This window comes from Bacillus sp. JJ1562 (assembly GCF_036962705.1).
In the GTDB taxonomy this organism is placed as follows: domain Bacteria; phylum Bacillota; class Bacilli; order Bacillales; family Bacillaceae_L; genus Ferdinandcohnia.
In genome coordinates this window covers 1-57671 of the sequence record NZ_JBALOQ010000025.1, presented here as the reverse complement: position 1 = coordinate 57671, position 57671 = coordinate 1, and the positions used below count along the sequence as shown (strand labels likewise).

Below are 57671 nucleotides of genomic sequence, written 5' to 3'. Positions count from 1 at the left end.
ATTAATTGTTCCCTAACATTCAACATTTGTGCCCTAACTCCAATTATTTGTGCCCTAGCCTCAAATTAACTGAAAATCCACCAATCAGAAAAACCCGCTACGAATTAACGTAACGGGCCACAATCAATTTTTAAGCAAATACTCGCTCTTTGAATTGTTCTAGTTTTTCTAATGAAGATTTGTCGACATCCTCGTGTAGGCTGTTGCCGTGTGAGTCCATTGTGACAACGGCAGTGAAGCCTTCAACGGATAGATGCCACATCGCTTCTGGGATACCGAACTGCATGAGGTCAACGCCATCAACAGACTTGATGCAGTCTGCATAATATTGAGCAGCTCCTCCGATCGCGTTTAGGTAAACACCACCATGCTCCTTTAATGCAGCAAGAGTTTTTGGTCCCATTCCACCTTTACCGATTACTGCGCGGATACCAAACTTTTTCATGATATCGCCTTGGTAAGGCTCCTCACGAATACTGGTTGTTGGGCCAGCAGCCTTCACGTGCCAGTTGCCATCTTCATCCTTTAGCATGACCGGACCACAGTGGTAAATAATTTGTCCATCTAGATCAACTGGTGCATCATTTTCAGAAAGGTGCTTGTGGATTGCATCACGCCCAGTGAACATACGGCCATTAATTTTAACCACGTCACCTACTTTAAGTTCACGGATTTGTTCTTCAGTGATTGGTGCTTGAAGCACAACTTCTTGATTTTCAGATTTCACTTCAACTTCTTCTTGTTCTTTAGAGAAGTCGATTTCTTCTCCATCCTGGTATAACCAATCATTGATGTCACCAGTTTCAGCATCAAGTGTGACACCTAGACGGCGGTATGCCCAACAGTTGTACGCAACAGATACAAAGAAGCTTGCAGGGATACGGTGCATGACGCCAACTTTACAACCAAGTAGAGTTGTTTCGCCGCCGAAGCCCATTGTACCGATTCCAAGCTTATTTGCATTTTCCATTACGTATTCTTCAAGTTGATGAAGCTCTTCATTTGGATTTACATCCTCAACAGAGCGGAAAAGCTGTTCTTTTGCTAATTCGTAGCCAGAAGTACGGTCCCCACCGATTCCAACGCCGATGAATCCAGCACTACATCCTTGCCCTTGTGCTTGGTACACAGAGTGCATGATACACTTGCGAATTCCGTCTAAGTCACGACCAGCACGACCAAGTCCTTCTAATTCACATGGTAAGCTGTATTGAATGTTCTTATTTTCACAGCCGCCACCTTTTAAAATGAGGCGAACATCGATGTAATCCTCTTCCCATTGTTCAAACTTAATAACTGGTACACCTTCGCCAAGGTTATCCCCACTGTTTTTACCAGTTAATGAGTCAACAGAGTTTGGACGTAGCTTACCGTCTTTTGTTGCTTCTACAATTGCTTCGCGAATAGCTGCTTTGATTTCTAATTGGTTTACACCAACAGGAGTTTTCACTTTAAAAGTTGGTAGACCTGTATCTTGACAGATTGGTGATACATTTACATCTGCCATTGAAATATTATTGGTGATGGTTGAAAGAGACATAGCAGCACGAGTACCCGCACTTTCACTCGCTTTTGCGCGAGCAACCGCTCTACGTACATCCTTTGGAAGTCTTGTTGATGTCTCTACAATTAACTTGTACATACTTTGTTGTAGCTTATCCATCTGTATTCCCCTTTCCCATATATCCCCGTTTTTATACATGTTCTTTGTAATCACAATTTTCATTATACTCCTATCTATTTTTTTCGGAAAGTGATTTGCAAGCGATTCCAGTTTTTATGTGGTCTTTTTCTTTTATTAAATTAACCCCAAGCAAACCAACGAGTGAAAAAATCACCGGAATTATGAACCCGTAGTAGTATCCAGCGTGAAAATGATCCAAGACACTTCCAAAAATGGCCGGCAGCAAGACTGCACTTAAAAATCCACCTGTGTTCGCAAACCCTGACACCATGCCAGATTCACTAGTTGGAAAGGTTTTGCGAACGGCGGCAAAGGTTAAGGAATTTGATCCAAACGCAAATCCAATGATAAAGAAAAGGGAAATGAGTAAGAATAATGGTGGTCCCTCCCTATATATAAGGAAAGTTGACCAACACAAAACAGTGACAACATGAAAAAAGATATAAGGCTGCTTGATTTTGCCTAATTGGCTTGATATCCAACCGATTAAAGGCGCACCAATCAGTGCCCCAATTAAACTAAACATAATAAGCTGGCTTGCGCCCAAACGGGTCAGCCCATGAATATCCATTCCATAAGGAACCGCCCATGAACCGATAAAACCTAAATATCCTCCGACAAGCCCAAAGTGACATAGAAACAAAGCCCATGCCTGTCGATTTGAGAAAATTCGTCGCAGTAACTGAGATGTTTTTTCACGTTGAACTTCTATTTTCTCGATCATCGGGAGATTTGGCTTTTTTACAAGCACAAAATAAAGAAAAATTCCGCACAAACACAGCAGAATTCCCCCTGAAAGAAAGGCTCCCCGCCACCCAAGTAAGACAATCAATCCTGAAAAAGGAACAGTTGCCATCAGGAAACCTAGACTGCCCGTCATTCCTGCGACACCGATCAGCCGGGTGAATTCTTTTTCATTAAACCATTTACTTAATATGAGGACTAAATTAACCCAAATGGTCGCATCTCCTATTCCTGTTAGGATTCTTGCAAAAAAGAGGATGAATTCATGAGTACCCAAACTATAAATGACAGTCCCTGCGCCTGTTATGGTTGCACCTAGTATAAGAAAAAAATTGGGTCCGTAGCGATCTGCTAAAATCCCCATGGGTATTTGAAGTCCTGTGTATACGAAAAATTGAATGCTCGTTAGCAGCCCAATCGTTGTTGCGGTAACCTGAAAATCGGTCATCAATTGGTCTGTAATCAGTCCTGGTGCGGTCCGTTGACTCGACATAACTACATATGTAAACAAAACAGAAGCGAAAATAACCCATCTAAATTTACTATTTTGTATACTCAATGGTATCTACCCCTGTTTGCTTTTTACCCTATGTATATGGGTTTTTGTACCGGTAGTGCTCATACATACGTAAAAAAAACAATCATTACAATTTTGAGTAAGGACATGTATAATCAAAAAATGGGAGTTGAGATCAATGAATAAAAAAGACATCGCAAACATCCGCAAGCAATTTAAGTTAAATAATCAATACTTAAATATCAAAGAAATTTTCAATGTGTATGTAAAAAAAGAATCCAATGAGATTTACCACCATATTTGTCAGCCGTTCGAGCTGTTAGAACAAGAAGCTCAGGAATTATTTTTAGATAACTTTAAAAAGACGTTGGCCGGTCAGCTTGATACAAAGCTGTTTGATTTGAAGTTCCAACAGGATGTCGAGAATAGCACACGAGATCTTCTTTATGATGGGCTTCAGATGGAAGATACTGAAGATTGGATCGAGCAAATGCTACAAATCGTTGAAAAAATGTATGCTACTAAGGTTTATGAGTTTGACACAGTGGTTACATTCCTCCGTGCCGAGTATCGCAAACCTACACGTAAACGCGACCCAGAATCTGAAGTAGGCGGCTCTGATGAGGTTTATTTTAGCCCTCTAATTGTATGCAGCTTAAATAAAATAGACCAACCAAAAAAGACATTGGTTTTTGATTATATTGAAAGAACGTTCAAATCAAATACTGAGCTGGATCCAGTTATTAATCTGACCGCTCCGTTAACAGGTTTCCTTTTTCCAGCCTTTACCGACAATGCAGCAGATGTGAATCATATTCTTTATGCTTCCGGAAAGTCGAACGAGCCTAGTTATTCTTTCATTTCCGATGTGTTAAATTGTGAAGATATCATGACGGCGGAAGATGATAAGATCGGCTTCGAGATGATCCTGAAAAATGTGATTGGGGACACAGTAGAATCTGAGGTTATTTCAAATGTCTATGAGGAAATCGACCGATTCGTTCAGGAAAAAGAAGAAGAGGATGAGGAAGAGAAGGACAGCGAGCCACCAATGATCAACTACCAGGACGTCGAACGCATCCTGAAGGTAAGCGGCGTTGAAAATGTCGACACAGCAAAGGTGGAACATGCTTTTAAAACCGTAATTGATGACGAACACCATGAATTTAAAGCTACCAACCTCGTTCCAAAAACAATCAAAATCAACACAAAGGTTGCCAAGCTCTCACTAAGTCCAAAAGACCTCAAACACGTCAAATACATCATGTACCAAGGCAAACGCTGCTTGTTACTAGAAATTGACGAAGACGTCGTTGTTGAAGGGTTAACGCTTGAAACGAAGAATCAAGGGGACCACGGGGGCCAGGGGGACGGTTCTACTGGTTCCTTTTAAGGGACCACAGGGACGGTTCCACTGGTTCCTTTTATAGCAAAAACAGTGGATTTCGATGTGAAATCCACTGTTTTTTGTTATTCTTCAAGTATCCTTAGCAGGCATGCAAGTTTATCGACCCTAAATTTAAATATATCGACCCAAGTTTTAATTTTATCGACCCAAACTTTGAATATATCGGTCCAAGTTTCAATTTTATCGGCCCTAAATCCAAATATATCGGTCCTAAAGGTCCTAAACCATTTACTCGCTATATTCTTATTCCTTCCAATCCTTTTTAAACCGCTCGTACTTTCCTTCTAAATCATCGAGCATCTCAATGAGGCGGTCGATGTCCTCGAGGTCAGTAGATTCTGGGTCCATTGAGTCAATGACCTCTACAAACATATTTAGGCGATTTTTTAAATAGGTTAATTGTAAGTCCTTATCATGAATCGCATTTCCCAAATTACAACGTTCCTTTCATTTTTTAATCTTTTTTTATCTTATATAAATGTTACCACATTGACAACTATTGTTCTTTTCAATACAATGCCTATGGCGATTTGTGTTTATCAAATCCAAAAAAGGAGTTACATAATGACAAATTTACAATCCTCTATACGAATTTCTCCCGCACATGACCCGTGGGAGGCTTATTTAGATGTTGAGCAATATGGCTCAATGCAGCTGACAAATGTTGAATTTACAACAACTTATCTATGCAATATGAGATGCGAACATTGCGCGGTTGGCTATACTTTGCAACCGAAGGATCCAAAAGGCTTGCCTATAGAGCTGTTACTTAAGCGCCTTGATGAAATTCCAAAGCTTCGTTCCTTAAGTATAACAGGTGGCGAGCCCATGCTTTCAACTAAATCAGTGGACAATTATGTCGTCCCTCTTCTTAAGTATGCCCATGAAAGAGGCGTTCGTACTCAAATCAACTCGAATCTAACACTTGACCTGGCTCGATATGAAAAAATTGTTCCTTATTTGGATGTGCTTCATATTTCACATAATTGGGGTACGGTCGATGATTTTGTCGAGGGCGGTTTTGCGATGATGGAGAAAAAGCCATCGTTTGAACAGCGCGAACGGTATTTTCAGCGGATGATTGAAAATAGTAAAGCTTTATCAAGAGCTGGTGTTATGGTTGCTGCAGAGACAATGCTGAACAAACGGACTCTTCCCCATCTAGAAACAATCCATAAACAAATTGTGGAGGAAATGGAGTGTGGCAGGCACGAGGTGCACCCTATGTATCCTAGCGATTTCGCTAGTAATCTCGAGGTTCTTACTCTCAAGGAAATTCGGAGCGCCATTCATCATCTTCTTGATATTCGCAATGAGGATGTATGGATGTTATTTGGTACATTGCCGTTCTACGCGTGCAACGACAATGAGGAGGACCTTGCATTACTTAAAAGACTATATTCCAGTAAAAATGTAACAGTGCGCAATGACCCTGATGGTCGTTCTCGTCTCAATGTGAATATTTTCAACGGAGATATTATCGTAACTGATTTTGGCGATACCCCATCGCTTGGGAATATTCTCACAACATCCCTTCAAGATGCATATGACAACTGGTCGGAAACAAAGATCGCAAAGGAACTTAGCTGTCACTGTCCTGCGGTGAAATGCCTAGGTCCAAATATTCTCGTGAAAAATGCGTATTACAAAGAGGTAGACTTCACAAAACGCAGAGCTAATATATAAAAAATTCGGGCGATGATGTGTCGCCCGATTTTTTTTATCTCGGAGTTTCTGAAACGAGGAATCCATAAGAAACGTGGTCTTGGACTGGTATCCAGGCGCCGATTCCTTGGTGGGTTACATTTTTAACAACGATGGATTTTCTGCTTCCTTTTAAAACAAGGTAGACTTCGCCGTATGTAACCTTCCCTTTTTCATTGACCGCCGGCGCATAGGCGTATAAATACCCTAGCCTTCTCGGTGGCACATTATAAATTTGATTCTTTTTCGTTGCTCCACCAATAATCGTTGTAAAGGAAAGTGGAAGCTTCGACTTTTTCGCAGCTTCGATTAGCATCATTTTCTTTACATCGTCTGCATCCTGAATTTCTGCGGTTAAACCACCTCTGACAATTTTCTGCATTTCTTGTCTGTAGTAGAGTTTAAATGGTGTATTTCCACCACGATTGTCATAGTAGTTTGTGTTGATTTTTTCAAACTCCCAATTCATGCTTGTTTCAGACGATTCATAATTTAGCGGCCACTGCCCTAAGTAAATGGTTGCGCGATATCCCAGCGCAAGTGGTGTTGTCTGGATGGCCGACTCATTTAAAATCCGGATCAAATCTGGATTTTCTATTTCTACATCAGCACTTTTAATTAGCTCTTTTGTGAGCTTGCTTGGCTGGAGATATGGCAAATCCTGTGTTGGGTTCGGATAGGTGTTATCTTGTGAAATGTCTAAAACTGAACTAGGAACTCTGAATTTATCTACTTTTTCACCCTTTGTTTTGTCGGTACCTTCCGCCATTGCCGTTCCAGCAACTAATCCAAACATCAACATGACGGCAACTATAAAAAGAAATTTTCGTTTCATAGACGGTACTCCTTTCCTTGGCTTTGTGATTAGTCTTTTCGAAGAATTTGCAGTTTATCCATCCTTTTATTAGTAAATTTTTGAGGATTTCCGTTTAAAAAAAGAAATGCCAGATTGAATTTGGCATTTCTTAGAGTAACACTTATTATTTTTAGGGTAGTTCATTCAGTTTTGGAGTCCAAATTGATTGTCTATCCGTTTTATTTGGGTTCTATCGGTTTTAGTTCAGTTCTATCGATTTTATTTTGATTCTATCAGTTTTATTTCAGTTCTATCGATTTTGGCCCAAATTTTCCTTGCTACCACGTAGTCCCTTTTCCATCAACCTCTCACAATAGGGAAAAAAGAATTGGATGATTGGACCTATCCCGAATGTAACGACCAAGGTTCCAATTCCAATCGGTCCCCCAACTAAAAGTGCCAAAATTAGGCCTGTTGCTTCTGCGATTGTTTTTGAAATCCCGACTTTTAACTTAAATCGCTTGCTGATGGCGAGCATCAAATTATCGAGAGGCGAAAGCGGAAACTTTGCCTGCAAATAGATGGCGATCCCGAGTGAGGCAACCACTAATCCCCCTACCAAGGTAAGAACCTGCAATACTAAGCTTTTCAAATTCCATTCGTCCAAAGCAATTAATAACCAAAAATCAATAAAAAAGCCAATTAAAATGATAGTTCCGATCGATAAAAATGCTGGCCGCTCACTCAGTAATAGAGCGTTTACAAGCATGACGATAACGCCTACGACCATAACCCAGTTTCCGATAGTGAGTCCAAATGTTTCGGATAACCCGACATTGAGGGCATCCCATGCCCCGGCACCGATATCTGCAATTATCATTAAACTGATTCCCAGCGCCAAGATAAACAATCCAACGCCAAAAAAAGTAATTCGTCTTGTGATCATAGTTGATCTCCTCAGGTTAACATTTAATTTAAACATTGCAATTTATTATAATCCACCCGAAATAATTAATCGATATTTTTTCATTTTTTTTAATTTTAACTGAATATTTTTAATGTTAGGTAAATAATATAAAGTATACCTTACTTGAAGGAGGGATAAGGAGACCATACCTTTAATGACAGGGGGTATGCTATTCGATTGCCGGACGAAGAGTACACCAATGAAAGTTATCCCTTTAAAGTACTTGAAAAAAGTTAAAAAAAGACCAAACGACTCTGTGTAGATGAAGTCTGCACAGAGTCGTTTTTTTGTCCTTATAATAAGTAAAAACCTATTCCCATAATGGCGTACGCAGCTAACAAGGTACCACCTTCAAACCAGTTAGTTTCTCCATCATTCGTTAGGGAAATCGTTAAAAATACCGCGGTAATCATCGAAATTAATTCTGGCATGGTAAACACGAGCGCCATCTGTGTATCGAGGAACAAGGAAATCAAAACTAAGAGCGGTGCAACAAACATGGCAACCTGCAAGGTTGAGCCAATCGCGATTTCAATGGCAACATTCATTTTATTTTTATATGCCATCATCACAGCTGACGCATGCTCTGCTGCATTCCCGACAATCGCCACAATAATAATCCCAATAAAAAGTTCACTCCAGCCAAAGCTTTCCGCTACAACATCAAAAGTATGAACGAGATTTTCAGATACATACCCGACGGCAACCGTCGACAGCGCCAGGATAACAAGGGCCTTCCACTTCCCCCATTCAGGTTCTTCATGCTCTTCATTTTCCTTTTCCACCTGCTCGGAATCCTGCTGGTAAATCCCACGATGGGAAACAAGCTTAAAGAAAAGACCTGCTAAATATAACAGAATTAAAATGATCGAAATACCGATACTTAACGTAAATGTATCCTGATCATTCATCTCCATTGAAAAAACCTCTGGAATGACGAAGGCAAGAATAATTGAAAAAATTAGCAATCCTGAGTTATGACGTGCATCATGGACATTAAATTTCTGTCGCTTAAACTTAATGCCCCCAACTAAAAAGGAAAGACCACCAACAAGTAAAAGGTTGCCAAGCACAGATCCGGTTAGCGATGCAAGTACAACTGTGACAAGTCCTGCTTTTAAAGCAAAAATAGAAATAATAAGTTCAACTGCGTTCCCAAAGGTTGCGTTTAACAGACCACCAATCCTCGGTCCGGCAATAACTGCAAGGCTTTCCGTCGCTCTGCCCATAAAACCTGCTAAGGCGATAATCGTTAAACAGTAGACAACAAACATGATGACGGCTGGCCAATGCAAGAGGCTTCCAATCACTGAAAGCGGAACACCAATCACAACCATAATCATAAAGAGACGATTCATCGTGACACAACCTTCCACATAACCTAAAAAAACTACGCCCATCTTTTGCGTAGTTTTCCTCTATAAAAATTATGTTCTATTATAATGTTTTTATTCACGAATGATTTCAAAACTCTCCGTAATTTCAATACTTCCCTTTACCGATTGTGCCATCGGACAATTGCGAGAAGCGACTTCGATGGAACGCTCGATTTTTTGTTCGTTTAAATCCGTTCCCTTGATAAGGTAATGGAGATGAATTTTTTCAACTCGATTCGCTTGGGACTCATTTCTTTCAACCTCTGTATTAATGGTGATGTCCTCGACCTGCATTCTCTTTTTTTCAAGAATCTTGCGAAGAGTGCCTCCGCTGCAGACGGCAATGGATGAGACTAAAAGCTGATAAGGTCTGAACCCGTATGCTTCATCTCCTGCAACATGTAACTCTCCGTATTCCACATCTGTGTAAAAGCCAACTTCCTTCATTTTAAAAATCATGAAAAATTCCCCCTGTTCACTTTGTTATGTTTAGTGTACCAAAATTTACCCTTGGAAAATCTTTTTGATTTCCAACCCCCATTAATTTTTGTATGATTAGAATGGAAATGGTACTGGGGGAGAAACAACATGAAATTGCGGTTTTGGATATTAGTGAGTATAGTGGCAGTCTCAGGGTTCAGCCAGGGTATGCTGTTGCCATTGATTGCTGTTATCTTTGAAAATAGCGGATTGTCATCAACCTTAAATGGATTGAATGCAACCGCCCTATATATAGGAATATTATTTGTATCACCTTTTATGGAACACCCATTGCGAAAGTATGGCTATAAACCGGTTATTCTTTTTGGAGCATTGCTCGTGGTCATATCCCTTGCCTTATTCCCGTTATGGAAATCGTTTTGGTTTTGGTTTGTATTGCGACTCTTTATCGGAATTGGGGACCACGCCCTGCACTTTGGAACTCAAACATGGATTACTTCATTTTCACCAGAGGAAAAGCGTGGTAGGAATATCTCCTTATATGGATTGTTCTTTGGACTAGGCTTTGCCACAGGTCCATTAATGACACCATTAATCAACATCAATGAAGCATTGCCATTTATTTTGTCTTCTGTCTTATGTTTAATAGGCTGGTTCTTTTTATTCCTATTAAAAAATGAGTTTCCTGATGCAGATTTGGGTGTGAACTCATTTAGAGAAACAATCAACCGGTTCTCCAAAGCATTGAAATATGCATGGGTCGCATTTTTACCGCCAATGACCTTTGGATTTTTGGAATCATCCTTAAACGGAAGCTTCCCGATATACGGATTACGAATTGATTTAGATGTTACGTTTGTATCGATATTACTAACTTCATTTGCACTTGGTAGCATCATCACCCAGCTTCCATTGGGTATTCTGAGCGACAAGTTTGGAAGAAGACTTATTTTAATGATCGTCCTGTTTTTAGGATTTTTAAGCTTTACCATGGCAAGCTTCCTAGAACATTCTCATGTTGGGCTTTGGCTCTGTATTACGTTTGCAGGGATGGCGGTTGGATCGACATTTTCACTAGGCATCTCGTATATGACAGATTTAATGCCGAAAAATTTACTTCCAACTGGTAACCTTCTTTGTGGAATCTTTTTTAGTATCGGTAGCCTGATTGGGCCGTTTATCGGTGGACTATTTATCCAATACTTTGAAAACATTAGCTTTTTCAATGTCATTGGAACCATTCTATTTGTCATCTTTATTGTATTAACTGTGTTTGGTACGAAAACGGCAGTTAAAACGGTTGAAAATTGACTTCCTTGTTGGAAGTCTTTTTATTTTTGCCTATTTTCCAGAATTTTGTTGACGTTTTTCAGAAAACTGTTATATAATACAATTAATTTAAATATACTGTATTAAAACAGTTACAAAGGACAAAAAATGAAAAGGGAGAGGATTAAAATGAGTAGGCAAGAACGTAAAAACATGATTGAGTTTATTGAAAAGGTAAAGGACATTGATAAAATCGAGCTCATGTATATGACTGACGCTGATATCGAGCATATCTACGATACAACCTATTATCATTTCGAGGAAATTGCGGAGTAATGGAAAAAACTCGCCGGTTGGCGAGTTTTTTATGTTTTATGCATCCTCATCTGCTCTGTATTCTAAAAGATCCCCTGGTTGACAGTCCAACGCTTTGCAAATCCCTTCTAATGTAGAAAATCTAACAGCCTTTGCCTTTCCATTTTTTAAAATGGAGAGGTTGGCCATCGTAATTCCGACCCTTTCAGATAACTCGGTTACACTCATTTTTCGTTTTGCTAACATGACGTCTATGTTAATAATGATTGCCATTGTTTTCACCTCAAACTGTTAAGTCATTTTCTTCTTGAATTTTGATCGCATTTTTCAATAATTTTTGAAGAACGGCAGCAAAAACCGAAACGACAAAACAAGCGAAAATAATGACTAGTGCAATAAGAAGGACACCAGGATTACCTGCATTCTGTGAAATCACAAACAAGAAACCGATGACATACCATGCACTAATGATGGCCGCACAATATTTTATGATATTTAAAGATTGAACCGATTTTTGAGAGAAAGCATTATTTTTATCAATATAACTTAGCAGTTTAAAGCCTTGATATAGAGCAGTTAAATACGGAATCAACATGATTTCGATCCCTATTAATAAAGGATATTTTAAATATGAAAATTCTGGGTTTTTGACTGCTAAATCATTTGCTGCCCAAGGAAGCCAAGAAATACATAAAGCCAAGATAACAATTCCCATAAAAAAAATTGCTACCTTTAAAAAAAGTGTGTTCCCACGTTCTTTTAGCCTCAAGATTTCATCCATTATAAACACCTCACCTATTTTTTGCCTTTTTGGATAGTTTACATGAAAGTTTATTGTTTTTCAATAAATAATTATCCTTTCTCCACTATAATGCCTTCTTATTTAAAATAATTATAAAAAAGACTTTTAAAATCCGGGCAATATGTTATAATTAATAATAATTATAAAGTGAAAATAACTAAAATTAGTTGCTGCCATCAAAATGATTGCAGTTTTCTTGTTTAATTGGCTTAATGAGTGTGATTTTCTTTCTCAATTAGCATGAGTATATTGATTTCAATTCTCAATTACGTAGTAAAAATGATTATTTTTCTCAATTAGAAGACGGAGGCGAATAAAATGAGTACAGAAGTAAAAACTGTTCCAGGGCAACAACATCTATATAAAACAGAGAAAGAGCCTTCTCCACTCTTAGAAAAAGTAAAGCTTCACGGAGAATTGATTGCGGCTATAACGAGTGGTGTGTTAATCGCCATCGCTTGGACATTAGGTCATTTTGAACAAAGTACTGCCTCTATCGTTATGTATCTTCTTGCATTTGTTATTGGCGGTTATGCAAAGGCAAAGGAAGGTATAACAGATACAATCGCAGAAAAGGAATTAAATGTGGAAATGCTGATGATCTTTGCCGCAATTGGTTCAGCCATCATCGGTTATTGGAATGAGGGTGCAATTTTAATCTTCATCTTCGCCTTAAGTGGTGCTCTTGAAACGTACACGATGAACAAGAGCCATAAGGAAATCTCTTCTCTTATGGGACTGCAGCCTGAAGAAGCAACTCTTATTCAAAACGGGATCGAACGAGTTGTACATGTTTCATCCCTTCAAATTGGAGATACCATTTTAGTTAAACCAGGTGAGCGCATTCCAGCTGATGGTAAGCTTTTAAAAGGCGAAACAAACGTGGACCAAGCTGCCATTACAGGTGAATCAATCCCGGTACAAAAATCCCTTGGGGACGAGGTCTTTGCAGGTACGGTTAACCTACGTGGTTCTATTACCGTTGAAGTGACAAAGCCAAATGAAGATTCCTTATTTCAAAAAATTATTAACCTTGTTCAATCCGCACAAAGTGAAAAATCACCTTCACAGCTATTCATCGAAAGATTTGAAGGTAGATATGTTAAATTTGTTTTAATCGCAGTTGGGTTAATGATGTTTCTTCCTCACTTTTTATTAGGTTGGACATGGACAGAAACCTTTTACCGGGCGATGATTTTACTCGTTGTTGCATCCCCTTGTGCTCTCGTTGCATCCATTACGCCTGCAACCTTATCTGCCATTTCAAATGGGGCAAGACGTGGAATTCTTTTTAAGGGTGGTGTACACCTAGAGCAGCTCGGTAACCTAAAAGCGATTGCGCTAGATAAAACGGGGACTTTAACAAAAGGGAAACCAGTTGTAACGGATATAATTGTGGCAGATTCAATCGAGCATAACGCATTTTTACAAATCGTTGCTTCCATTGAAAATCAATCCACACACCCGTTGGCCGGAGCGATCGTAACACATGCCAAAACGAATGGTCAGGAGCTGCTTCCAATCGACGGAATCGAGGATATGCCCGGGTTTGGGGTAAAAGCAACAATTGGTGAAGCTGATTGGTTAATCGGTAAATCCGATCTTGTTGGAAAAGATGCTGCAGCTGCTTTTAAAAATGGTGTTGAGAAGCAGTTGGCAGCTGAAGGAAAAACAATTGTTTATGTAAAATCAGATGACGACATTGTGGGGATTCTTGCATTAAAGGATATTGTCCGTGAAGATACGGTTTCAGCTATCTCAGCCTTAAAAGACCTTGGTATCTACACGGTGATGCTAACTGGTGATGGTGAAAAAACGGCTGAAGCAATTGCTGCTGAAAGTCATGTTGACCAGCATATTGCTGAATGTTTACCTGAAACAAAGGTTAACCATATTAAAGAACTGATTTCAAAATATGAGACAGTTGCCATGGTCGGAGATGGAATCAATGATGCTCCTGCTTTAGCGACGGCCAATGTAGGTATTGCGATGGGTCAAGGAACAGACGTGGCACTTGAAACCGCAGATGTCGTTCTCATGAAAAACGACCTGCCACGAATCGCCGAAGCCGTAAAGCTCTCAAAACGCATGAATCGGATTATCAAACAAAATATCATTTTTTCAATCGGCGTAATTACGCTATTGATTGTGTCTAACTTCTTTCAAATCATTGACCTCCCATTTGGTGTCATTGGGCACGAAGGAAGTACAATTCTTGTTATCTTGAACGGGCTTCGATTGTTGAAGTCATAAATTGGAAAGGACTTGACCCCATCGGTCAAGTCCTTTTTATAGTATTGGGGACCAGTGGAACCGTCCCTCTGGTTCCTAATGATAGCCGTTGCTGCCGTTAGCAGAACTGCTTGTTTTTTGTTTTGGGCTATTTTTCTTTCCTTTTTGCTTTGTGTTGCCATTTTTTTTAGACATAATAGAGGCCTCCTTGTATTGTACTTACAACCTCTATTATCTCTCGCGTCCCTCTTTTCAATGAAGGTAACTTCCGGAAAAATTATCGTCCGTCCCTGATACGATGGCAGTTGAGTATCGCGTTGATTTCTCCACCGATGATGATGATGACCGCTGACAAGTAAAACCAAATCATGAGGACAATGATGGCTCCTAGACTTCCGTATGTCGTTGAAAAATGCCCAAAGCTGTTCACGTAGTATGAAAATGCGAGGGACACAAACATCCATCCAAAGGTCGCAAAAAAGGCTCCAGATATGATTTCTTTAATTTTTAGCCGGCGGTTAGGCGCGACCCAGTACAAAAAAGTAAACACGATAAACAGAATCATCGCACTCACAATCCAACGAATTCCATTCCAAATATCTAAGAATTCATCGGACAGGCCAAACGAAGAAAAGATAAAAACTCCAATTTGCTTACCGAAGACTGGCAGTAACAAAGCAATAATGATGACAAAAATCATCCCAAACGTTAATAATATCGAGATTCCTCGTGTGAAAAAGAAGTTCCGTGTTTCCTTCACATCATATGCTTTGTTAAATGCACGAACGATCGCGTTAATTCCATTCGAGGACGACCACAGTGTACCGATGATACCAATGGACAACAGTCCCCCTTTTTGCGAACCTACAATGAAATTTAAGTTTTCTTCAATCATATCAACAGTACCTTCTGGCGCGTACTGCCTGACAAACGCCAATACATCTATTTGGGAGATTGGCAAATACCCAATAAGTGTCACTAGAAAGATTAAAAATGGGAATAGAGAAAGCAAGAAAAAATAGGCAAGCTCTGCTGAAAGACTACCTACTTCGTCTTCCTTATATCGCAAAAATAATTCCTTAATAAACCGCAAATCTAACGTCCGAATTTGGGTCATCTTTTCACCTCTCTATATTATCGTCCCTCATACCTCCCGTTTTATTAGAAATTGCGTCCTTTGTTTCCTTCACTGCTTCAACGATTTCTGGTGTCGTTTCCACGATTTCATTCACCCTTGAGGTCACGATGCGAACGTCCTCTGCTACCTGTTCTACGGTTGTACGAACCGCGTTAAACTGGTCCTTAACAAGCTCTGTATAACCTTGAGGATTTTTCATGATATCTACTGCTTTTTTACTAACTCTTTTACTAGTATGTAAAAACTGCTCTCTTGTTTCCTTATCGCATAAAGAAATCGCTGCACCAAGGACAGCCCCGATGACCATGCCCTCCACCATTTTATTGCGCTTTGCCATTTTGAATTACTCCTTTCCAACGAAATTTTCTTTTTTTATGACATTTAAAAGATGCTTACATCCATTGCTCACAAGCTCATATGTTTCATCAAAATTCCCCGTATAGTAAGGATCAGGTACGTCTTTAACCTTGCTGTCGTCGACAAAATCGAGAAGCTTTTTAATCTGGCCAGTTTTTGCTGTACCAATCATTCTTTTTAGATTGCCTAAATTATCAGAGTCCATTGCGATAACATAATCAAATTGTTCAAGGTCCGCTGGAATGACCTTGCGTGCCTTAATCCCTTCAAAGGACACTTTATATTTGGTTAGTATGGTTTGCGTGCCCTTATGTGGGGGATGTCCAATATGCCAATCTCCAGTACCTGCTGAGTCCACTTGAATTTCATCGGCAAGTTCTTCTTTTTTAACGATATCTCGAAAAATGGCCTCTGCCATCGGTGATCTGCAAATATTCCCTAAACACACAAATAATACTTTTATCATTATGTAGATTCTCCTTTATGTTATATTTTTCCGTTGGTTGCCATATTAAATAATAACAGAAACGTGATACAATAAGAATACAATGAACATTGAAAGGATGAAAACATGGATCTCTCACAAAAGTCGGTCGAGAATGTTGAGTTTATGATCGAAAAAATCAAAGAAAAGCTGAAAGTGCTAAACATTGGTGCAATTAAGCCTTCCCATTTTGATGAAGAAATGTACGAGGAACTAAAAGACATTTACGACCTCACCATGAAAAAGAACTCATTCAGCCCGAACGAAATGCAAGCACTCGTCGAAGAACTCGGAAGCTTACGCAAAAATAGATAATACATATGAACAAAAGTGCAAGCGCCTTGATCAGCCCCGACAAGCATAAGAAAAGCCGGCGAGAAGGATGCAGTATATCCTTCTTGACGGATTGGCTAGACCAGAGAGGGGCTAGGCGCTGGAACTAGACTAAAATGGCGGCCATGTTGGTCGCTTTTTTTGTAAAATTCAGTCAATAACTCCCCAGCCCTGCATATACGTATACAAAGGGGCATCCTCGGGTCTGAGGGACAGGTCCATTGTCCCAGACTTCATCGTTCTTTCTTCTGCCAGCCCCAATCTAAAGGGGGGAATACACTTGCTAGGTCTATGGCTAACGCTCATTGGAATTGCTGTGTTATATTTTATCTCCGCTGGATTCTGGTTTTACTTTGTTGCATCTTCGATGGATCAGGACGATACCACAAGAATTGACCCGCTACCAAAAGATCAAGAATAATCAAATGCGCCTTGGCGTGTTTGCGCCCAGATTTTAGGCCCACAGGATGTGGGTCATAAAGACGTTGCCACAGGATGTGGCGTTCTTAGTCTCTGATTTTACTGCTCGAGAAGTTTCCTTTGAAAATCGCATGTCTCCGCCGGAGGCTTAACTTTATTCAGTCATAGTTTGAACTCCCAGTTATTTTGTATATACCCAATACTCGTCCCGCCACTTTTAAAGCTGGGGTACTTCTAACGAATAAAGTTAAAAAAGCCACACCCGCAATTGGGCATGGCTCTTACAGTGTAGGCAAAAACGTCTACACTTTTTTATTTTTTCGTTAAATGGTACACAACTGATTCATATGGACGTAAGCTGAGCCCTTTTGAAATATCAGTTTGCGAATCGCCATAGTTGGAAATGAGAAGATCAGTTGTGTAGTTTTCAATCTTAATATTTTCAGGAATTTCGAATGTCGCTTCTTTCTCGTAAAAATTATTGACAACAAGTAGCTTCTCGTTTTCCCCGTTTCTTACATATGCAAAGATTTGCGGATCTTCCTCAAGTAATAGCTCGTAATCACCGTATGTGATAATATCGTATTCCTTACGGAGCTTAATCAATTTTTGATAGTGATAAAAGACTGAGTTTTTGTCCTCTAACGCATTTTCTACGTTAATGGTTTTATAATTATCAGCGACATTTATCCACGGTGTACCATTTGTGAAGCCTGCATGCTCAGATGCATCCCACTGTACAGGTGTACGTGAATTATCTCGGGATTTATGTTTCAAAATCTCAATGATTTGTTCGTTACTCATACCCTGTTCTTTTTTAATTTTGTACATATTAATGGATTCAACATCACGATATTCAGAGATATCTTCGAATTTCGGATTGGTCATGCCGATTTCTTCACCTTGATAAATATAAGGCGTACCTTGCATCATGTGAATTGTTGTCGCAAGCATTTTCCCAGACTCTGTTGAATATTTGCCATCATCGCCATATCTCGATACTATACGGGGTTGGTCATGGTTGCACCAAAATAACGCATTCCAGCCCCCACCCTTATGCATTTCCACCTGCCAGGTTGAGAGGATTCTTTTTAAAGCTTGGAAGTCAAAATCCGCAACCGTCCACTTATCCCCGTTCGGGTAATCCACTTTTAAATGGTGAAAATTAAAGGTCATACTCAGTTCTTCACGGTCAGGATTCGAATATTTGATACAATCGTCAATTGTTGTTGAAGACATTTCCCCAACCGTCAAACTATCGTATTTCGAAAATACATTCTGATTCATTTCATGCATGAATTCATGGACACGTGGACCGTCTGTATAAAACTTTCGGCCATCACCAGGCGCTACAGATCCATCGTCATCCGGGAATTTCTGGTCTTTTGAAATTAGATTGATGACATCTAGACGGAAGCCATCTACCCCTTTTTCAAACCAAAAAGTCATCATGTCATAGACTTTTTTGCGAACCTCTTCGTTTTCCCAATTAAGGTCTGCTTGGGTCACATCAAAAAGATGGAGATAGTATTGACCCGTTTTTTCATCATACTCCCAGGCATTCCCACCGAATTTAGATTCCCAATTGCTTGGCTCATGGCCGTCTTTTGGGTCCTTCCAAATATAAAAATCACGATATGGATTGTCCTTTGACTCACGAGATTGCTTAAACCATTCGTTTTCAGTAGATGTATGGTTAACGACGATATCCATAATAATTTTGATTCCGCGAGAATGAGCTTCTTCAAGCAAACGATCAAAATCCTCCATCGTGCCGTACTCTTCTTGAATTGCAAAATAATCACTAATATCGTACCCGTTATCACGCTGCGGAGATTTGTAAATTGGCGTTAACCAAATAACATCAATACCTAATGCTTTCAAGTAGTCGAGTTTTTCGATGATCCCCTGTAGGTCTCCAAGACCATTTCCAGTTGTGTCATTAAAACTCTTTGGATAAATTTGATAAACAACAGACTTTTTCCACCAAGGCTGTTTCAACTGCTACACCACCATAAATAATTATTATTCTTGTAGTATTTCATAAATAAAATAACTTTATTTATACTAGTAGTGTAACTTGTATATACAAGTTGGTCAAATTTATGCCACCTAAGAGGTGTCTTGGTGTGAATGTTAGTCATTGATTAGCTATTAGCCATAAATTTTAATTAGTGGCTATATTTTTCGGTTATTAGCCATAAATTTTAATTAGTGGCTATAAACTCTATCTATTGGCTATAAACAAACCATCCCCATGGATCCTCTCCAACACTTCCTTCAACACAACCGCTTGGTTATGCACTTCATCCTTTGCACCAAAAAGAAGAGTCACTTTTTCTTCACCAATCATGCTCAATAATTCTTCGATTGCAGCCTTTTTCTCATCGTCTTCCTGTAATTCTTTTATGTAGTGCTCTTTAAATTCTTCAAATCGTTCTGGTTTGTGGTTAAATTCCTTACGAAGCCCCGTGCTTGGGGCGATTTTTTTCATCCACAAATAAAGTTGCGCTTTATCCTTTGAAATGCCTCTTGGCCAAATGCCGTCCACTAATATTCGTTTTCCATCTTCCGCACTAGCAGGTTCATAAATTCGTTTTAACACTAGATTTTCCAACATAACTCTCTTTCCTTCCTATAAAAAAGGGCTAAACGCAATGGTTTGGCCCCTCCAAATTATTTAAACTTGTTATGCAATTTCATTTGATAGTCTTTGAAAACCGCTGAGTGAGAGGTCTTTCTATTTTTCAAAATTTGATTTAAGCGAAACTGTTTTTCGTTTAGCTTTTTCTGATAGATGACTCTTTGTTCCTCATCTTCACAGTTATCAATCAGGTTCTCGAATGTGAGCAATTCTTTTTTGATTTCCGTTTCTTCATTGATGAATCCAGCATTTTTCATGACGCGATATGCCATGCGAAGATCCTCTGGAATTGCGGAATCATCATCAAGCTTAAGCGGCTTACCGTATCCTGGTAGGTTGTCAAATTCTCCATCCTTATAAGCCTTGCGAATTTTGTCCTCTGACACAATATTCGAAAAATCCATGGTAACGCCCTCCTTTTTGGAGTGTTTCATCTTTTACTATTTTACGTGGTTTTTGAACAAATTGCCATTCTCCTCTTATATTTCTTCTATATTTCAATTTTTACAATATGACAACTACCCCCAGAAATCGACATATTTTTAAGAATAACTATAGGGTGAAGTGGGCTAAAATGACTACTCATGAAAATTAATAAAGAGTGCTAAAAAGTTTTGGTTAACTATTTTAGGCTATTAGACATATATTCTTAAATTCTAGAAGGATGGAGATAACAATGTTTTCAAACGTAGAAATCGGAATTGATTTAGGAACTGCAAATATTCTTGTATACAGTAAAAATAAAGGTGTCATCATTAATGAGCCATCCGTTGTGGCGATCGACACTGAAAATAACAAAGTCGTCGCTGTTGGGACAGATGCGAAAAGAATGATTGGAAAGACGCCCGAAAAAATTGTGGCGATTCGTCCATTACGTAAAGGTGTGATTGCAGACTTTAATGTGACTGCGGACATGCTTCGCCATATTATGAAAATGGCGAGCCAAAAAACGGGTTACTCGCTTCGCAAACCCAATGTGGTCGTTTGTACTCCATCTGGGTCAACATCCGTTGAACGACGCGCCATCCAGGATGCGGTTAAACAATGTGGTGCCAAGCAGGTTTATTTAATTGAGGAGCCTGTAGCGGCTGCAGTTGGCTCTGATTTACCTGTTGATGAGCCGATCGCAAACGTAATCGTCGATATCGGTGGAGGCAATACCGAGGTTGCAATTATTTCCTTCGGTGGTGTTGTATCCTGCAATTCAATTCGAATCGGCGGAGACCAGTTTGATGAAGATATCATTCAATATGTACGAAAAAAATACAATGTCCTAATCGGGGAACATACCGCCGAGCAGGTTAAATTTGAAATTGGCTATGCACTTGTTGAGCATGAAGTAAAAACAATGGATATTCGTGGACGCGACCTTGTTACAGGTCTTCCTAAAACCATTTCATTGCGTTCAACCGAAGTACAAGAAACATTAAAAGAATCATTACTTCATATTTTAGAAGCAATCCGTGCGACCCTAGAAGATTGCCCACCTGAATTAAGTGGTGATATTGTGGACCGCGGAGTTATTATTACAGGTGGCGGAGCGTTATTAAATGGCATGCAGGAGTGGCTCAGTCAGGAAATCTTTGTTCCAGTGCATCTTGCGCCTAACCCGCTTGAATCAGTTGCAATCGGAACTGGCCGTTCACTAAGTATTATTCAGAAGCTGCATAAAATCGCAAAATAAGGGACCAAGGAACCAAGGGGACGGTTCTACTGGTTCCCAGTACTTGTTCTAACATCAAATAAGGAACCACAGGAACCGTCCCTGTGGTTCTTCCTATAACTTCCTACGCACTTCTGCGTTCTACCAGATTAATCCCTATTCCCATTGCTACTATCCCGATCAACAGCATAAGCAATAGAGACAACATCACATCTTGTAGCCCTGCATTATAAAAAATAACATTCATTATTGCCTCCATGGCATGGGCCATTGGAAAAAGATCGGCAATGAATAAAAGTACAGGATTGGTAATCGTTCCTGGCATCATGTAGGCACCGCTAACAAGCGGTATAAGCGGAATCACTGAAGGATATACTGCATAAAACTGCTCTGGAGTCTTTACAAAACCGGTAATTAACATAGCAACGCATATCATACTAAAAGTAAAGACCGCAGCAATTAAAATAATTATCCACAGATTATCCCCTACCTCATAATTCATTACATATTTAAATAACAAAAGTACGACTATAATTTGAAACAGCGTGATTAAGAAACTGTACAATAAATAACCACAATACATACTTGTTTTACTTATCGGTGACAAAATCATTCGATCCCATATTCCAGATATCTTGTCGTGCGTGACATTATTAACCTTAAAGCCAAGAATAAACATCGAAATTAAGAAAGTAAAAGCAAATAATAATTGTGTACTCATGTTAAAATTAGGAATTTCTTCACTATCAAGCCCTTGAGCTTGCATTTGAAACGGAGGATCTGCCAGATAGTCCTCAATTTCACCCCGTATATTCTCATTTTTTCCTAATTTAGCAATCGCATTAATTTGAGCCTCTCGTTGAAATACTTTCTCAACATGTTGTTCAACATAATAGACGCTCGGAAGCTTACTTGTAATGACTAATCTATAATCATTCTCCATTAATTTTACTGCCACATCCGTGTTTCCATCTCTTACATTTTCACGAGCCTTATCTGGGGATATAATTTCAAAGACAAAGGATTCATCAACATTCAATAACTTTTCCCACTTTTTCTCGATTTCAGTCGAATTCTCTTCCTCACTGAAAATGGCAACAGTTGTCGGTGTATTAACCCCCCCACCAAACAATAGGGTAGCGAGAATGCTTCCAGCAATAAATAATAAAAGCATTAAAGGATTTCGTCTATCTTTAGCAAATTGTGCCCATACTACTGAATTCACTTCGCATCCCCCCTTTTCGGAAAAAAGGCTAAACCAATCATGGTACATAGTAAAAAGATCCCTACCAATATTAGGCTCGGCATGACTATAGCGGATAGCTCTTCAAATTGAATCCACTCCGTTACCATAACCATAAATAGACCATTTGGTGTCCATTCACCAATTTGTTGTAACCAATCAGGTAATAAATAAATAGGAACAAAGTTTCCTCCGATTACACCAAACAAGAGAATAATTAACAAGAAAACTCCATTTGCCGCATCAATATTGTTCATTCTCAGAGAAATAGTGGTGAAGACGGCAGCTAAACCAGCAATTGACAACGAAAGTAAGGTAATAAACCCAATAGTGCCCAACCAAAAGGCAAAAGATCGATCAGGAAACACATCTAGGATAAAGTGAGAAAAAATCATGACGAAAGTAGTTTGTAACAATGCTAAGAAAAATGTCGACACCATTTTCCCGATTAAATAGTTGATTGGGTTACTATTTGTTAATAAAATTCGATTGAATACTTGTTCCCTAATTTCACCCCCTGTTTTTGTAGCTACTGTTGCTGCTATGAATATTGCGAACAATGCTCCCATCGCAATCGTAAAATATTGGGCTAATGTGAAACTTTCCCCCGCTCCTACTTCCTCAAAACCTCCTTCTGGAAGAATCACATCTGCCTTTGTTACACTGTCAACCTTTTGGAGCGCAAACTGATAATTCAAATGATCAATAAAACTATTAATGATATTGTACAAAGTACTATTGTTATTCGTTTCTTTTTCCATCTTAAATTTCAAGAACTTTGTCGGAGTTTCTCCTCGAAAGGCCGCATATAAACTATCAGCGGTAAACCCTTCAGGTATGACTAAAATACCGTCTAGATCGCCCTTCTCGACTTTATTTACCGCTTCTTCTTCCTCCAGTTTATGAACCGTCACCCATTCCTTTACTTCCTCACTGTTAAGATAATGGAATAACATTTGAACAGGCTGCAAATTGCTAGCTTGCTCCACTATCTCTAATGCTTCCTCTTCTCTGAACGAGGATTCCGTAATCAATTTTTCTTTCAATCTTTCCATAGACTTTGTCTGATCATCCTGATTGACGACAGCTACCTGTAAATCCATAGACAACTCATCATCATTTCCAAACATACCGGCAAAAGCAAAATTCAATACGATTACTAATAGGATAGGAAGTAAGAGTATCGAAATAATTTCTTTTCGGTCACGCCAAAATATTAACAAATCTTTTTTTATAAAATTTAGCATCCCTATCCCCCTTAATCCCGTAACGTACGCCCTGTCAAATGAAGAAATACGTCCTCCAAACTAGGCGTTTCAGTTTGAAAATTGATCAATTCTATATGATGTTTTTCAGTAAGGTGGACGAGCTTACTTATCAAATTGCTCCCCTTTTTCGAGATAATCTTCATTTCCAAGCTAGACGCCTCTACCTTACGTATCCCCTCAATCATTTTTACATGCTCAACAAATGATTCATCCATCCTATTTACCACAACTTTGATTGTATCCTCTGTAGACAAAATACTAAGTAACTCAGCTTTTGTACCCGCTGCAATAATTTCACCATGATCCATAATGTATAATCGATCACAAAGCTGTTCAACTTCCTCCATATAATGACTTGTGTAAAGAATTGTTGTACCATCTTTCTTATTTAACATTCGAACAGTTTCTAGAATATGATTTCGCGATTGAGGATCAATCCCCACCGTTGGCTCATCTAAAATAAGGATTTTCGGTCGATGCAATAAGGCTGCTGCAATGTTTATTCTTCGCTTCATACCACCGGAAAATGTCTTAACTAGATCCTTTTGACGATCTTCTAGTCCAACAATTTCTAATGCTTCTTGAATGCTTTTTTCAAGCTCCATTCCTTTCATTTTATAAATAGAACCGAAAAATTTAAGATTCTCATACGCTGTCAATTCCTGATAGAGTGCAATTTCTTGTGGAACAACACCCAGTATTTTTCTAATTTCTCCTGGATGATCAATCGTGTTTTTACCATTTAGCTTTATCTCTCCGCTAGTAGGCTTTATTAATGTTGAAATCATTGAAATTGTTGTAGATTTCCCTGCTCCATTCGGCCCTATCAAACCGACTGATTCACCATTATTCAGAAATAAATTAACATCTTGAACAGCGAACTTCCCTTTGTACGACTTACTTAAACGGATTGTTTCAATCATGAATTTGCCTCCTTACATCTCGTTTATTGCTTTATAAAGGCATCATAAAACAAAAAAACCAAAGTCACTACTGACAATGGTCATTCTACAAACAATCTATTGTTACTTTCGTCATTTTTCTTTTTCTCAGACCATTCGGTTGCGAATTGCATAAATCGCTAGCTGTGTACGATCCCTGAGTTCTAATTTTTCTAAAATATGACTGGTTTGATTCTTAACCGTCCCTACTGATAACCCTAGTGTTTCCGCTACCTCCTTATTATTCATTCCTTCTCCCACACACTTTATAATCGCTCTTTCCCTTGGGGTTAAAGTCGGATCAATCGACTGCTCCTCTTGATTGTGGAGCAAAACAGGCATTACCTTTGCAGCAACCTGCTCCTCTAGAGTAAGACCACCGCTAACTGCATTTTTAATCGAACGAATCAATGATTCAGTATCTCCGTTTTTTAGCATATAACCACTTACACCAAGCTTTAGAGCATCCATCACTAATTGATTATCATCAAATGTGGTTAACATGATAATTTTCAGGTGAGGATAACGAGAGCGTAAAATCTTGGCAGCTTCAATCCCGTCCATTTCAGGCATACGTATATCTAATATTGCCACATCAAAAACATGCTTTTCACAAAGACTGACCGCTTTCTTGCCATTATCAGCTTCGCCTGTTACTTCAATCTCATCAGCTGTTTCGATCATCGCCTTTAGTCCTTGGCGCACCATCACCTGATCCTCTGCTAGCAATACCTTAATCATATTCCACCTCGTTCTATTAAAAACAAACTTCCTCTAACTACAAATTGGCGTTCACCTTGAGAAATTTCTAATGAACCTCCTACTTTTTCCAATCGTTCTCGCATCGCCTTTAACCCGTATCCTTCTTGAAAAAAAGGGTTATGAGGTGTTTCGTTTAAGACTTCAAATCGAAAAATACTTCCTCCAGGAGATTCAAACAAGACTAGTGCCTCTCTTGTAGAGCTATGTTTCATTATATTAGTTAGAGCCTCTTGTACAGCTCGATATATTGCGAAAGACTGCTCCCCTGTCAAAGGGGCAGCAAATGCCCCATGTTTAACAGAGAAATTAATTTTCATAAAGCTTTCCATTTCTAGCTTACGAATTAACCGAATAACACCTTGGAGTCCACCAACATCTTTTTGCTTAAAGGATTTTACAGCTCGTCTTGTTTCCTCTAAGCTTTGATCGGCAAGCTCTTTAAATTTTAGAATCTTTTCTTTGTCCTTTTCATCTGCCGTTAGACGAAAAACCTCTAATTGCATTAACAACGCTGTGAGTTTATGCCCAACCGAATCATGTATTTCATGACCAATCATGTTCCGCTCATCCTGCCTTGCTTGCTCTTCTTCAATCACAAGCTGCCTTTTCATCCGTCTATATTCATCTAATAAAGCATTATTCTTTTGACGCACTTCTATTTCTCGTATATGTATATTTTGATAATGCAATAATGCTAACACTAATAATAGATAAAAAAGTCCACACCACGCTAATTGGAAATAGGAAAGATCAGCCACCAATGAAATCCACGTAGCACATCCGAGTTGAACGAACATCACAATCAAACTCTGTGCACGGCCTAGATAAAAGAAAGCCTCAGCTAAAATCAAAGCGTGAAATAAAAATAGATACGGATTTAGTTCAGAGTCTATGGGGTAGAAGATGACAATTGTTGTAAGTAGTTGTATAGAAAACAAAACGGTAAGTACGATCGGTTTTCCTATAAAAAGAGGAGTAATAAACAAGATGATAAACAATAAACATATACCTGCTAATCTTACTACGTTTGAACCTAGAGGAAATTCTAAGAAGGCAAATACCGAAACAACACAATAAATTGATAGCCAAACAAAATACGTCTTTTTCATATATCAAATCACCTCCACCAATAAATTATACTATGATTCACCAAAGGGACCAAGGGGACGGTTCTCCTGGTCCCTGGTACCAGTTCTAATATAAAAAGGAACCACAGGGACCGTCCCTGTGGTTCTATTCATTATGCAGTATGTTGTAATTCTTCTTTTTTCGCTGCAATTTTTTTGTTTTTAAGATATCCAATTCCTAATACAAGAATGGTTAAAACAGCTGCGATTAAGTATGTTACTGGTCCATGTTCAATATGAAGGAAGTTTGTAAATCCTTCATCCTTCAATACCATTTCTCCTGCAGTCCAAGCAAGAATACCTGCTCCGACATAAGCAATCCAAGCATATTTGTTCATTGCTTTTACAATGAATTTAGAACCAAAGATCATAATTGGAATACTTATTAGAACTCCAAGTGCAATCATGCCAATGTGCCCGTCTGCAGCACCTGCAACGGCAACAACATTATCAAGACTCATTACCGCATCCGCCATAATAATTGTACCAATCGCTGACATTATGCCAGTTGAAGATTTCACATGTGCATCACCTTCTTCTTCAACCAATACTTTATAGGCGATGAAAAGAAGCAATGCTCCACCAATTACATTCACAAACGGAATTTTTAATAAGTAAACAATGATAGCGGCAAATAAAATACGTAAAATAACAGCACCTGCTGTTCCCCAAAAGATTGCTCTATTTTGCTGTTCTTTTGGAAGGTTTCTAGTTGCCATCGCGATTACAACAGCATTGTCTCCAGATAAAATAATATCAATTGCAATGATTTTTAATAATGCGATTGTCGCACCTGATGAGATAGCTAGTCCAAGAATAGTTGGCATATCCATAGGGTAATTCCCCCTCAATTAATATTGTAAAATAGTTAAATTTTAATTACATAATCTAGCATACTCCTATTTTTTGTCACTTTCAATATTTGACCTTAAGAATCTTGCTTACATAACTCCCACAATTATCCATCAGTTCTTTTTTCAAAATGAACATACTATTGTAATATACCCTTCTTGACATAACACCTTTTGGTTATATATAATCAAAATACGAAACCAAAAGGTTTTATTTTAACCTCAAAAGGAGAATGATTTATGGCAACTGTACCTGATATAAAACAAACTGTATTAATTGAAGCACCGATTCAAAAAGTATGGGAACTTGTGTCGAAAGGCGAGGCAATCGGATCGTGGTTTATGCCAAATGATTTAGTAGCAGAGGAAGGACACGAATTTCATATTCAATCTCCATTTGGACCTTCTCCGTGTAAGGTTCTAGAGGTTGAGCCACCACATCGCCTAACTTTTTCTTGGGACACAGAGGGCTGGTATGTAGAGTTTCTATTAAAAGAAATTGACGGCAATACAGAGTTTACCCTCATTCATGGTGGCTGGAAGGATTCTGAAGAAATCGTTGGAAAAGCTCAGCGTTCAGCTGCTGAGATTCGTGAAACAATGAATGGCGGTTGGGCAGGCATCGTACAAAAGCTTCGTCGGGTGGCGACAAACGAGTGAGTGAGTCTGCTCAAAAATATGATGTGTTCCAAGCAATTGCTGATCCAACCCGGAGAGAGGTGCTGCGCCTCCTGTCAAAAAAGGAATTGCCTATTTCGGAAATCACAAGCCATTTTTCAATGAGCCGGACGGCTGTGACCAAGCATCTTCACATTCTTTCAGAGGCGAATTTAGTGAGCGGCAAAAAAGTGGGAAGAGAAAAACGCTATAGCCTCCAGCCTGAATCTTTTTCGGAGCTACATGAATGGCTTGCGTATTTCGACCAGTTCTGGAACAACAAGCTATCGATATTAAAGCATATCGCCGAGAATGGTCAGGATAGTGGGTTAAAAGTGGTGAAGCCTACTGTTGAAGATGGTGAGTAGGTTGGATGAAACACTTATCTTAAATATGTGTCTTGGGTTCAGGTCTTCATCTTTTTGATGAAGGCCTGAACTTTATTATGGAGGTGAGCTTCGGTCTTCAGCGATAAAATGAAGAACGATTTCCATTATTTCTACTTCTTTTTCGGTCTTCATAACCCTGATGAAGACCGAAATTCTTTATTCTCACCTTTTTTTCGGTACCTCATAACACCAATGAAAGACTTTACGTACGAACTCCGGCTCCATTCGGTCCTTCATAACCCCGATGAAGAACTTTTCCTACTTCATTCCAAAACAAAAAGGACTTCATCCCAAATGAAGACCTTCTTCTTTAATAGGCAACAGAATTTCCACTGTTGTTCCTTGGTTTTCGACACTATCAATTGTCATTTGGCCACCGTGTTCTTGGATGATGGTTTGGCATATCATTAGACCGAGTCCGGTTCCTTTTTCCTTTGTGGTAAAGAACGCCTTGCCAATCCTCGGTAGCTTGTCAGCCGGTATCCCGGAACCATTGTCGGCAATCCGAATCATCGCATTACCACCTTTAGGATACAGTGAAATATCGATGAGTCCCCCATCTTCTATTGCTTCAATGCTATTTTTCAAAATATTGATGAAAACCTGCTTCAGCTTATTTTCCTCACAATTGATGAGCGCGTCTTTCAGATCATCATGATAGGCTGTCTTAATTCGGATATTATGAAGAATTGCTTGGGTGTCTAACAAAAACACAACCTCATTTAGCACATTTGTGATACTTTGCTGTCGCAATTGCAGTTTCTTCGGCTTTGCAAGCAATAGCATCTCGTCGACAATCCTATTTATCCGATCTATTTCAGACACCATAATTTCGGAATAGGCGTTAGCTTTTTCATCCTGCAAAAGCTGAGCAAATCCCTTTAAGCTTGTAAGTGGATTCCGAATTTCGTGGGCGATGCCTGCTGCCATCTCTCCCACCATTGAAAGCTTATCCGTTTGTTGAATAAGTTCCTGACCCTTTTTCAACTCAGTTATGTCACGGACTACTATATATTGGAAACTTTCTCCTTGATACGTAATCGGCATCATTTTAATTTCTACATCTATCTCGCCCAATGTAGGGTGGTCAATTATCCCCTCCGTAATCCTTTTAAATTTATGTCCTTTTTCAATTTTTCTAGTTGATTTTTCAGAATCGGATTGTATAAAGTCATCCAGTTGATGCCCAATAACTGATCTCCCATCATCCGCTCCAATTAGATATTTCCCCGTATCATTAACATAGATGATTTCCTCTCTACGCATAAGCAAAATTGCATATGGGGCATTTTCCACGAGAAAGCGGAACTCCCTATTTTTACGTGATTCATGAATGGATAATATTGTAGCAATGAGAGCAATCAGTAAGAGAAAGGGCTCCCATCGATTCATAAGTTCAACATAAAAGAATTGACCTAAAATCAAAATCACACAACATAGAAAAACTGTAAAATTTAACACCTTCCATCTTCTATTTCCCATTTCTCCCCAACCTTTATCTCTAATTCTAATGAAAAAGGCCTAACTTCATAAAGAAGTTAGGCCATGACGAAGGCTTGTCCAAATAAGACATCCTCGCATTTACCGTGTTTATTTTAAAATAAAACAAATTAAGCTGTTATCATTTTGAAAGTTCCAGTCAACAAATATATCCGTTACGGCTCGTTGAAAAACCTGATCAAATTTTCCATAGCGGTGCAGATAGCTTTTTTCAAGATCGTCCTTTGCAAAATGAAGCTCCTTCACAAAGCCTTCTTCAATTAACGCCTTTTCAATCGGAACCAAGATTCCTTCACGCTTCACGATAAAAATCTTCGAGGTAATTTGAAAACTAAATGTTGCTTCCGGCGTCTTTTCGACAAGAAGACTGATCCGAGCGACTTCAGATTCAAGAAGTGAAAAATTAACTTCCTCATTCTTTTCCATTGGCATTAATGGATCATTAAACTCTGCAATAATGATACCTGTGTTATTCGGAAAGTTCCAATCATGAAAAAAGGTCTTTACTTCCACATCAAGCGTTACCTGGAATACACCTTTTAACTCAGCTAAAATACTTGTAATCACAACGTCCCTTGCATGATCCACCTGAACACGCTGATTCTCCTGTAAAAGAACCTCTTCCATTGGAGAGATAAAGCCACGTATGTGCAGGACTAGAAAGTGATCAGCTGTAACCGCAGAACAGGACTCAGGTCCTCTACCAAATTTATTTCGGAGTAGTTTGCTTGTGTAACTGCTTATGTACTTTAATTTTTCCTGTAAATTCATGTGATTCCCACCTTTTAGGAATTCACCACAATAACCAATGACTTCATATTCACCAGCCTATATTATTGTAGCATCGTTTCCCTTTCATTTCCATGTTTACACTATAGTTTGTCAACTTTGGTGGGAATTATGAAAACAATCTCACTTACAATAAAAGATTTTATAGCTTTCATCATTTTTGTAATTCCAAATCATAAAAATATCAGTAATTTCTTTTTTGATGATTTTGTTAAATCGATATATATTTGCATCGTATCTTTTTCGAATTTTATTTTCTCTTTCCTCAAGGATATGCATTCCTTTTTCGATGAGGATTCTTTCAATTGGTAGTAAGTAGCCAGCACTTCTTATGATATAAATCAATTCACCAATCTTTGTGAAATTCTGTTCGTTTGGTTGATATTGATAAAATTCGCTTTGCTTACTGATTTCGTTTCGAAGCAGCATAAATTCAAGCGAATTTTCCATTTCGGCCTTCTGTTCTGCTTTTACTACTGCGAGCAAAACCCCCGTGTTTTTTTGAAAATTCCAGTCCTGATATAGTTGGGTGATGGGTTTATCACATATTTCTTCCAACATTTCCTGTATCGGGTCTAGAAGGTCTACCATGATATTTTTTCGAATCTTACCAGCAGTCGTATAATCCTCTTTCCTGACAAGTTCATATTCAATTTTTGTCATAAATTTTTTGATATGAACGATAATATATTGATCGGAAATCGATGTATAACAAGTTTCTGGTCCTTTTCCAAACTTAGATTTAATTAGTTTACTAACATAGCTACTAATCTGTGTTAACTCTTCCTGTTTTGTAATGTTGCTCCTCGACATGCGATCCATAATCCTCCTAAAAAACAATAAAAAAATGGCCTAACCTCTACATAAATAGAAGCTAGGCCATGGTTAGACTTATTCGTATTCTACCATTTACCAATCTTTGCAAAATTGTATTTTTAAATTTTACTAGTTAAATTTATCAATAAAATATGTGATTAATGACAGCTAGACACTAATCATGCTCATTATATCACGAAGTTACATCAATAACAAATAATATAATTAAGCAGGAGTACCTAAAAACTTTGTTGAAATCACGGAGACGCCAATTTTTCTACAGATAGTGACATAATGCATCAAAGCAAGTAAGACGGCACCCATGTTCATGCCAATGATGATTCCTTCCATTTGCAGTGTTTGGAGAGAACCTAAAGTGAACATTATAGCAAAGGATACGACTGTTGACCATACATTATGGATGAATGCATCCTTCACTAATCCAAGCCCGATTAAGTACGCCTGCATTGGAATTAAGAAGAAATGGAACAAGAAATAAGGCCACAGCATTTGTAAATAGACGGTTGCCGCTTGTGATTCAAAGAAAATCTGGGTGAGCGGTTCTGCGAAATAATAAAAAATCACACAGGCTGGGATGCCGTACAAGAATGTCATCCTCATCACCTGTTGGAGCAAGTTCTGCAGCATCGGCATATCCCGCTTTGCATAAGCTTCAGACACCGTTGGAATTAACACAATGAGCAATGAATGTGCAATGAACGCTGGGAAAAAGCCAATTGTTAAAGCCACCCCTGTCATCAATCCAAAATGCTCGGTTGCCACTCCTGCTGGCATACCCGCTTTCAGTAGTGCGGTTTTAATGAGAAATGGCTGAACCGCATGAGAGATTGCATGAAATATTCGCATCCCGGTCGTTGGCAAAGAGACAGCAAGTAGGTTTTGCCGTACCACTTTTCCGCTTAAAGATGAATTGGGTCTTTGGCCCAATTTTCGATAGTGGATGAGATATTCAAAGCCTAAATATCCAAACACGATCAAATCACTAGCGACAATGGTACATAGGGCAATTAAAATCGAAGTCTGAATTTCAAATTCAAGCAATTGGTAAATGAACACTAACAAAATTAATTGCACGGCCTTACGTAGAAAGTTCGCAAAGGCAATGCGTCCCATTGATTGAATCCCCATAAAATAGCCCCTGGCAATCGATAAAAATGAAACAATCGGGATAAATATGATGACTAGCCACTTTACAAATGGATGGTATTCATCGAATAAAGGTATGACCGGTAAAATGACAAAAGCTAAGGAAATAATAATAGCCGAAAACACCGTTACTAAAACGGTCGCGTGCTTTAACATGCTGCGGTGGTACCTGTCCTCTTTTTCTGCGACAAATTTCGAGATGGATACAGGCAGCTCAAGACTTGCTAAAATGACAACTAAAAAAATGGATGGCAGGATTGTCATATATAACCCCATTCCATGCCCACCGAGTTCTTTTGCTAGAACGAGATTGATAAAAAATTCAACACATTCACCAATAAATGCCGCGATAATCAGTAACAACGTCCCTTTAAAAAATGTCTTCATCACGAGAGCCCCTTAATTATTTTTTCAATACTATATGAATATGAGACAAGTCCGCAGATTATTTGACGAAAAGAAAATTTTTACTTTACTTCTAAAAAAGTACCCTTTCCAACCCGTTGATTTCTCGTTTATAATCGGTATATGTGTGTGAACCATAGGGACGGTTCTACTGGTCCCTATTGATTTTGTTTTTTTCAAAACCGCGGAACCATGAGAACCGTCCCCGCGGTCCCAATATTCTTAAAACCACGGAACCACGGGGACCGTCCCCTTGGTCCAGAAAAAGGTGTAAATAGATGAGTATATTAACAGTTTCAAATGTGAGCCACGGTTTTGGTGATCGTGCGATTTTTAATGATGTTTCGTTTCGTCTTTTAAAGGGTGAGCATATCGGGTTGATAGGAGCAAATGGTGAAGGTAAATCAACTTTCATGAATATCATCACTGGTAAGATTGAGCCTGATGCAGGTAAGATTGAATGGTCAAAAAATGTCCGAGTTGGATATCTGGATCAGCATACTGTCCTTGAAAAAGGAATGACGATTCGTGATGTGTTAAACAACGCCTTCAAATACCTGTTTGATATGGAAGCGGAAATGAATGAGCTTTACGGAAGAATGGGTGACGCCACTCCTGAAGAGCTTGAAAAAATGCTTGAGGATGTTGGAATCATTCAGGATACCCTTACAAACAATGACTTTTATGTGATTGATGCAAAGGTTGACGAAATTGCCCGTGGGTTGGGTCTTGAGGATATCGGTCTTGAACGTGATGTTCAGGATTTAAGTGGTGGGCAGCGTACGAAGGTCCTACTTGCGAAGCTTTTACTTGAAAAACCAGATATTCTTTTACTAGACGAGCCAACCAACTATTTAGATGAACAGCATATTATCTGGTTAAGACGTTATCTGCAAGAGTATGAAAATGCATTTATACTGATTTCGCATGATATCTCATTTTTAAATAGTGTCATCAATCTCATTTATCACATGGAAAATCAGGAGCTTAATCGCTATGTTGGGGATTATGATAACTTCCAAAAAGTATATGAAGTGAAAAAGCAACAGTTAGAGTCTGCTTATAAAAAGCAGCAGCAAGAAATCTCTGAGCTTAAGGACTTTGTTGCCCGGAACAAGGCACGTGTTTCTACAAGAAACATGGCAATGTCCCGTCAGAAGAAACTCGATAAAATGGAAGTTATTGAGCTGGCGAAGGAAAAACCAAAGCCAGAGTTCAATTTTAGAATTGGTAGAACATCAAGTAAGCTCATTTTTGAAACGAAGGATCTTGTCATTGGATATGATGAGCCACTTTCAAAACCACTGAGCCTTCGTATGGAACGTGGCCAAAAGATTGCCTTAGTTGGAGCAAACGGAATCGGAAAAACGACTTTGCTACGAAGCATCCTAGGCATGAATAATCCACTTTCCGGAACAGTTGAGCTTGGTGAAAATCAAGAAATTGGCTATTTCGAACAAGAGATCAAAGAAGCAAACTATAATACATGCATTGAAGAAATTTGGAGTGAGTTCCCATCCTTTAACCAATATGAGGTACGGGCTGCACTTGCTAAATGTGGTCTTACGACAAAGCATATTGAAAGTAAGGTTGAAGTGTTAAGTGGTGGGGAAAAAGCAAAGGTACGTCTTTGTAAGCTGATCAACAAAGACACAAACATCCTTCTTCTTGACGAGCCGACAAACCACCTTGATGTCGATGCGAAAGACGAGCTAATGCGTGCCCTTAAAGAATACAAAGGAAGTATGCTTCTCATCTGCCACGAGCCAGAATTTTATCAAGATGTCGTGACAGATGTGTGGAATGTTGAAACTTGGACAACGAAAGTATTCTAAAAAAACAAACGCAAAACACAATATTACGTGTTTTGCGTTTTTTCATATAATCCCTCATCCACTTTATCCAGTAGAAAATTGGTAAGATTAGTCCCGAAAAAATGGAGACGGTGCAACGGACGAGTCATGGATACATACAGGAGCTTGATATCTATTTCATTGTTATTAAATTTTTCCTCATTAGAATAGATAATCACGGCATCGAATTCTAAGCCCTTTGACAAATGCGAACTGACGATCACGACTTCTTCTTTATTTATCTCTTCATTTTCTTTTAAAAGCTGAACTGGGAGGTCACTGTATTTTTTAAAAGCTTTCGCTAACTTCTGACACTCTTTATTAGTCTTTCCAATTATTGCTACTGTTTTCATGTTTTCATCATAAAGATTTTGGATGACCTCTGCTATAGCATTCACCGTTTCTTTCTCCGACCCATTAATTTGATGAAAAGCAGGCCTCTCCCCATGGCGAACAACGGGCTCAACCAATGGTAAATCTAACTCTAGCAGATCGAGCAATTGATTTGCAGTGTTCATAATTTCAATTGTAGTCCGGTAGCTTTTTTGTAAAGTTTTATAGGTCGCTCTTGGAAAAATTTTATCAAGTACAGGCGTCCAATTGTTAATTCCTCGATAGGAATGGATTCCTTGCGCTAAATCGCCAACAATCGTGAACATATCCGTTTCAAGTGCTGTTTTTAGTGCAGCAAACTGAAAATAGCTATAATCCTGTGCCTCATCAATGACGACATTGCGGGCCTTCAATTCCTTCCTCACTCCATACAGCCTTGCCTTCAAATAAAGGAGCCCTGCTAAATCTTCAAGCTCATATTGCTTTGATTTCTGCAGCTGTTTTTGATAATCCATAAAAAATTGAATTTGCTCGTCGGTTAGGAACCCGGAAGCATAAGTAGGAAAAAGCTCAGACACAAACTTTTGAAAATAATAGAACACATCATGGTGCGGCAGCTTTTTTATATAAGTATTAACAGCGGTACGAGATTGCTTGGTGATTTCTTCGACAAGCGCTGCCTTTTTATCAAGGGCTTTCGTCACATAGCGACGACGTTTTTCCGGGTCAATTTTCGTTTTAAACAACACGTTATCAAGCTTATCATCATAAAACTTCGTTACCTTATGAATCATGTTTTTCTTTTGCAAGCGGACTGTGTTTTGAAGCACCTTTTTCACCTTATCAATCCGTTTATAATAAGGAAGATAACGATATTCATAGGTCATCAAATGATGGATATCTCTCGCTTTGTAAAGTTTAAATTTCGAGACAAAGAAGTCCTCCTGTGGCAGCAATGAGCTTAAAATATCATCAACATAATGCTCCAGCATATCCCGGTATTCGAGTGAGCCTTTGAATGCTGAAATCCACTTAATCATATCAGGATTTTTGAACTCGTCATGGATAAATCCAAGCAGCTTACCATCTGACTTTGTGAGCTTAAACGGTTTTCCGAGGCATTTTTTCACAAAATCAACATAGGTTGTCTGCAGTATATGATCAACACCCAGCTCTGGGAGCACTTCTGAAATATAATCAATGAAAAGTCGGTTTGGTGCGAGAATCATCAGTTGATCAGGTGAAAAATATTCTGCATAGGTGTAGATAAAATACGAGATTCGATGCAGGGCAATTGTGGTTTTTCCACTTCCCGCTGCACCCTGAACAATAATTGGCTTGTTAAGATCAGCACGGATGATGTTGTTTTGCTCTTCTTGAATGGTTGAAACAATATCAGTTAGCCGATTGCTTGCACTTTCAGATAAAGATTTCTGGAGAAGCTCATCTGTAGTTGTTAAATCAACATCCCGAATTTCCTCAAGCTTCCCCTCTTCAATGATGAACTGACGCTTTAAGGATAAATACCCCTCAAATTCCTCACCCTCAGCTTCGTATGAGACATCCCCAAGGCGACCATCATAATAAAGGTTCGCAACAGGTGAGCGCCAATCGACAATGATTGGCTGCTGGGTTTCCTTATCAAAGAGAGATACCTTTCCAAAGTAGAGAATCTCCTCATTTCCTGTTTCTTCTCGTTTAAAATTAATCCGAGCAAAATAAGGTTTGGGACGGTTTCTCTTAAGGCTTCGTACCTCTTCATTGGTCCTTCTTAGCAAGGTTGAATTCGTTAACATATTTAGATAGCTCAAACTACTATCTTTGAAGTCAGCACCATCCAAAGCTCCCTTCAAGTTTTCCCGAAAGTTTTCTTCAGTTGACTCTGAAGCCTGAATGACAATATCCATATACTTTTTCGTAAAATCTAACCGCTCTGCTTCCACCTCAAACTCCGGATGCTTCTCCTCCGTCATCCAACCACCTCCATTTAACGTAGAAAAACCATGAATTTGCTGCAATCCACGGTAAAAAGAACAAATTATTCCGACAAAAGACGTAATTTTGATTATAGTATACCACTTTCATGAAGGCAACCTATTTTTTCCTTTTTTAAAGTATACAATTTTTAGCGCTTTCATCTTACGTACATTGAGAAAATGGTGTATAATTTTAATTAAGTTCACAAATTATCCACAAATTGTTGACATACATAAACATCGGAAAATCAATAGAGGGGGATTAGTTCATGATTCGCACAGGGGTGGCTGCATTTTTGAGTGTCTTTTTGTTGCTCTTTGAAGGCTTTGTTGTGATCAAGTTAAAAGGGTACACTGGCATTTATTTTGGAGATATACATCTGTTAGTAAGCGTGCTCGCTATGAATTTCTTTTTTGCATTTTCCATCCTAACGCACATCAAGATTTGGATTAAAAATAAAGGCGCCGAGAGAACAGAGGCTGGTATGAAATAATCCTTAATCGTAAAACAGGTCTATGTCGCCTGTTTTTTTGTTTCCTCAAAAATAAGCCAACTCCCTTTGAGTTGGCTTATTGGGCAATTGGTAATATAATTTCTACTTTTGTTCCATTTCCTTCTTTACTTTCGAGATTAATTTTTCCATGATGGTCTTCAATGATTTTTCTAGACACCATAAGACCTAGCCCTGTTCCATAGTCTTTTGTTGTAAAAAATGGCTGAAACAGCTTTTCTTGTACATCTATAGGAATTCCACATCCATCATCGCAAATCCGAATGGACACTTTATTATCAGCAATTTGGCTACCTTCAATCGTTAGTTTTCCGCCCTCAGGCATGGACTCAAACCCATTTTTAATGAGATTTAAGAACACTTGCTTCATTTGTTTCTCGTCACACTCAATGGGTGGAAAAGACTCATCCATTTTCAGATCAACCTCAATATTTTTCCCTTGTTCAGATTTCTCAATTATCGAAATGACATATCCAAGTAATTCCTTTAAATTGCAATGCGCCACATTTATTTGCCTCGGCTTACCGATAACAAGTAAATCATTCAAGATTGAATCAATACGATCGATTTCTTGCTCCATTATTGAATACTGCAGGTCATCCTCTTTATGCTTTTCCCGTTGAAGCTGGGTAAACCCTTTTAATGACGCCAACGGATTGCGAATCTCATGCCCAATAGTCGTCGCCATTTGCCCTACAAACGCAAGCTTCTCCTTATTCCGAAGCTCCTCATGCGTTTTCGTCAAAGCCTTCGTGAATGAGTTGAAACGGGTTAAGAGGATGTAGGCTATAAGTGCAAATACACAAATAAGCAAGATTGGAAACAACATCATTATACCATTTCCTAATAAAAGGCCAATCAAACTATATTTCAGTATGATCCCAATTGTAACTGTCAAAAAGAATCTATTATTTATAAAGATTGGAGCAAATAGCAAAAGGGCAATTTCGGCCACATTACCATTTTGATAGGATTCAATTGAAGTCCCCATGAAGGTAATAATGTCATCAAATGTTGTTACCATATAATATGTCATGACATACATGTATTTTATGACATATGGTTTATCAATTCTCTTCAAATAATAAGAAAAAGGAATAAGGATAATCATGATGAAATAAGTCCAAAAGCCCAATATAGTAGGAAGCCCAGTCTTTGCATGGATAATAATTGGATATAAATAATAATAGATAAAATCATAAATAACTAAAACACTATAAAACAATAGTAAATATAGACGTAAAGCTTTCTTCTCTTCATGCATAAGAAGAGAGCCATCATTTAGGTAAGTCATATTTTTCCTCACTTAGTAGATGCATTATGTGTTTTATTATATATTATTTTCCCCACCTGAGTATATAGTCCTATAATTTTTCCTATTTCCGTATTTTTTCGTCAATGAAAAGAAAAGTAATAAAAACATAATCAAAAACTGTGTACAAAAAACGACAGCATCCCAAAATTGAAGGGTTGACACGGATTCAGTAAACCCAGGAAGCACATTCTTCATCATATATACTAATTGAGGTATATAATAAAAGCCAAACATTGAGAAGGTCAATAAAATTCCAATCAAAAAGAAAAAGGAATAGAAAACAATCACTCTATTTTTAAGTTCTGATTGTTTTTTTGCAACAAGACCCTTGATAAATTCAATTCCACTTTCCATCAAATTATAATTACCAGTACTATTTTCAAATACATAATAAAGGTCTGTCTTCATGTAAATACAGCACTGATAAATAATTCGTATGACAATATCAAACGTTATTAAGCCTAAAATTCCATCCATTGTCCCAACCGTAAATGGATTAGTCATTTTTATAATCAATGCTAGAAAAAGAATGACACTATCAAAATAGATTCCCGCTAGAAACAACAGGTTTCGATCCTTTGAAGAAAGCCTCCATGCTTGCGTAAGATCTGTTTCGAATACAACAAAAAACAATCGATTGCCAATTTGTAATCGAGTAGGTAGATCAAACGAGCGAATCGCCAAAATATGGCCGCTTTCGTGAATAAAGATTAAAACGATTGATAATCCTGCATACAAAAGAATATTAAACATCATCGTATCAAAAACAAATAAATCCTGATATCGCGGAAAAAGATCCGTATGACTTATAAAAAATATAATATTCACTAATAAAAGTAATGGATAGAAAAAGCGAGTAAACCGATTAAAGAAGATCTGTCCTATTTTTGGCGAAATCCATTTAAGCCCTAATTCTTCATGAGTACCTGCCTTTTCTACACTTACTTTATTTCCATCAACCATTTCTACCAAATCTAAATCTAATAATTGTTGGCCAAAGTCTATTAAATCCACTTCTTCATTTGGATATTTCTTCACGAGTAGGTGTTCTATTTCACCAAGCGATAAACCGTTATTAATTAACTCTATTGCATCTATACAGACTACTGGCATTTCATAGAATTCATGAGTTACCAAATCTTCAATAATATACTGTTTATTATCTTTCCGAATCTCTAACTCATGTAAACTTAAAATAGATTCAATAGTTAATTGCAATCTTCACACCTACCCTTTTTATTCATAATAAAAGGATGCTTTAGTTTATTTTTAAGCATCCTCTTTTTTATTAATATTTTGGACCACCAGGAACAAATCCACACCACCAGCATGTAGCTTTAATTTTATTTAGCTTTTTGATTTTCATTATTTTCACCTCCTATTTTTATATTTTTTCTATTCTATGATTCTTTTTGAATATCAATCCATTGTGGATAGACTTTTATAAATAATTCCACAAGGTTTGGATCAAATTGGGTGCCCTCTCCTTGAAGGATACGGTTATATGCCTCTTCTACAGGCAATGCTCCTCGATATGAACGTGATGAAGTCATTGCATCAAACGCATCTGCTATTGCGGTAATCCGAGCATTTAATGGAATATCATTTCCCTTAAGTTGTTCTGGATAGCCTTTTCCATCCCATCTCTCGTGATGTGATCTTATAATACTTAAGCTTGAACCAAGGCCTTCTACACTTTTTACTGCCTCTACCCCTACAACTGGATGTGTTTTGATAACCTCATATTCTTCATTTGTTAATTTTGCAGGCTTCATTAAAATTGAATCTGGAATATTTACCTTACCAATATCATGTAATAGACAGGCATAGTTGAAGGATTTCAATTCATTTTTTGAGAAAACTCCCAATTCTTTTGCTAATATCATTGCATATTTTGCAACTCGCTCACTATGACCTCTAGTATATGGGTCCTTTAGTTCAAGGGCTGCAATAACACCTTTTACAATCCCCTCCATTTGTTGATCATAAGATGTGCTTAAAGCAGTGATATAGCTCTGAAATCTATTTAAGAAAATATAAGCTATTATTGCAATTACAATTGTTAAAACAATAGGAAAAGCGACTAGTGTATTTGCGAGTAGTCCGCCTAGTAGTAAGTATTTTATAATCAAGCCTATTGCAACTGTCCAGAAATACCTTTTATTCACAAAAATTGGAGAAAACAATACTAAGAAAACTTCTACTGCATTACCGCTTGAGAATAATTCAGGTTTATCCCAATACGTTATAAGTTCATTGATAAAACTTAGGATTGTATAAGTAAAGAAAAAATAATACTTGGTTAAGTATTGCTTGTTTTTCCTATTAATAATAATTAATAAGGGAATCAAAAGTAAGATCAGGGTATACATTACATAGGCAAACTTACTTGGAAACCCAGAAGGCATTCCTGGTACATAACTTGGATATATAAAGTAAAAAAAGATATCATAGCCAATTAGAATAATAAAAAATAATGTACTAAACCAAGTTACAGTCCTTTTTTCCTCATATAAAAATACCGATTTTTTATCCATTTTCTGCATCTCTTTTTCTCCATTTTCTCTTATATTTCTAGATATATATGCAAAAGTCCTTCTTTTATTACAAAAAAGGGACAAAAGTCACAGACGTATTTCGTCAATTATCGACTTTATCATTATAAACCATCCGTCCTACAAACTGAATAGTAAGTATGATATAAATATATTCCTTAACCATATAAAATATGGTAATTTTCATATAGTTCTTTTTACCTATATGAAGGATAAAGTCTTATATTCTATTTATATATTAACAAAAAATAAAAAGCACAGGTAGTATTCTGTGCCTTTTTTGTCGAATTTTATATTTTTTTGTATTATTTTACAAGAGAATGTTTAAATGCGTAAATGACTGCCTGGGTACGATCCTGGACCTCTAGCTTACTTAATATGTTGCTTACGTGTACTTTTACCGTCTTCAAGGCGATAAATAGTTCATCAGCGATTTCTTGATTTGTTTTCCCGTCAGCAATGAGAAGTAAAATTTCCATTTCTCGGTTTGTTAGTTCTTCATGCGGTAGTTGAGTATCTTTTTGTCTCATACGGACCATCATTTTCCCTGTAACCTCTGGCTCTAATACCGATTGTCCATGAAACGTTTTACGAACAGCTTCAGCGATTTCACTTGCTTTTGAGGTTTTCAGCATATAGCTTGTTGCGCCCGCTTCAAGCGCTGGATATACCTTCTCGTCATCAATAAAGCTTGTTACGATGATGATTTTTGCTTCTGGCCAGCGGTCGATGATTTTCTTTGTTGCTTCAATACCGTCCATTTCCTTCATCACAAGGTCCATTAAAATTATATCAGGCCGAAGTTCTAATGCGAGTTCAACTGCTACTTTCCCGTCGTCTGCTTCTCCAACAACTTCAATATCTGGCTGTGCTGATAAGTAGGAAGAAACCCCTATCCTTACCATTTCATGATCATCGACAAATAGTACTTTAATCATTTTCTCCACCCTCTAGCATTGGTACTTTCACTTCAATCCGCGTTCCTTTTTCTTTAATACTCACGATTCTCATCGTGCCACCAATTTCAACTGCACGTTCATACATATTCTGGAGCCCATAAGAGCCTGTCTTCGCTTGTTCGACGTCAAATCCAATTCCATCATCAACAATACGTAAAATAACAAAATTATCTCTTTTAATTAACAGGACTTCTAACTGATTTGCTTTCGAATGACGGAGGGTGTTTGAAACTGACTCTTGTAGGATGCGGAATAAGTGATCCTCGACCCCTTTATCAATTTGAAAGTCCTCAATTTTCGTTTCAATGGTGACTGGTACTTTTTGCACAAGTTCAACTAATAATTCCCCGATACCTTCCTGAAGCGTTTTTCCTTTTAATGCGACTGGTCGCAAATGAAGCAATAACGCACGCATTTCAAGTTGGGATTGATGAATCATTTCCTCAACAAGCTTAAACTGTTTTGCCTCACGTTCATTCGTACGTGACTGTGACTCATTAATGGCAGACATCATCATGGATGCTGCAAAAAGCTGTTGACTAACGGAATCATGGAGCTCACGTGCTAAACGATTGCGCTCATCAGAAACAATTTTTTGAATGCGCTTTTCTTGATCCTCTGCTTTTTCATTCGCAAGTTTTTGGGATAGCTTTGTTTGTTCTGCAATATGGGTTTGAACTTTTTTTATCCGATCCCAGATCGTGGTGATTTCAGCCGATTGGTTTTCAGGAATCTCCGGAAGCGGCCTTCCCATCTCAATCTGATAGATTGCATCTGATACGGAAACCAGTTGTTTACTCCTTAACACTCCCGATATCATACCAAAAACAAGTCCGCCTATTAAGCTAAGGCTTAAGGCTAGAATGATATAGGGTAAATCCATCAGTTCTGTTTGCCAAAGAGCAGCCCAATTAGCTAATGGAAATGCCATAAATACAATGACATGGCACAAGACAAATAAAAACACCGAGACACAAAGACCAACAATAATTTGTCTTCTTATGGTACTCATGCTCGTTTCACCTCAAGGTCTCCAACGCCCACTGTGGTTACTATTTTAAGCTTATGTTCAGCTAAATCATATTGTTCAGTTTGATAATGAAGTGTTTGATTCATTGTTTTTGCATCATGATTTTCAAAAATCGTTGATGCACCGTATAGGACGGAGTGATGCACCTTCACTTCGACTTCATAGGGAACAAAGACCTGAACATTTCCAATCACATTTCGAATGAAAATAATGGATTCACACTTAGGAAGAACCGTGTAGCTCAAATCAATAATTGTATCGCCAATTCCCGATTGAATGTTCACATCATTCCATTCATACACATATTCTGGTGTTTTTTGTTGACCAAAAATGTTGTTACCAAACAATGGCTGACGCTTTAAAATCGGTTCCTGTGTGGATGATTTTTGCACTTCTTTTATTTCCGGTTTTATATAATTAGGGTTTTTCTTAGATTGAAAAAAATGAATGAGCAGATAAATGAGTGCAGCAAGTATTAAAAATTTTACTGTCATCATACCTAAAATCGTCAGGGCTAAACTAATCCAACCAAACCAAAACAGGATTTTGCCAAAGGTCTTCGGCAATTTTTTACGACCAATATAAATACATCCAAATGAGATGATAAATGAGAAAAGGATCCCACCATTAAAGAACGTAATTTCAATGATTAATAAAATAATTCCGAAGAGAATAAATGCATTAAGATTGTCTGATTTTATTTTATTTAACATGGTTTGGAGCCTCCCTTCCATTGAATGCATTGATTATTATCCGTAAATCCGGGCTAAGAAGACGTAGATTGTCTACGTCTTCTTAGAATACCATGTTTTCACTATGAAATTGAATGTGTTTCTTCATTTTTTACTTCTTTTTCAAGCTGAGCAATTCTCGCATCAATTGTGTTGCGATGATAAGAGGAATTTACTTGGTTCTCAAGTCGATCAAGATAAGATTCCATTTCTTCAAAAGTTCTTGAAGCTTTACTCGTATATGCATTTGTGTCTAGCACTTGATTCATGCGGTGGTTGGCACGTGCGATGTTCTCACGTCCCATTAATTCCATACGCTTAATATGCATATCCTTTAGTTTATGTTTCATTTCCTCATATTTTTTCTCAAGCCCTATTAGTTCTGCGCCAGCATTTTGTAAGGCTTCCTGTAATTTTGCAGCACGCTCCTCATATGCAACCTGCTCCTGTGTCGCAAATTCATAAAGTTCTGTTTCTCCCGCTTGCTGTGCCACTCCTGCTTGGTGCATACGCTTTTCAGCAAGGGCAGCTGCCTCGCGATGTTCTCTTGCAAATTGATCCTTGAGGGAATGCTGACGCTCTACAAGCTTGCGCACCTTTTCTACTTCTGCTTCACATTGACGTAGGTACTGGTTAAGTAATGCGATAGGGTTTTTCTTTTCTTTTTCATCTAAGATGCCATGAAAGTCTGCTAAAACTGTGTCCTTAATTCGAGTTAATAAGTTTGCCATTTGTATCATTCTCCTTTTTGATTTTTAAGCCTTGCCTCGAAAAATTATTGTTTGTTCATTTCTGCCCATTGTTTTTCAAAGTTAGTGAATGGGTCAGATGATTCGGTTACCACTTGATGCTTTTCTTTTTTCCATTTTTTAATGACAACATAGAGGATGTATGCTGCGACTACGCCTAAAATTGCTGGTACATTTGAAGCGGAAGCTGTTAAAGCAATAACTCCCACAATCGCCCATAATACCTTACCTAGTGTTGAATCTGTTTTGATAAACCCTTTGAATGCAAAATACAGAATCGCTAAGCTTATCGCCAGACCAATCATTGGACCAACCTGTGATAAAAGCACAATCGCTGCGATACCTCCAAGAATAAACAATCCGAACTTTTTCATGTTTACTTCCTCCTTTCATGTTTCAATCTTATCCTGATTTCCGTTTTGCTATAATGAGCCACAGATATATTTTTCACTAGGACTAGAGGCTTAGAGATAGTAAGATTTAAATACAAAAAAGGGTTGCTCGATGTGAGCAAACCCTTATCTGTTGCGGGATACATAGGGATTGTCCGTGACCCAAAATCGCCATGGATAGTCTTTTGCTTCTCCTGAATTTTCAATTCCAATTCTTGGACCTGTTGAGATATTTTCTTCTGTATAGCCTTTTGCGATGTAAATAGGCGGTTCGAAAAAGGCTCGGCCATAGTCCTCCATAGTGATCCCCAATGCTTTTGTTAGTTTTCCGGGGCCGTTTGTTAGGTTTTTGGCGGGCATTTGGCCGCGGCGTTGGTACACAATGTCGATTCCTTCAACTGGCTCAACAGCTCGAATTAAAATTGCTTCAGGCTTGTCAATTACGTTGCTCACAACATTCACTAGACAATGTGTATGCATCTGATATGTGTAGACATATCCAGGCTTGCCGAACATTACCTCTGTTCGCTTCGTCCGTCTATTGTTGTAGGAGTGTGCTGCCCGATCTTCCGGACCTTTGTAGGCCTCGGTTTCGACGATGAAGCCGGATGCAACGCCTTGGTCGGTCTGCTTCACAAGCTTACAGCCAAGGAGAGCTTTAGCTAGTTCTAATGTAGGTTGATGAAAAAATGACTCAGGTAGGATTTCAGTCATGATAGCTCCTTTAGTATTTTTTAGGTTTAGTATAGGTTTGGGATTGTGGGTGTATTCTTGGGGATGTTGATTTTTGAGGACAGTCGATGATTGACCGGACTATCTGGCCTTTTCATTAAAATTGGACAGACATTTAAGGGTTTCCGATGTGGCTATCGGCGTTATTTTTGTTCTATCGGCGATAATTTGATTCTATCGCTGTTATTTTCATTCTATCAACGATAATTCATTTCTATCCGCGTTAGCATTACAAAACATATAACCGTAAAAAAAATTACTCTATAACGAAAATGTCTATTGTGTTAAAACGTAATTTAGTTTACTCTAAATAGTAACAGGAGGTGAAAATTTTGGAAGATATTCGACTCAATGTATCTTTGCTTCGCAGAAGAGTACCAAATTTAACAACTGCTGCACGCTCAGTGGGATTACGCCCCGCTACCGTTTCAAACCTGTGTACTGGAAAGATTCCCGTTGGACGTGCGGAAGTGCGCACATTAGTGGCGCTTGCTGATTTAGCTGAATGTAGTTTGGATGAATTATTAATTCGAGGGGAGAAAATTGAAATGATTGAAACTGGGATTAAAACGCTTGATGTCTTTGCTCCATTAGCTAAAGGTGGTACCGTTGGTCTCGTTGCTCGTCCTGGAATGGGCCAGCTTGTAGTACTTGCAGAACTATTCCATCGTTTACGCAGCAATGATTTTGCCACAGTATTGCTTTTACCTGAAGGAGATCATCCTGAAATAAATGATATTCTAGACGAAGTTCAAATCCAGGTTAGAACAATCAAGGAAGCTTATGATGAGATCGCAAAGCTTGGTAAGACAAAAGAAGTTGCATTTGCAGCAGACCGCTCCCATGTCATTACTGGTGAAATCCAAACCCTACAGGAGAAGCTGCATTCAATTGGAGTTGATTCCGTCACTACCATTCTTGTTGATTTAAAGGGTGAAGTTGTTGACGAAGATGTACCATTTGGACCACTTGAAACATTATGGCAATTTGACGCTGACCTCACTGCTAGACATCAATTCCCTGCCGTCAATCCAGTATACTCAACTTCTTCCGTTCTTGAAGGAGCGCACCTAGACCAAACACATTTCACCATTCAACAACGTGCAAAAAAACTACTACGCCGATACCGCGAGCTCCGTTCACTCGTTACTGTGCACGGACTCGAAAAACTACCGGAAACAGAAGTTCAAACCTACAAGCGCGGCGAACGCCTTGAAGCATATTTGACACAGCCTTTTTATGTAGCCGAAGCATTTACCGGTAAAAAAGGCGAAACGATTAGTTTACAGGATACTCTACAGGACATTCGAAAAATTCTTGATGGCTCCGCCGATTCAAATGAAGTTACAGACTTAGCATACATCGGAAAACTAAACTAATGAGAAAAGCGCAAGGCGCCCGTCTATCGGCGACAAGCATAAGACAAGCGCTGGCAGAAGGCGTTTTTTGCCTTCAGAAGCGATTGGCTTATGACCTCGAGACGATGGCGCCTAGAGCTAGACACCAAGCGAAAGGCAGGAATTCACTTCCTGCCTTTTTTCATAAACAACCATATTATGCTCAAGCCAAAAATCAAAGCCTGTGAGATAAATAAGATAGTCGCTCCGTTCTTTTGTTCACTTTTTGGTGGATATGGGAGCAGTGTTTCCAACAAATCTGGTGGAATCTCTTCACCAAGAGGCAAACATAATGCTATCGCGGCAAGCATTTGACTCGTATCACTGTAGACTGTATACAACTCGCCATTTGCCAGTAATAAAAAGAGTGTTACCGGCACAAACAGTACTATATTGACCACGATATAGATGAGTTTTTGCTTAAAGGACAAATTAACCTGCTCTTTAATCGGCCCGATGATTGGCCACCACAACAGCACGGCTGCTAAAATCAACCCAACTAAAAAGAAATAGTTTGTAAAATACCCTGTTCGAATCCAATCAAACACAGTCGGCACATGGTATCCAATAAACAACCCATGAAATAAAACAATTGCAAATACTGGATGGGCTAGAGTTTTATATACCTTTTTCACGCCATTGTTTTTTAACATCTTTTCAAGCAGGTTTGTCTTCATTCCCATTACGAGCAACGGTGCCGCGATAAGAAGTACGACGACAATCTGAATAATGTGGGCGCGAAACAGCATCCGTCCCAACAGGTTCAACGGACTTCCGACAGCAAAAAGAATCAACAGCATACTTCCTACAAACGCAATTGATTTATACTTTTTGTGATCCTTTGATGTGGGTAAAAGGAACATATATAAGACAATTAAAATCAAGGTAAAAAAGATGACCCCACCGTTCCATTGGGAGTGAAAACTAAAACCGTCTAATATTTGACTAATCACCATATCACCAGCTTTATGGATATTGGTTTGTTCAACAGGTCAACAACAGGCACGAATAACCTTTCGAACATACTCTTCTATGTTCATTTTAAATCCTCACGTACCGCATGGAATATGATTTATATCACATGTCGTTTTTCAGACAATTTTCAGACAAAAAAAGTCCATAATTAAATCGGTAGGATTTAAATATGGACCTTATTTTTATAGTGGTAACAATGTTACTGATTCTTTCTCCTTTAACCCGTTTACCAGCTCAAGCCATTCTGTAGGTTTGTTTGGAAGAACGGTGTAATAAGTTGTTAAGAAATCAACGACTAATTGGCTTGGAAGTTCATTGACCTGTTCATCGCCAGGCATGAAGCATAAATCAAGTCCCTTTACTGCCTCGCCATCATTGTTCCAAGATGGGTGAACATAGTCGAGATCTAAGCGTTTATAGCCAAGATGAGATAGAACCTCGCGTCGTACGAATGGGTCCATCGGTTTTACTGTACCAAACTCATAGTGTGCAACCTTATATGGATCATAGATTTCAGCAAACATACCGAAAAGTTCTTTTCCGTTTTCTGCAGCAAGCTCCAGTAAATCCTTGCTGCGATTTTGCGCTAAGAAGCGACCGATACCTAATCCTGGTTGACCAATGATTGTAAAATCGGTCATCGCAATATTCCAATCTGTGTAATAACGGTATTCCGTCGCCCCGACAACCTCGTCTTCATGTACCGCAACAAAAACGCGGATACTTGGGTCTTCAAGAGGCTCCTTCCAAAGCTCAAAATCTAGAACTTCTTCTTTCGGAAACACATTCTTCATTAATTCATGCATTTTGAAAAATAACGGGTCATTGATACTTGTTATTCTTTTATAATCCATCTCAATCACTCTCCTTCTATTAGTTCCAATCAGGGTAAAGGTCTGTTCTGCGATCGCGCCATGTAGTAACGGAACCACGTTCACGCACCTCATAAAGAAGATCCAGGTCAAGATCAGCAGTCACGATCATGTCGTTATTTACTTCACCTTCTACTAAAATCCCCTTAGGTGGAAATGGGATATCGTTTGGTGTGATCACCACCGCTTGGCCAAAGTTGGCACGCATAAAATCAACGGTTGGCAGAGAACCAACTGTACCTGTTCCGACAACATATACTTGGTTTTCCACTGCTCTCGCATGGCTTGTATAGCGTACACGATGGAAGCCATGGCGATCATCTGTACAAGACGGACAAAAGATGACATCAGCACCCTTTGCCTTTGCGATTCGGACGATTTCAGGGAACTCAATATCGTAGCAGGTTAGCATCGCAATGCGTCCTTTTTCCGTATCAAACACTTGGAAGTCCTCACCCGGTGACATATTCCACTCGTTCACTTCCGTTGGTGTAATATGCAGCTTCGCCTGTTCCCCAACTCTGCCATCTGGATAAAATAAATGAGCTACATTGTTGAGGTGGTCGCCTTTACGGATAACATGTGTTCCTCCAATAATGTGCACATTATATTGTTTTGCAAGCTCTTTAAAAAGTTCTCTATACTGTTCTGTAAAGCTTGGTAGGTCGTCAATTGTCAGGCATGTTCCGTCCTCCCTACCGATTGATAAAAGCTGTGTTGTAAAAAATTCAGGAAACAAAATAAATTCTGCGTCAAACTCCATTGCTGTTTTTATATAATGCTCACATTGAGCGGCAAATTCATCAAAGGAACGAATTGTGTGAAGATGATATTGCACAGCTGATACCCTTAATTTCAAATCGAGATCCCCCTTCAATCTAAATATGTTTATAAGTGGATTATTAACTATTTTTCTGTTTGAAACAAGTAAATTGTCCATTTTATATTAGATTAAAACATTCTATTCTCAAAAACCTTTTTTTGCCAAAGATTAATCTTTCCCACACCCATTCCTTATGGTAAGATAGTCCTTGTTATTGTAAAATTGTTGTAATATTACTGAAACCTTTCTGCAACATAAGACGTCATATAAAGTGAAGAATAACACAGCAAAGAAGGTATGCTTAATGGCGAGTACGAAAAAAATGGGGAAAGGCAGCATTGTAAAAATTATTGCGTTGTTTGGCTTTATCGTGTTGTTACTTTTTTATTCTTTTTTCCTACTAAAATCGAAGTTTTTTCTAGAAGCAGATGCATCTGAACCGGTTGTCGAAGTGGTAGCACCTGTTGAAACTCCAGAAAAAAATAAACCAATAGACGATGATTTAAAAGTTAATGACAAACCCAAAAGTAATATTGATGAAGAAAAGCCCACTGAGGAAAAACCTGCACCTACAACAGAACCTACAGTCGATCCAGCTCCAGTTACCGTGAATCCAACAACTCCCGAAGCAGACGAAGAACAGGTGGCACCAAAGGAAACGCCAGCCCCACCTTCAAGGGCGGTTTATCTCACATTTGACGATGGTCCTCATAAGGTTTCAAAGGATATCCTTGCTTTACTCGATCAATATGATGCGAAGGCAACTTTTTTTATGCTAGACAACAATATTAAACATTATCCAGATGCTGTTAAGGAAATGGTGAGTAAAGGTCACAGTGTAGGCCTCCATGGCGTAACCCATGATAAAAATAAATTCTATCAATCTTCCGGGTCCGTTGTCGGGGAAATGAACCAAACGCAACAGACGATTTTAGAAATCACAGGTATCGAAACAGATCTCATTCGAACTCCATTTGGCAGTTCTCCACATATGACGGATGGTTATAAAGCTGCAGTTGAGACGGCAGGATATAAGATGTGGGATTGGAACATCGATAGCCGTGATTGGCAATTTCGAGATAGCCGGTATGTGGATAGTGTAATCGATCAATTGAATAAACTGAATCGTGCAAATCAACCAATAGTGATCTTATTGCACGAAAGACCTGAAACACTTACCCATTTACCAAAGCTATTAGACTATTTAAAACAACAAGGCTACGAATTCAAAGCACTGGACTCCTCCATGCACCCGATCCATTTGTTTTAAGTGGGTAAAAAGAGCAGGTACATTGTACCTATTCCTAGATGACTTTCGAGGTCATCTTTTTTTTTGAAGATAAATTCTGAAATGTAAGGTAAACTAAGTAAACAAATAATAATAGGAAGGATTTTTGTAATGAACGGACAGAATCGTGCAGATATAACACCGGGGATTCAGGTGCAAATCGTGTTAAAGAAAGACCAACGAACGGGTATACTGACAAAAGGAACCGTAAAAGATATTCTAACAAAATCTAGCTTTCATCCACACGGAATTAAGGTTCGGTTAGAGGATGGACAGGTTGGCCGCGTAAAGGATATTGTACAATAGAAGATTTGAAAAACAGAGAAATGAGGATTTACATATGTTAGCATTCGAAGAAAAACTTAAAATCATTGAATCATTCCCAGAGCTTCAACGCAAGGATGTATCTTTAAAAAGAGTGAACTTTCATTATAACGACAGTGTCTTTGAAAAAAAGATTGTCGTTCAGCATCTTCATCCAAATGGCAATGGTTTTGTATATGCCGGAAACCTTCAAAACTACGAGGTGGATGAAAAGGGATTTGTAAACATCAGAGACTTCTCTGAAGATGAGTTACGAAGAATCGTGAAGGAATCGATACAATCCCTTTCAGCGAATTCTCCTTTGGCTCGGGAAAATGCCATCATTGGTGAGGGACAAGAGGAACGCTGGGTGAATGATGAGGGACAAACCCTGTTACTCGTACTCGAAGATGAATGGTGGAATGTATATTCCGGATTAAATTTAGAAGAAGCATTCGGTTCCTATGATGAAGCCGAAGATTATCTATATGAAGAAGGCTTTAGACTACAGTAAACAAAATCGAACCTCATTACATATTGAGGTTCGATTTTTAAATTTTATTATTGTATCGGCATAAAAGATACCTTCCAAACGCCGTTTTCGTCTTTTACCATGCTGAAAAACTGGTCACCATTTTTGTTACGATATGTGATGTAACCTTCATTTTCATTTTGTTGTTGAAAGGCTCCTGACCCTAACCCGTAAAATAATTTCTTATAATTTTCAGGGTCTCTTGTTTCTTTTTCCCAGTACTTCTTATCCTCTTCCTCTGACCACATGACTCGGTCTTCTCTTGTTGTATACAAGGCATAGGAGGTTTCTTGATCACTGTCCGCATTGGCTTGGATGTAGATTTTCGCCACACTAATTGGCTCGAGGTTCCTTAGTGCCTCAGGATTATGGTCAATTTTGAATGTATCGTATGCAGTCCTTTCCTGCTCATTAAGTTCAAGATCATTTTCGATTTCTGGGACATAGTTATCAAGGGGGGCATAAATTTCTGTTTGACCTTCCTCCCAGTAATTAACATGAATGTGGTGAAGCCTTTCCTCATTATTTTGTTTATATGAAAAGACTATCTCTACACTAGGTTCAGCCTGACTCTCCTTAAATGAGTTAACATCTAAAGTTCTCACATTAATTCCTCTGTAAAAATCAAGTAACGCTTCAACTTCTTTTTCCGGATTCGCGACAAAAAATACATTTTTCTTGAGGAATTCCTTATCTTCCACACGTAGTGCCTCAAAAAAATTCACAACTAGTATACTAGCTTCTTCTTTTGTTGTTACCTTTAGTACTGAATCATACATGTGTTGATACGCAGGATTCTTATCTAACAGTGCATCAAAATCTGTACTAACGACATTGGTGGTTTCCCCAGTTTCGACTGGTTGCTGTCCCTGTTCTTGATTACTCGTCACATAGGACACAGTAATAATGGAGAACAACATAACTGCCATTGTTAGGGGAAGCCACATTTTTAGCCATGAAAAATTTCTTCTTTTTATTGTTTCGTTTTCTTTCAGAGTTTCTTTAAGTTCTTTTGCAAAAACAGGATTTGGTTCAAGGTTAGGACGTTTTTTTAATGGCTGTAACCATTTTTCGTCATTTTGATTGTTCATTAAGTCCCCACCCTTCCTCATGTACTTGAACATACCTTTTCATTTGTTGAATGGCTCTGTGATAGTCGACGCGAACTTTTCTTTCACTACATCCCATGATTTCAGCCGTTTCTTTAACAGATAACCCTTTTAATCCTCGTAAGATGACAACGGATCGAAAGTTTGGCTTCAACTTTATGAGTGCTTCTTGTAGTTCTTCCCATTCCTTCTTTTGGATGACCCTCTTTTCTGGTGTGGCTTCGCCTGATTCTTTTTCATAAATCCAGTCTGGCAGGTATTGAATAAACTTTTGTTTTCGTTTTAGGTCAATTGCCGTATGCTTTGCTATCGAGAAAATCCATGTTTTCAATCGTTCTGGATTTTGTAGGCTCCCAATGTTTTTCATGATTTTAATAAAGGTTTCCTGTGTGATGTCTTCTGCTTCTTGACGGTTATTTGTATAAAAAAGCGCAAAATGATAAACGTCCCGGTAATACATGTCGTAGATTTTTTCTATATCGAATGACATATTCTCCAATGCTTCGCCCCCAATCAAGAATAAGTCGTTTCAACTTCAAATTTGTTTCAAACTTTTTAAAATAATTTATATCCTCTACTACAATTCGTCTCAATTCCGACTTTTCCTGCACTCGGGAACAGAGGGACTAGTCCACATAAAAAAGAAAGCATGAAACTCAACCAAGTGATTTCATGCTCTCTACCTTCATTATCCTATTAGTATTCTTTCTGCGTTTTTGACTCGCTCTTCGGTTGGGGGTTCGACATCTTTTAGTTTATATTCAAGGCCAAGGTTTTCCCATTTGTAAATACCGAGCTTGTGATACGGGAGAATTTCGATTTTTTTCACGTTTTTTAAAGTTTTTATAAACTCTGATAGGTTCGTAAGGTCCTCATCATTATCGCTAATTGTTGGAACTAACACATGGCGAACCCATACGGGAACATTTTTATCTGATAAATATCGGGCAAAATCCAGAATATGTTCGTTGCTCATGCCTGTTAATTCCTTATGTTTCACCGAATCGATTTCCTTAATATCTAGTAAAATCAAATCGGTTAAGGTGAGCAATTCCTCTAAGCGCTCGATGAAATGCGGAGAACGAGTAAAGCATCCACCAGAGCTATCGATTGTAGTGTGAATCCCAAGCTTCTTGCATTCTTTAAAAAGTTCAATTAAAAAATCGAGCTGGAGCAAGGGCTCACCACCACTTACGGTAACACCGCCACCTGATGCTTGGAAAAAGGGAAGATATGTTTTGATATCATCGATAATCTCGGAAACACTCATTTCCTTCCCCATATTTAATTTCCAGGTATCTGGGTTATGGCAAAACTGGCAACGGAGCAAACACCCCTGAGTGAAAATGACATAACGTAATCCTGGTCCATCTAATGTGCCACAGGTTTCTATGGAATGAATGCGTCCGTTCATGCTTTTCGTCCTCCTTTTTCGTTTTCCTTACATGCTTTCGTGGAAAGTTCGATTTATAACATCAATTTGTTGCTCTCTTGTTAGTTTGATAAAATTCACAGCGTATCCTGAAACACGAATGGTTAATTGTGGGTAAAGCTCAGGATGCTCCATTGCGTCTAATAATGTTTCACGATCAAAGACGTTCACATTTAGATGGTGTCCTTTTTTCATGGCATATCCATCGAGCAAGCCTGCTAGATTGCTGATTCTTGTTTCTTCCTCTCTACCTAATGCCTTTGGAACAATAGAGAATGTATTTGAAATTCCATCTAAGGCGTATTCATAAGGCAGCTTCGCAACAGAGCTTAATGAAGCAAGTGTACCCTTTGTGTCACGTCCATGTAGTGGGTTGGCACCTGGCGCGAATGGTTCCCCTGCTTTACGACCATCAGGTGTGTTGCCCGTCTTTTTCCCATACACGACATTTGATGTGATCGTTAAGACAGATTGTGTGTGAACAGAGTTGCGATATGTTTTATGCTTTTTAATCTTATTCATAAAACGCTTCACAAGCTCCACCGCGATGTCATCGACTATGTCATCATTGTTACCGTATTTCGGGAAATCCCCCTCAATCTCGTAATCTACAACAATCCCATTTTCATCACGAATTGTTTTTACTTTTGTATGTTTGATGGCACTTAATGAATCTGCGACGACGGATAGCCCCGCAATTCCGCATGCCATCGTGCGTAAAACTTCACGGTCATGAAGTGCCATTTCCAAACGTTCATAGCTGTATTTATCATGCATGTAGTGAATGATATTTAATGTGTTCACATAAAGTCCTGCAAGCCATTCAAGCATCACATCATATTTTTGAAGGACTTCTTCATAGTCCAAATACTCAGAAGTAACCGGTGAGTAGCTTGGTCCCACTTGAATTTTCAGTTTTTCATCGATACCACCATTGATTGCGTATAATAATGCCTTTGCTAGGTTCGCTCTTGCTCCGAAAAATTGCATTTGTTTTCCGATTGCCATTGCAGATACACAACACGCGATACCGTAATCGTCACCATATGTTTCACGCATAATGTCATCATTTTCATATTGAATTGAGCTTGTTTTAATAGACATTTTTGCACAATACTTCTTATAGTTCTCTGGTAGATTCACAGACCAAAGGACAGTTAAGTTTGGCTCTGGAGCTGGTCCGAGATTGTCTAGTGTATGCAAGAAACGGAATGAGTTTTTCGTAACTAATGGGCGGCCATCAAGTGCTACACCCGCCAGTGATTCCGTCACCCAAGTTGGGTCTCCACTAAATAGTTCATTGTAATCTGGTGTTCTCGCAAACTTCACGAGTCGTAGCTTCATTACAAAATGGTCGACAATTTCCTGCGCTTCTTGCTCGGATAAAATTCCGTTTGCTAAATCTCTTTCAATATAGATATCTAGGAATGTAGACACTCGTCCTAAACTCATCGCAGCTCCATTTTGTTCTTTAATCGCAGCTAAATATGCAAAATACAGCCATTGAAATGCTTCCTTCGTATTTGCTGCTGGTTCTGAAATGTCATATCCATAGGCAACAGCTAACTCCTTCAATTCCTGAAGGGCACGAATTTGTTCAGAAATCTCTTCCCTGTCACGAATGACGTCATCAGTCATGGTTCCATTTCCTGTTTCAAGAAGATCCATTTTCTTATCTTCGATGAGACGATCTACACCATAAAGGGCAACTCTTCGGTAATCGCCAATGATTCTTCCACGGCCATATGCATCAGGCAGTCCAGTGATGATTCCCGCTTTTCTCGCAAGTTTTATTTCTGGTGTATAAGCATCAAACACACCTTGATTATGCGTTTTTCGATACTCAGTAAAAGTCTTTACAATCTCCTCATCGATTTCAAAGCCATAGGCTTTTGCAGAATCAACTGCCATTCTAATTCCACCAAACGGCTGAAGAGAGCGCTTAAATGGTTTATCCGTTTGAAAACCAACTACTTTTTCCTTTTCCTGATCTAAGTAACCAGGACCATGTGAAGTAATCGTAGATACAATTTTTGTATCCATATCAAGCACTCCACCATTTTCGCGTTCCTGTGTTGTTAATTCCATTACTTGTTCCCAAAGAGCATTTGTTGCTGCAGTTGGCCCCTCTAAAAATGCATCATCCCCGCTATATGGTGTAAAGTTCTCTACTATGAAATTTCGTACATCGATTTCTTTTTGCCATTTTCCTTCTTTAAAACCAGTCCATGCTTTCATTATCAATGACCTCCATTACAAGGTTTTATATATGCTTTTGATTAAGTTATAGTTTGCTCACTACCGAACAAACTTCCTTACACCCTCATCATACAATGGTTAGAGTTCGGTGTCATGTGAAAAATTTCACAAATAAACGAAGTTACCAATTTAGCCACAATTTTATCAAAATTTAGTCAAAATTATGAGACCGGGAAAGTGTTGGCCTTTCACTTTTAGTATCTGTAAGATGGGGGCCGAAAATGGGCTGGAGTGCCTTCAATCTCCTAGTAACTGGAAGGTAGTGACCTTCCAAAGCTGCTGGATTACCGTCATTCTCCTAATGCCTGGAAAGTGATAGCCTTCCATTGTTGCTA

Annotated in this window: 58 protein-coding genes; 16 read left to right on the top strand and 42 right to left on the bottom strand. The window is 38.5% G+C overall.

From position 1 onward, the window contains the following. Window positions 1-130: 130 nt before the first annotated feature. Together V7097_RS17090 and V7097_RS17085 are read right to left on the bottom strand one after the other, a co-directional pair. Entirely contained in the window at window positions 131-1663 is a 1533-nt protein-coding gene (locus V7097_RS17090) for a fumarate hydratase (protein WP_335704847.1), read from the bottom strand. 70 nt (window positions 1664-1733) lie between these two features. Beyond that, window positions 1734-2987 (bottom strand): MFS transporter, encoded by a 1254-nt coding sequence (locus tag V7097_RS17085; protein ID WP_335704846.1) that lies wholly within the window; start codon window positions 2985-2987, stop codon window positions 1734-1736. A 136-nt stretch (window positions 2988-3123) separates the two neighbouring features. Between V7097_RS17085 and V7097_RS17080 the strand changes: the two genes are divergently transcribed. Continuing rightward, window positions 3124-4338, top strand: coding sequence for a DUF4317 domain-containing protein (locus V7097_RS17080; RefSeq protein WP_335704845.1), 1215 nt, complete (start codon window positions 3124-3126; stop codon window positions 4336-4338). Between the two features lie 258 nt (window positions 4339-4596). On the opposite strand, the gene V7097_RS17075 is transcribed toward V7097_RS17080, so the two are convergent. After that, the gene (locus V7097_RS17075; RefSeq protein WP_335704844.1) at window positions 4597-4785 is read right to left on the bottom strand and encodes an SE1561 family protein; all 189 of its coding nucleotides are present in this window, start codon (window positions 4783-4785) and stop codon (window positions 4597-4599) included. Window positions 4786-4917: 132 nt separating this feature from the next. Between V7097_RS17075 and yfkAB the strand changes: the two genes are divergently transcribed. Then, entirely contained in the window at window positions 4918-6039 is a 1122-nt protein-coding gene (yfkAB, locus tag V7097_RS17070; RefSeq protein ID WP_335704843.1) for a radical SAM/CxCxxxxC motif protein YfkAB, read from the top strand. A gap of 34 nt (window positions 6040-6073) precedes the next feature. On the opposite strand, the gene V7097_RS17065 is transcribed toward yfkAB, so the two are convergent. From V7097_RS17065 to V7097_RS17050, 4 genes are all read right to left on the bottom strand, one after another. Continuing rightward, the gene (locus tag V7097_RS17065) at window positions 6074-6892 is read right to left on the bottom strand and encodes a YfkD famly protein (protein WP_335704842.1); all 819 of its coding nucleotides are present in this window, start codon (window positions 6890-6892) and stop codon (window positions 6074-6076) included. 271 nt (window positions 6893-7163) lie between these two features. After that, on the bottom strand, window positions 7164-7799 hold the full coding sequence (locus tag V7097_RS17060) for a YczE/YyaS/YitT family protein (protein ID WP_335704841.1): 636 nt from the start codon (window positions 7797-7799) through the stop codon (window positions 7164-7166). A gap of 314 nt (window positions 7800-8113) precedes the next feature. After that, a complete protein-coding gene (gene cax / locus V7097_RS17055; RefSeq protein ID WP_335704840.1) occupies window positions 8114-9178 on the bottom strand; it encodes a calcium/proton exchanger in 1065 nt (354 codons plus the stop codon). Window positions 9179-9268: 90 nt separating this feature from the next. Then, window positions 9269-9655, bottom strand: coding sequence for an OsmC family protein (locus V7097_RS17050; protein ID WP_335704839.1), 387 nt, complete (start codon window positions 9653-9655; stop codon window positions 9269-9271). A gap of 129 nt (window positions 9656-9784) precedes the next feature. Between V7097_RS17050 and V7097_RS17045 the strand changes: the two genes are divergently transcribed. Together V7097_RS17045 and V7097_RS17040 are read left to right on the top strand one after the other, a co-directional pair. Next, a complete protein-coding gene (locus V7097_RS17045) occupies window positions 9785-10948 on the top strand; it encodes an MFS transporter (RefSeq protein WP_335704838.1) in 1164 nt (387 codons plus the stop codon). 147 nt (window positions 10949-11095) lie between these two features. Continuing rightward, window positions 11096-11242, top strand: a complete 147-nt coding sequence (locus V7097_RS17040; protein WP_335704837.1) for a BH0509 family protein — start codon at window positions 11096-11098, stop codon at window positions 11240-11242. Window positions 11243-11278: 36 nt separating this feature from the next. Here V7097_RS17040 and V7097_RS17035 read toward each other — a convergent pair whose 3' ends face one another. After that, window positions 11279-11494 (bottom strand): helix-turn-helix domain-containing protein, encoded by a 216-nt coding sequence (locus V7097_RS17035; RefSeq protein WP_335704836.1) that lies wholly within the window; start codon window positions 11492-11494, stop codon window positions 11279-11281. A gap of 10 nt (window positions 11495-11504) precedes the next feature. After that, window positions 11505-12002: a DUF2975 domain-containing protein gene (locus V7097_RS17030; protein WP_335704835.1), complete on the bottom strand. Its 498-nt coding sequence runs from the start codon at window positions 12000-12002 to the stop codon at window positions 11505-11507. A gap of 339 nt (window positions 12003-12341) precedes the next feature. Here V7097_RS17030 and V7097_RS17025 point away from each other — a divergent pair, with 339 nt between their 5' ends. Beyond that, window positions 12342-14276 (top strand): heavy metal translocating P-type ATPase, encoded by a 1935-nt coding sequence (locus V7097_RS17025; protein ID WP_335704834.1) that lies wholly within the window; start codon window positions 12342-12344, stop codon window positions 14274-14276. A gap of 256 nt (window positions 14277-14532) precedes the next feature. Here the strand turns inward: V7097_RS17025 and V7097_RS17020 are convergent, their stop codons facing one another. The 3 genes from V7097_RS17020 to V7097_RS17010 are packed head-to-tail and all read right to left on the bottom strand — an operon-like array spanning window position 14533 to window position 16216. Then, window positions 14533-15372, bottom strand: a complete 840-nt coding sequence (locus V7097_RS17020; RefSeq protein WP_335704833.1) for a YihY/virulence factor BrkB family protein — start codon at window positions 15370-15372, stop codon at window positions 14533-14535. 4 nt (window positions 15373-15376) lie between these two features. Then, window positions 15377-15730 (bottom strand): YtxH domain-containing protein, encoded by a 354-nt coding sequence (locus V7097_RS17015; protein ID WP_335704832.1) that lies wholly within the window; start codon window positions 15728-15730, stop codon window positions 15377-15379. A 6-nt stretch (window positions 15731-15736) separates the two neighbouring features. Continuing rightward, on the bottom strand, window positions 15737-16216 hold the full coding sequence (locus V7097_RS17010; RefSeq protein ID WP_335704831.1) for a low molecular weight protein-tyrosine-phosphatase: 480 nt from the start codon (window positions 16214-16216) through the stop codon (window positions 15737-15739). 105 nt (window positions 16217-16321) lie between these two features. On the opposite strand from V7097_RS17010, the gene V7097_RS17005 reads away from it, so the two are divergent. Beyond that, on the top strand, window positions 16322-16549 hold the full coding sequence (locus V7097_RS17005) for a DUF1128 domain-containing protein (RefSeq protein ID WP_335704830.1): 228 nt from the start codon (window positions 16322-16324) through the stop codon (window positions 16547-16549). A 298-nt stretch (window positions 16550-16847) separates the two neighbouring features. Then, complete coding sequence (locus V7097_RS17000) at window positions 16848-16988, top strand: hypothetical protein (RefSeq protein ID WP_335704829.1); 141 nt, start codon at window positions 16848-16850, stop codon at window positions 16986-16988. Between the two features lie 311 nt (window positions 16989-17299). Here V7097_RS17000 and treC read toward each other — a convergent pair whose 3' ends face one another. From treC to V7097_RS16985, 3 genes are all read right to left on the bottom strand, one after another. Beyond that, window positions 17300-18988 (bottom strand): alpha,alpha-phosphotrehalase, encoded by a 1689-nt coding sequence (treC, locus tag V7097_RS16995; protein ID WP_335704828.1) that lies wholly within the window; start codon window positions 18986-18988, stop codon window positions 17300-17302. 226 nt (window positions 18989-19214) lie between these two features. Further along, window positions 19215-19607 (bottom strand): DUF488 domain-containing protein, encoded by a 393-nt coding sequence (locus tag V7097_RS16990; protein ID WP_335704827.1) that lies wholly within the window; start codon window positions 19605-19607, stop codon window positions 19215-19217. Window positions 19608-19663: 56 nt separating this feature from the next. Continuing rightward, window positions 19664-20035 (bottom strand): DnaJ family domain-containing protein, encoded by a 372-nt coding sequence (locus V7097_RS16985; RefSeq protein ID WP_335704826.1) that lies wholly within the window; start codon window positions 20033-20035, stop codon window positions 19664-19666. Window positions 20036-20307: 272 nt separating this feature from the next. On the opposite strand from V7097_RS16985, the gene mreBH reads away from it, so the two are divergent. After that, the gene (gene mreBH / locus V7097_RS16980) at window positions 20308-21315 is read left to right on the top strand and encodes a rod-share determining protein MreBH (RefSeq protein WP_335704825.1); all 1008 of its coding nucleotides are present in this window, start codon (window positions 20308-20310) and stop codon (window positions 21313-21315) included. Between the two features lie 103 nt (window positions 21316-21418). Here the strand turns inward: mreBH and V7097_RS16975 are convergent, their stop codons facing one another. The 6 genes from V7097_RS16975 to V7097_RS16950 all read right to left on the bottom strand — a co-directional run bounded on the left by V7097_RS16975 (window position 21419) and on the right by V7097_RS16950 (window position 27468). Continuing rightward, window positions 21419-22519, bottom strand: a complete 1101-nt coding sequence (locus V7097_RS16975; protein WP_335704824.1) for an ABC transporter permease — start codon at window positions 22517-22519, stop codon at window positions 21419-21421. Beyond that, complete coding sequence (locus V7097_RS16970) at window positions 22516-23784, bottom strand: ABC transporter permease (protein ID WP_335704823.1); 1269 nt, start codon at window positions 23782-23784, stop codon at window positions 22516-22518. The genes V7097_RS16975 and V7097_RS16970 overlap by 4 nt, the downstream gene beginning before the upstream one ends. Before the next feature lie 11 nt (window positions 23785-23795). Further along, on the bottom strand, window positions 23796-24728 hold the full coding sequence (locus V7097_RS16965) for an ABC transporter ATP-binding protein (RefSeq protein ID WP_335704822.1): 933 nt from the start codon (window positions 24726-24728) through the stop codon (window positions 23796-23798). 126 nt (window positions 24729-24854) lie between these two features. Next, on the bottom strand, window positions 24855-25487 hold the full coding sequence (locus V7097_RS16960) for a response regulator transcription factor (RefSeq protein WP_335704821.1): 633 nt from the start codon (window positions 25485-25487) through the stop codon (window positions 24855-24857). Beyond that, window positions 25484-26617 (bottom strand): sensor histidine kinase, encoded by a 1134-nt coding sequence (locus V7097_RS16955; RefSeq protein WP_335704820.1) that lies wholly within the window; start codon window positions 26615-26617, stop codon window positions 25484-25486. Before V7097_RS16955 ends, V7097_RS16960 begins: the two co-directional genes overlap by 4 nt. 131 nt (window positions 26618-26748) lie before the next feature. Further along, window positions 26749-27468 carry a TerC family protein gene (locus V7097_RS16950; protein WP_335704819.1) on the bottom strand — a complete coding sequence of 240 codons (720 nt, stop codon included), beginning with the start codon at window positions 27466-27468 and terminating at the stop codon, window positions 26749-26751. 258 nt (window positions 27469-27726) lie between these two features. On the opposite strand from V7097_RS16950, the gene V7097_RS16945 reads away from it, so the two are divergent. Beyond that, complete coding sequence (locus V7097_RS16945) at window positions 27727-28146, top strand: SRPBCC family protein (protein WP_335704818.1); 420 nt, start codon at window positions 27727-27729, stop codon at window positions 28144-28146. Continuing rightward, window positions 28143-28511, top strand: coding sequence for an ArsR/SmtB family transcription factor (locus V7097_RS16940; protein ID WP_335704817.1), 369 nt, complete (start codon window positions 28143-28145; stop codon window positions 28509-28511). Before V7097_RS16945 ends, V7097_RS16940 begins: the two co-directional genes overlap by 4 nt. Window positions 28512-28817: 306 nt before the next feature. Here the strand turns inward: V7097_RS16940 and V7097_RS16935 are convergent, their stop codons facing one another. The 4 genes from V7097_RS16935 to V7097_RS16920 all read right to left on the bottom strand — a co-directional run bounded on the left by V7097_RS16935 (window position 28818) and on the right by V7097_RS16920 (window position 33191). Then, a complete protein-coding gene (locus V7097_RS16935) occupies window positions 28818-30014 on the bottom strand; it encodes an ATP-binding protein (RefSeq protein WP_335704816.1) in 1197 nt (398 codons plus the stop codon). 108 nt (window positions 30015-30122) lie between these two features. After that, complete coding sequence (locus V7097_RS16930) at window positions 30123-30803, bottom strand: Na-translocating system protein MpsC family protein (protein WP_335704815.1); 681 nt, start codon at window positions 30801-30803, stop codon at window positions 30123-30125. A 141-nt stretch (window positions 30804-30944) separates the two neighbouring features. Next, window positions 30945-31634 (bottom strand): Na-translocating system protein MpsC family protein, encoded by a 690-nt coding sequence (locus V7097_RS16925; RefSeq protein ID WP_335704814.1) that lies wholly within the window; start codon window positions 31632-31634, stop codon window positions 30945-30947. 228 nt (window positions 31635-31862) lie between these two features. Beyond that, window positions 31863-33191, bottom strand: a complete 1329-nt coding sequence (locus tag V7097_RS16920) for a polysaccharide biosynthesis protein (protein ID WP_335704813.1) — start codon at window positions 33189-33191, stop codon at window positions 31863-31865. A 296-nt stretch (window positions 33192-33487) separates the two neighbouring features. On the opposite strand from V7097_RS16920, the gene V7097_RS16915 reads away from it, so the two are divergent. Next, window positions 33488-35044 carry an ABC-F family ATP-binding cassette domain-containing protein gene (locus V7097_RS16915; RefSeq protein ID WP_335704812.1) on the top strand — a complete coding sequence of 519 codons (1557 nt, stop codon included), beginning with the start codon at window positions 33488-33490 and terminating at the stop codon, window positions 35042-35044. A gap of 23 nt (window positions 35045-35067) precedes the next feature. Here V7097_RS16915 and helD read toward each other — a convergent pair whose 3' ends face one another. Beyond that, the gene (gene helD / locus V7097_RS16910; RefSeq protein ID WP_335704811.1) at window positions 35068-37368 is read right to left on the bottom strand and encodes an RNA polymerase recycling motor HelD; all 2301 of its coding nucleotides are present in this window, start codon (window positions 37366-37368) and stop codon (window positions 35068-35070) included. Window positions 37369-37640: 272 nt separating this feature from the next. On the opposite strand from helD, the gene V7097_RS16905 reads away from it, so the two are divergent. Beyond that, window positions 37641-37865: a hypothetical protein gene (locus V7097_RS16905; RefSeq protein WP_335704810.1), complete on the top strand. Its 225-nt coding sequence runs from the start codon at window positions 37641-37643 to the stop codon at window positions 37863-37865. 76 nt (window positions 37866-37941) lie between these two features. On the opposite strand, the gene V7097_RS16900 is transcribed toward V7097_RS16905, so the two are convergent. The 9 genes from V7097_RS16900 to V7097_RS16860 all read right to left on the bottom strand — a co-directional run bounded on the left by V7097_RS16900 (window position 37942) and on the right by V7097_RS16860 (window position 46328). Then, window positions 37942-39177 carry an ATP-binding protein gene (locus V7097_RS16900; RefSeq protein ID WP_335704809.1) on the bottom strand — a complete coding sequence of 412 codons (1236 nt, stop codon included), beginning with the start codon at window positions 39175-39177 and terminating at the stop codon, window positions 37942-37944. Between the two features lie 36 nt (window positions 39178-39213). After that, window positions 39214-40416 carry a hypothetical protein gene (locus V7097_RS16895; RefSeq protein WP_335704808.1) on the bottom strand — a complete coding sequence of 401 codons (1203 nt, stop codon included), beginning with the start codon at window positions 40414-40416 and terminating at the stop codon, window positions 39214-39216. Between the two features lie 182 nt (window positions 40417-40598). Further along, complete coding sequence (locus V7097_RS16890) at window positions 40599-41744, bottom strand: HD-GYP domain-containing protein (protein ID WP_335704807.1); 1146 nt, start codon at window positions 41742-41744, stop codon at window positions 40599-40601. Between the two features lie 314 nt (window positions 41745-42058). Continuing rightward, entirely contained in the window at window positions 42059-42691 is a 633-nt protein-coding gene (locus V7097_RS16885; protein ID WP_335704806.1) for a response regulator transcription factor, read from the bottom strand. Continuing rightward, window positions 42684-43724 (bottom strand): sensor histidine kinase, encoded by a 1041-nt coding sequence (locus V7097_RS16880; protein WP_335704805.1) that lies wholly within the window; start codon window positions 43722-43724, stop codon window positions 42684-42686. The genes V7097_RS16885 and V7097_RS16880 overlap by 8 nt, the downstream gene beginning before the upstream one ends. Further along, window positions 43721-44455 carry a cell wall-active antibiotics response protein LiaF gene (liaF, locus tag V7097_RS16875; RefSeq protein ID WP_335704804.1) on the bottom strand — a complete coding sequence of 245 codons (735 nt, stop codon included), beginning with the start codon at window positions 44453-44455 and terminating at the stop codon, window positions 43721-43723. Before liaF ends, V7097_RS16880 begins: the two co-directional genes overlap by 4 nt. Window positions 44456-44556: 101 nt before the next feature. Further along, window positions 44557-45204 (bottom strand): PspA/IM30 family protein, encoded by a 648-nt coding sequence (locus tag V7097_RS16870; RefSeq protein ID WP_335704803.1) that lies wholly within the window; start codon window positions 45202-45204, stop codon window positions 44557-44559. Window positions 45205-45248: 44 nt separating this feature from the next. Further along, on the bottom strand, window positions 45249-45596 hold the full coding sequence (locus tag V7097_RS16865; protein WP_335704802.1) for a flagellar basal body rod protein: 348 nt from the start codon (window positions 45594-45596) through the stop codon (window positions 45249-45251). Window positions 45597-45740: 144 nt separating this feature from the next. After that, a complete protein-coding gene (locus tag V7097_RS16860) occupies window positions 45741-46328 on the bottom strand; it encodes a DNA-3-methyladenine glycosylase (RefSeq protein WP_335704801.1) in 588 nt (195 codons plus the stop codon). Window positions 46329-46678: 350 nt separating this feature from the next. Here V7097_RS16860 and V7097_RS16855 point away from each other — a divergent pair, with 350 nt between their 5' ends. Then, window positions 46679-47725 carry an ATP synthase beta subunit C-terminal domain-containing protein gene (locus V7097_RS16855; protein WP_335704800.1) on the top strand — a complete coding sequence of 349 codons (1047 nt, stop codon included), beginning with the start codon at window positions 46679-46681 and terminating at the stop codon, window positions 47723-47725. A 143-nt stretch (window positions 47726-47868) separates the two neighbouring features. Here V7097_RS16855 and V7097_RS16850 read toward each other — a convergent pair whose 3' ends face one another. From V7097_RS16850 to V7097_RS16840, 3 genes are all read right to left on the bottom strand, one after another. Next, window positions 47869-48696: a cytochrome c oxidase assembly protein gene (locus V7097_RS16850; protein ID WP_335704799.1), complete on the bottom strand. Its 828-nt coding sequence runs from the start codon at window positions 48694-48696 to the stop codon at window positions 47869-47871. A 204-nt stretch (window positions 48697-48900) separates the two neighbouring features. Further along, on the bottom strand, window positions 48901-49572 hold the full coding sequence (locus V7097_RS16845; RefSeq protein WP_335704798.1) for a GNAT family N-acetyltransferase: 672 nt from the start codon (window positions 49570-49572) through the stop codon (window positions 48901-48903). Between the two features lie 19 nt (window positions 49573-49591). Further along, the gene (locus V7097_RS16840) at window positions 49592-50449 is read right to left on the bottom strand and encodes a carbon-nitrogen hydrolase family protein (protein ID WP_335704797.1); all 858 of its coding nucleotides are present in this window, start codon (window positions 50447-50449) and stop codon (window positions 49592-49594) included. A 268-nt stretch (window positions 50450-50717) separates the two neighbouring features. Between V7097_RS16840 and V7097_RS16835 the strand changes: the two genes are divergently transcribed. The 3 genes from V7097_RS16835 (at window position 50718) to V7097_RS16825 (ending at window position 52518) form a co-directional block, all read left to right on the top strand. After that, window positions 50718-51683 carry a polysaccharide deacetylase family protein gene (locus tag V7097_RS16835; RefSeq protein WP_335704796.1) on the top strand — a complete coding sequence of 322 codons (966 nt, stop codon included), beginning with the start codon at window positions 50718-50720 and terminating at the stop codon, window positions 51681-51683. 129 nt (window positions 51684-51812) lie between these two features. Continuing rightward, window positions 51813-52007 carry a YwbE family protein gene (locus tag V7097_RS16830; RefSeq protein ID WP_335704795.1) on the top strand — a complete coding sequence of 65 codons (195 nt, stop codon included), beginning with the start codon at window positions 51813-51815 and terminating at the stop codon, window positions 52005-52007. A 34-nt stretch (window positions 52008-52041) separates the two neighbouring features. Beyond that, window positions 52042-52518: a hypothetical protein gene (locus V7097_RS16825; RefSeq protein ID WP_335704794.1), complete on the top strand. Its 477-nt coding sequence runs from the start codon at window positions 52042-52044 to the stop codon at window positions 52516-52518. A gap of 47 nt (window positions 52519-52565) precedes the next feature. On the opposite strand, the gene V7097_RS16820 is transcribed toward V7097_RS16825, so the two are convergent. From V7097_RS16820 to pflB, 4 genes are all read right to left on the bottom strand, one after another. Continuing rightward, window positions 52566-53627, bottom strand: a complete 1062-nt coding sequence (locus V7097_RS16820) for a hypothetical protein (RefSeq protein ID WP_335704793.1) — start codon at window positions 53625-53627, stop codon at window positions 52566-52568. Further along, window positions 53611-54135 carry an RNA polymerase sigma factor gene (locus V7097_RS16815; RefSeq protein ID WP_335704861.1) on the bottom strand — a complete coding sequence of 175 codons (525 nt, stop codon included), beginning with the start codon at window positions 54133-54135 and terminating at the stop codon, window positions 53611-53613. Before V7097_RS16815 ends, V7097_RS16820 begins: the two co-directional genes overlap by 17 nt. Before the next feature lie 198 nt (window positions 54136-54333). Next, window positions 54334-55059 (bottom strand): pyruvate formate-lyase-activating protein, encoded by a 726-nt coding sequence (pflA, locus tag V7097_RS16810; protein ID WP_335704792.1) that lies wholly within the window; start codon window positions 55057-55059, stop codon window positions 54334-54336. A gap of 27 nt (window positions 55060-55086) precedes the next feature. Then, complete coding sequence (gene pflB, locus V7097_RS16805) at window positions 55087-57315, bottom strand: formate C-acetyltransferase (protein WP_335704791.1); 2229 nt, start codon at window positions 57313-57315, stop codon at window positions 55087-55089. Window positions 57316-57671: the final 356 nt, after the last annotated feature.

Excerpts from the sequence above, each read along its gene's own strand:
- V7097_RS16905 (WP_335704810.1), top strand. The coding sequence starts at position 37,641 with ATGATTCGCACAGGGGTGGCTGCATTTTTGAGTGTCTTTTTGTTGCTC.
- yfkAB (WP_335704843.1), top strand. The coding sequence starts at position 4,918 with ATGACAAATTTACAATCCTCTATACGAATTTCTCCCGCACATGACCCG.
- V7097_RS17030 (WP_335704835.1), bottom strand. The coding sequence starts at position 12,002 with ATGGATGAAATCTTGAGGCTAAAAGAACGTGGGAACACACTTTTTTTA.
- V7097_RS16880 (WP_335704805.1), bottom strand. The coding sequence starts at position 43,724 with ATGAGTACCATAAGAAGACAAATTATTGTTGGTCTTTGTGTCTCGGTG.
- V7097_RS16930 (WP_335704815.1), bottom strand. The coding sequence starts at position 30,803 with ATGAATTTACAGGAAAAATTAAAGTACATAAGCAGTTACACAAGCAAA.
- pflA (WP_335704792.1), bottom strand. The coding sequence starts at position 55,059 with ATGAACGGACGCATTCATTCCATAGAAACCTGTGGCACATTAGATGGA.
- V7097_RS16860 (WP_335704801.1), bottom strand. The coding sequence starts at position 46,328 with ATGACTGAAATCCTACCTGAGTCATTTTTTCATCAACCTACATTAGAA.
- V7097_RS16865 (WP_335704802.1), bottom strand. The coding sequence starts at position 45,596 with ATGAAAAAGTTCGGATTGTTTATTCTTGGAGGTATCGCAGCGATTGTG.
- V7097_RS16915 (WP_335704812.1), top strand. The coding sequence starts at position 33,488 with ATGAGTATATTAACAGTTTCAAATGTGAGCCACGGTTTTGGTGATCGT.
- V7097_RS17015 (WP_335704832.1), bottom strand. The coding sequence starts at position 15,730 with ATGGCAAAGCGCAATAAAATGGTGGAGGGCATGGTCATCGGGGCTGTC.
- V7097_RS17040 (WP_335704837.1), top strand. The coding sequence starts at position 11,096 with ATGAGTAGGCAAGAACGTAAAAACATGATTGAGTTTATTGAAAAGGTA.
- V7097_RS17005 (WP_335704830.1), top strand. The coding sequence starts at position 16,322 with ATGGATCTCTCACAAAAGTCGGTCGAGAATGTTGAGTTTATGATCGAA.
- V7097_RS16925 (WP_335704814.1), bottom strand. The coding sequence starts at position 31,634 with ATGTCGAGGAGCAACATTACAAAACAGGAAGAGTTAACACAGATTAGT.
- V7097_RS16825 (WP_335704794.1), top strand. The coding sequence starts at position 52,042 with ATGTTAGCATTCGAAGAAAAACTTAAAATCATTGAATCATTCCCAGAG.
- V7097_RS16965 (WP_335704822.1), bottom strand. The coding sequence starts at position 24,728 with ATGATTGAAACAATCCGTTTAAGTAAGTCGTACAAAGGGAAGTTCGCT.
- V7097_RS17080 (WP_335704845.1), top strand. The coding sequence starts at position 3,124 with ATGAATAAAAAAGACATCGCAAACATCCGCAAGCAATTTAAGTTAAAT.
- mreBH (WP_335704825.1), top strand. The coding sequence starts at position 20,308 with ATGTTTTCAAACGTAGAAATCGGAATTGATTTAGGAACTGCAAATATT.
- V7097_RS16845 (WP_335704798.1), bottom strand. The coding sequence starts at position 49,572 with ATGGATTATAAAAGAATAACAAGTATCAATGACCCGTTATTTTTCAAA.
- liaF (WP_335704804.1), bottom strand. The coding sequence starts at position 44,455 with ATGTTAAATAAAATAAAATCAGACAATCTTAATGCATTTATTCTCTTC.
- V7097_RS16990 (WP_335704827.1), bottom strand. The coding sequence starts at position 19,607 with ATGTTGGAAAATCTAGTGTTAAAACGAATTTATGAACCTGCTAGTGCG.
- V7097_RS17025 (WP_335704834.1), top strand. The coding sequence starts at position 12,342 with ATGAGTACAGAAGTAAAAACTGTTCCAGGGCAACAACATCTATATAAA.
- V7097_RS17050 (WP_335704839.1), bottom strand. The coding sequence starts at position 9,655 with ATGATTTTTAAAATGAAGGAAGTTGGCTTTTACACAGATGTGGAATAC.
- V7097_RS16960 (WP_335704821.1), bottom strand. The coding sequence starts at position 25,487 with ATGATTAAGGTATTGCTAGCAGAGGATCAGGTGATGGTGCGCCAAGGA.
- V7097_RS17045 (WP_335704838.1), top strand. The coding sequence starts at position 9,785 with ATGAAATTGCGGTTTTGGATATTAGTGAGTATAGTGGCAGTCTCAGGG.
- V7097_RS16815 (WP_335704861.1), bottom strand. The coding sequence starts at position 54,135 with ATGTCATTCGATATAGAAAAAATCTACGACATGTATTACCGGGACGTT.
- V7097_RS16985 (WP_335704826.1), bottom strand. The coding sequence starts at position 20,035 with ATGGATTTTTCGAATATTGTGTCAGAGGACAAAATTCGCAAGGCTTAT.
- pflB (WP_335704791.1), bottom strand. The coding sequence starts at position 57,315 with ATGAAAGCATGGACTGGTTTTAAAGAAGGAAAATGGCAAAAAGAAATC.
- V7097_RS16820 (WP_335704793.1), bottom strand. The coding sequence starts at position 53,627 with ATGAACAATCAAAATGACGAAAAATGGTTACAGCCATTAAAAAAACGT.
- V7097_RS17060 (WP_335704841.1), bottom strand. The coding sequence starts at position 7,799 with ATGATCACAAGACGAATTACTTTTTTTGGCGTTGGATTGTTTATCTTG.
- V7097_RS16920 (WP_335704813.1), bottom strand. The coding sequence starts at position 33,191 with ATGAAGACATTTTTTAAAGGGACGTTGTTACTGATTATCGCGGCATTT.
- V7097_RS16900 (WP_335704809.1), bottom strand. The coding sequence starts at position 39,177 with ATGACTTACCTAAATGATGGCTCTCTTCTTATGCATGAAGAGAAGAAA.
- V7097_RS17010 (WP_335704831.1), bottom strand. The coding sequence starts at position 16,216 with ATGATAAAAGTATTATTTGTGTGTTTAGGGAATATTTGCAGATCACCG.
- helD (WP_335704811.1), bottom strand. The coding sequence starts at position 37,368 with ATGACGGAGGAGAAGCATCCGGAGTTTGAGGTGGAAGCAGAGCGGTTA.
- V7097_RS16935 (WP_335704816.1), bottom strand. The coding sequence starts at position 30,014 with ATGGGAAATAGAAGATGGAAGGTGTTAAATTTTACAGTTTTTCTATGT.
- V7097_RS16885 (WP_335704806.1), bottom strand. The coding sequence starts at position 42,691 with ATGATTAAAGTACTATTTGTCGATGATCATGAAATGGTAAGGATAGGG.
- V7097_RS16945 (WP_335704818.1), top strand. The coding sequence starts at position 27,727 with ATGGCAACTGTACCTGATATAAAACAAACTGTATTAATTGAAGCACCG.
- V7097_RS17065 (WP_335704842.1), bottom strand. The coding sequence starts at position 6,892 with ATGAAACGAAAATTTCTTTTTATAGTTGCCGTCATGTTGATGTTTGGA.
- V7097_RS16955 (WP_335704820.1), bottom strand. The coding sequence starts at position 26,617 with ATGAAAAAGACGTATTTTGTTTGGCTATCAATTTATTGTGTTGTTTCG.
- V7097_RS16950 (WP_335704819.1), bottom strand. The coding sequence starts at position 27,468 with ATGGATATGCCAACTATTCTTGGACTAGCTATCTCATCAGGTGCGACA.
- V7097_RS17035 (WP_335704836.1), bottom strand. The coding sequence starts at position 11,494 with ATGGCAATCATTATTAACATAGACGTCATGTTAGCAAAACGAAAAATG.
- V7097_RS17020 (WP_335704833.1), bottom strand. The coding sequence starts at position 15,372 with ATGACCCAAATTCGGACGTTAGATTTGCGGTTTATTAAGGAATTATTT.
- V7097_RS17090 (WP_335704847.1), bottom strand. The coding sequence starts at position 1,663 with ATGGATAAGCTACAACAAAGTATGTACAAGTTAATTGTAGAGACATCA.
- cax (WP_335704840.1), bottom strand. The coding sequence starts at position 9,178 with ATGAATCGTCTCTTTATGATTATGGTTGTGATTGGTGTTCCGCTTTCA.
- V7097_RS16835 (WP_335704796.1), top strand. The coding sequence starts at position 50,718 with ATGGCGAGTACGAAAAAAATGGGGAAAGGCAGCATTGTAAAAATTATT.
- V7097_RS16890 (WP_335704807.1), bottom strand. The coding sequence starts at position 41,744 with ATGCAGAAAATGGATAAAAAATCGGTATTTTTATATGAGGAAAAAAGG.
- V7097_RS16870 (WP_335704803.1), bottom strand. The coding sequence starts at position 45,204 with ATGGCAAACTTATTAACTCGAATTAAGGACACAGTTTTAGCAGACTTT.
- V7097_RS16830 (WP_335704795.1), top strand. The coding sequence starts at position 51,813 with ATGAACGGACAGAATCGTGCAGATATAACACCGGGGATTCAGGTGCAA.
- V7097_RS16970 (WP_335704823.1), bottom strand. The coding sequence starts at position 23,784 with ATGCTAAATTTTATAAAAAAAGATTTGTTAATATTTTGGCGTGACCGA.